Source organism: Bacillus sp. Y3, assembly GCF_008123875.1.
GTDB classification, from domain to species: Bacteria; Bacillota; Bacilli; order Bacillales; family Bacillaceae; genus Bacillus; species Bacillus altitudinis.
Genome location: NZ_VSSC01000001.1, coordinates 576,717 through 634,387, shown reverse-complemented (window position 1 = coordinate 634,387; position 57,671 = coordinate 576,717). Strand labels below are relative to the sequence as shown.

Below are 57,671 nucleotides of genomic sequence, written 5' to 3'. Positions count from 1 at the left end.
GGGTTCTCGTAAGGGTCTCCGCCATCTCCGCCTCCTGCTAAGTAGTTGCTGAGTTCAACAACTGACACATAAGAATAAGCTGGAATCGTAAACTCGGCTAGTCGTGTCTTGTTGAATTCAAGTTCAATTTCACCTAGTTCTTCCATGGTCGGACGTAAAATCATGAGCATAATATCTGCTTTTTGGCCGACAATACTATAGATTGTTTGGCTTCCAGCCTGATGGTGCTCAGCTGTTTTCCATTTTTCTAATAGACCTGTGAACTCATGAATGATAGCTTGACGCTCATCGCTTGTCAGCAGCTTCCAAGCTGTCCAGTCAATCGTTCTAAAATCATGCAGTGCATACCAGCCATCTAGTGTTTGAGCTGCTTCATTTGTTGTATGTTGTTCGCTCATTTCTTTCACTCCTATTAACAGTTTTCCATCTGTTCCAACTATAACATAGTTTGTCCAAATGAAGATGTGATCAAAACTTGAACGACGAAAACGCTTTTCTAGAAATTGATTTAATTAGTTTGAAAAATAAGAATTTAAATTGTAAGCGCTATAATGTAAGTTGGTAGTTTGAATTTATGTAGAAGAAGAGTATGCTTAAAAGAGAACGCTTTTTTTGTAAAATCAAGGAGGGTATTGAAGTGGCAGATATTTTTTCAACAGTTCAGGAAAAGGTTGCAGGTAAAGGAGTTAAGATCGTTTTTCCTGAGGGAATGGACGAACGCATTCTAACAGCCGTTCAAAAACTAGCAGATGGCAAAGTATTGCAGCCAATTGTTGTAGGTAAGAAAGAAGAAGTAGAAGCAAAAGCAAAAGAATTAGGTCTTACACTTGATGGTGTTGACGTGTATGATCCTCATACATATGAAGGTTTTGACGATCTTGTACAAGCTTTCGTCGAAAGACGTAAAGGCAAAGCGACAGAAGAGCAAGCGAGAAAAGCATTACTGGATGAAAACTACTTCGGTACAATGCTTGTGTATAAAGGTCTTGCAGACGGCCTTGTAAGCGGAGCAGCACACTCAACTGCTGACACAGTGCGCCCAGCACTTCAAATCATTAAAACAAAAGAAGGCGTAAAGAAAACTTCTGGTGTCTTCATTATGGCTCGCGGCGAAGAGCAATATGTGTTTGCTGATTGTGCGATCAACATTGCACCAGACAGCCAAGATCTTGCTGAAATTGCGATCGAAAGTGCAAACACAGCAAAAATGTTTGACATCGAACCACGTGTAGCAATGCTTAGCTTCTCTACAAAAGGTTCAGCAAAATCAGACGAAACAGACAAAGTATCTGAAGCGGTTCGCATTGCAAAAGAAAAAGCACCTGAGCTTGTTCTTGATGGAGAGTTCCAATTCGATGCAGCTTTCGTTCCTTCAGTGGCAGCGAAAAAAGCACCAGATTCCGTCATCAAAGGCGATGCTAGCGTATTTGTTTTCCCTAGCCTTGAAGCAGGAAACATTGGCTACAAAATTGCCCAGCGCTTAGGTAACTTTGAAGCTGTAGGTCCAATCCTGCAAGGTCTAAATCAGCCAGTAAACGATCTTTCAAGAGGCTGTAATGCCGAAGACGTTTACAATCTTGCGCTGATTACAGCAGCTCAAGCACTATAAAATAGCATCTCGACTAGAGCAGTCAGTACGATAGATTCGTGCTGGCTGTTTTTTTATTTTGTCCAAATGTGTACAATAAAGAGTGAAAAGAAAACACGAATCGTAGATAAAGCCGATAGGATAGGCAGGTGCTATAATGGAGGATTTAATATATAAACTTCAGCATAAGGTCGCATTTTTAACCGATGCGCAGAGGAGAATTGCAGATTATATCGTACAAAATCCAATGGAAGTCGCTTTTTTAACTGTCGATAAATTGGCGTCAAAAGTCGGGACGAGTACAGCAACGATCATGCGATTCTCTGCTGCGATGGGGTATTCCGGTTTTTCTGAATTCCAAAAAGAGCTTCAATCAGCTATGAAACATAAAGCCGACCCTCAAACGAGACTTGAAGCGAATCTCAAGCATTCAAATAAGAATAAGCTCCTGCATGACCATGTAGAACTGCAATTTCAAAATATCCAGTATGCACTAGACAATATCACGGAAGAAACCTTTCAGCAGATTGTTGGGAAAATAGCCAGCGCACGCCACGTTTTGTGTACAAGTGTTCGAAGTGGAAGACCTGTTGGTGAGTATCTGTCACTCGGAATCAATCGGTTATTGGGGAATTGCCAATACATTGATGCAGACAAAAGCGACTGGGTGGATGATTTGGTTCATTTCAACTCTAGTGATTTCATTATAGCGGTCAGCTATCCGCGTTATGCAAAACGCATGAAGGACTTGCTCGAAGTAGCGAAGTCTTATGGGGTGGATGTGCTTTTAATCACAGACAGCTACAGCTCTCCATTAACCAAATATGCACAATATGTATTACCATGTTCCTCAGCAAGTGTAGGCTCTCATAACTCTGTCGTATCTGCTATCTTTATCGTCGATTACATTTTAAGTGCCTTAGCGATGAATGATCCTGAAAGAACAAAACCACGTTTAGATCAAATCAATCATATGTTAACGAAAATGAGTTACCACACAACACATTAGTCGTGTGGAACTCATTTTTTTATTTTTGAAAGCGCTTTACTAATTGAAAATGAGGTGGTATGATCATATCACAAAAGTAATAAATATTACTTTAATAAAAATAAGTGTAATGAATATAACTCAAAGGGGATGATGGAAACAATGAGTACTGTTCATTTCGTGTCAAATGATCTTATCGCTAGGGCAAAAAAGCTTAACTCGACCTTGCTGTCAGACGTAATGGGATGCACCGGCGCGATGGATCATCAAATCAAACCAGTTGCGAAAGGCATGAATGTAGTCGGCACAGCTTTTACTGTTAGCTTACGGCCAGGGGATAATTTATTTCTTCATCAAGCGATCTACTCTGCTAAAGAAGGAGATGTATTGATTGTTGATGGGAAAGACCATAAGGGTCATGCCTATTTAGGGGAATTGATGGCACATTCAGCAAAGGCTGTAGGAATAGAAGGAATCGTGATTGACGGGCTTGTTCGCGACAAACTCTCTTTAGAGGAGCTGGCTTTTCCAATCTACAGCAAGGGATTTATGCCAAACGGACCTTTTAAAGATGGTCCTGGGGAATTGAATCAAACCATCTCGTGCGGCGGTGTCAAAGTAGCCCCAGGTGATCTAGTGATTGCTGACGATGATGGAGTCGTCATCGTTCCAAAGGAAAAGGCGGAACACCTGCTGACACTAGCGGAAGAGAAACAAGCGTATGAACATCAGAGATTAAAAACGATTCAACAGTATGTGGACGAAGGAAAACAAGATATCAGTCTCTTAGCACCGGCATGGCTGGAAGGCAGAATGAAAAAATTTCAAGGATAGGGGAATCTGTGATGAGGATAGGCTTTATCGGATATGGAGAAGCAGCATATGAGCTGTCAACGGGATTGAAAACAGAAGGATTAAATCAATTTTATGCGTATGATGTCCTATTAAAAAATGAGAAATTAGCTGGCTCATTGAAAGAAAAAGCATCGCAAACAGGCGTTCAATTAACGAGCAGTATTAGCGAAGTCATTGAGAAATCTGATCTTGTGATTGCAGCTGTGCCAGCGAATAAAACCTTAGAAGTGGCACAATCCGTATCGGGAAGTTTGAAAAAGAATCAATTATATGTCGATGCATCGGCATCAACACCAGACATCAAAAAACAAGTAGCAAACGAAATTGAAAAGCAAGAAGCTCTATTTGTAGATGCCGCCATGCTAGGGCCTCTTCCAATCAACAAACACAAGGTTCCGATCACGGCAAGCGGCAGTGGAGTTGACCAATTCATGAAAGTGATGAATGCTTATGGCATGAATATCACAAAAATTAGTGACCAGCCAGGAGATGCTTCGGCACTAAAGCTAATCAGAAGCATTTATATGAAGGGGATTGTCGGTCTCTTGATTGAATTTTTGGAAATTTCCAAAAAATATAATGTGGAACATCAAGTGATTTCTTCACTAAGCGATACAATCGATAGCAAAAGTTTTGAAGAGACCATGAACCGTCTTGTGACAGGGAGTGCATTGCATGCAAAAAGACGGGCGATTGAGCTGCTTGGCTCTATTGAAATGCTAGATGAAGCAGAGATTGATGCCAGCATGTCTCGGGCAGCACAACAGAAGCTTGAGAGATTAGCAGACTTTCACTTTGCTGAACGATTTGACGGGGTAAAACCTGCTAGCTGGGAAGAAGTCATTGACGTGATGCAGCAAGGGGAATAAATTGTAAGCGTTTTATTTAATAAAGGGGAGGCGAAGAAACGATATGGGTTTTATTGCGTTGATTGTGTTCATAGCTGTCATCATTATATGGAATGTTATGGTGAAACGGAATATGGGAGAAGCCATGCTACTAGGCTTTATTGCGACCACATTATTTGGCGGATTGGATGCGTTAAGACTTTTCTGGGATGGTTTAATATTTGCATCCACATATGAGGTACTTTATGCAGCTGTCGCATTTGTATTCATGGCCTATTTAATCGAAAAGTTGGAATTAATTCATGCACTCTTACGAATCTTGAATTCTGTTGTAGGGAAACTACCTGGTGGAGCAGCTTATATGAGTACGTTAGGTTCAGCAGTGTTAGGCGCTCTTTCAGGTTCAAATTCTGCAAACACAGCTGCGACTGGCTCTATCACCGCCTCTTGGATGATTAAATCCGGGTGGAGCCGGACCCACACGGCCACGATTCTAGCAGGGAATGGCGGACTTGGAGCGGCACTGCCTCCGAACTCTTCCATGTTTATCATGCTTGGGTTTGCCCCGGTTGCCGCCCTTGTATCTGAGGGAGATTTATATATTGCCCTTCTAATAGGAGGACTGTATCAAGTCGTATACCGATTTATTTTGGTGTATCTTCTGGTGAAAAAGAATAAAATTCAGGCCATGCCGCCAGATGATATTCTTCCTTTCTGGGAAGCGGTGAAACAAGGGTGGAAGTCGATCTTTATTTTTTTCGGTGCCTTGATTCCTATCATGATCACCATTGGTCCGTTGGCAAACTACTTAAAAAGTAATCCAAACATCGGACCGGAGGCAATGGATCAAATTTCTTTAATTACGTGGATTCCGATTCTCATGATATTAATTAGTCTAACAATTGGAAGAAAAAAGGCGTCTGCACTTGATTGGTCTCAGTTTTTCAAGTCGGCTATTCCTAAGTTTACAACGATCGGAGCCTTGATGCTGTTTGCAGTGGCTGCTAGTCAAGTGCTTGCTGAATTAGGGCTCGCAGATGATTTGACGCAAATCACATCAGTACTTGCCATTCCGAAATGGCTCATGGTGCTCATTGTGGGTGTTCTTGTCACACTGGTGGCAGGCCCTCTATCTTCAACAGCGACACTAACAGCTGTTGGCCTTGTCTCATTTTCAGCTTTAATCTCAGTTGGAGTAGACCCAGTTGTGGCTGTAGTTGCCATTCTTGCTTTTTCATCAACAGAAGGGGCTTCCCCGCCTGCATCAGGATCAATTTTCATTGCTTCGGGTCTTGCAGGGGCCAGACCAGAAAAAACCTTTATCCCACTGATCCTCTATTATATGCTTCCGATCGTTGGTATTGGCTGGCTCATTGGAATGGAGATACTTCCCGTATAGAAAGGAGAAACAGATGAGAGTATTGATGGAATTGTTATTTAAAGTGCTGCTTGTCCTATTTCTAACGTCAGGAACGTTGTTGGTATTCGGTCAAATACTAGGGATACTCTTGCAAAAGGGAGATATGATCATTGCTAGTACGAACCTATTTAAAAACCCAACACTGGTGTTAAGTGCCTTTTTTAGCCTTGTCGGGTTTTCACTCCATTATATCCCTGAGAAGAAAGACACCTCATTTAGCGATCATCCATCAGCATCAGCAGGTGATTCGCTCAAATAAGCATGAAAAGCTGGATTCAGTTGATGAATTCAGCTTTTTTGTGCGTGTGAATTAGGTATAAAAACCCAATACATACGATTCATTTTTTAGTGAATTCGTTTTCAATCATATGCCTCTTGTGCTAGTAAATGGTAACATAACGGAGGACTATTTGAGGAATAGAGGTGTTTGACGATGTCTGGAGCTATCATCGGTTATACAACAGCCTTGTATTCGTTAAAGGCAGACATATCCATAAAAAAAGAACAAATCATAGAACTGAACATGTGTCGAAAAGAAATAAAAGAAGCAAAGTCTGCTCTGGCAGATGCTAACAAGAAAATGACTCATCCAGATTTGACTTCACATACATGGTTTGGCCATCTCGCAGATACGTTTGATGACATTCGAAACGAGATGGCATCCGCCAGTCAAGAGATAAAAAGTATACAGCTGACCAATCTATTGAATCGAATTGATGAGAAAATCAGCGACTTAAAATCAGAGATCCATTCATTAGAACATGAAATTCATTCGGTTGAAAGAAAAATAGAGAAAGAAAAACAGAAACAACTGGAAGAAAAAAGAGGGTAGTCACATGAGCAGAGAAATTAAAATAGATGCCAGTCAGGTCAAACGAGTATTACAGCATGCAAAACAATCAGGCGCTCAAATGAATGCCACACTTCCAACAACCATCAAAGGAAGAAATCAGCTCCTGACGGCAGACACATTAGAAAAAATCAATCAGCAGCTGAACGAATTAAGTACATCCTATATAGACATTCTTCAGAAACAACTTGTACAAACAGAACAAGCGGTGAACACCATGATCGAAACGGACAAGGCGCTTGCTTCCAGCAGTAAAAGAAAATAAAGGAGAACGCAATGAAAACCCTTGATGCTTTTGCGCTAATAAACGGAATTGACCAAACGCTGAATACATTAAAGCAGCAATCACAACAGATTAGCTCCATAGAAAAACAAATCCAACAGATCATCTCACTTGATGGCGCACTAAAGGGAGAGGCGGGACAAGCCATCCGCTCCTTTTATACAGAATGCCATATTCCCTTCCTGCAATTTTTTCAGGTTGTCATTGAGGAATACAGCTCTGCGCTCAAACAAACAAAGCAGGCACTTCATACCCTTGAATCAAATCAGCACGGCTTTATATCACAAGCATTTATTGAACACGAACTTGATCAAGGTTTAAAAAAAGCGGAGCGAACGTTTTCTGACATCGTTTCAGATGTGAGCCAGGCGATCGGCAGGGTCAGTCATATCGTTCATTTGCCTCACGTAGACGAGTCTGCTTTTCAACAGAGCTATCAAAAAGCGTGGCTTGAGACATCCAGAACCATTGGATTGCTCCATGCCTTTGACAGAGAACAAACAAGTGCTATGAATGAAACAACAAGTGCATTGCAAACAATGAAGCAATACATCAACACGCTAAGCACCATGTTCACCGGCCCAAAAATCGACATCACGAGCTATCAAAAAGGGTCTATTTTCAAAAATGGAAAAGAAGAAAAAATAAGCAGCACGATCAGCGGATTGAATGACAAAATAGACAACATGAAAGAAAACCCGATGATGATCATGTTGAAGAAATTGAATGAGAAAGAACAGGCGAATGTGGATACGGTGGTTCGAGAAATGTCGTCTAGTAAAATTAATCAAACCACCGTAACCTTAAATGGAAAAGTATACAAGTTAAATGAGTACAAAAAGATTAACTTCGAAAATGCAAAGACGGTTGAAGTCATGAGAGATGGAATGCTGTATCGGTTACGGATATCAGAAAAAAACAAAGTAACGATTGAGAGCGTTAAACCGATTTCTGATGTGAAAACAGGCGATCAACCCCAAAATATTTTAAATGCAGCAGTTGAATTTACAGGAATAAACGACGCGATTCGGGTTATTACAGGAAGAGATCCAATAACAGGTGATAAAGTCGCAGGTATGGATCGTTTGGTATCAGGGGTGTACATGGTTCCAAGCGCTAACATTGTTAAAGTGGGGAAATATGTTTTTAAGATTATTAAAGGGGAGAAGGTAGCTAAGAGGGTTGAGAAGAGTGCAAAGGGTATTGGAAGAGGAGAACAAATATTAGATAAAGTTAAAACCTATGAACAAGCCAGAAATAAGACAGTAGACTTAGTTGGAGACCTAGGACCCAATGCACAACCATATACAGGTACGCTTAAGTCGAGTGCTGGGTATGGTAAAGTTGTCGGTAGGCAGTCTGCTGACGGAAAAGTAAGATGGAGATTAGATTATGATCCTAATAAGGGACCACATATAAATATTGAAGATTTTCGTAATGGCAAAGGAGCTAATGCAAAGAAAATCGCTATACCATTTGAAGGTAACGAAGGTACTTTTAAATCTTTATTAAAACATCTGAATAGATAAGGAGATTTTATATGAGTTTATTTGAAGAATGTATTGAGGCACTTGGTGAGAATGTACACGTTTTATATGATAATAGTAGGGAGAAAATATTAAGCCATTTTGAAAGTTCATTTCCATTTTCTGATTGGGGGCAAATTGAATGGAAAAATTTATCTTCTTATGCTGAAGTGAATACGTTTGATGAGATACAATCCTTTTTAAATCAAAAAATGGATGAGTATAATGATGTTGTTTATATCATTTGGGATGAAGGGACGTTACCAATTATTCAATCTACTTTAGATAAAGTTTTTGAAGCTATAGATGATGTTACTGCAGTCAGTTTTGATACATGGATTTTTTCACCATCTTCTGGTTATGTTATTGAAATATTTCATGATGGTGAAGTGAAAGTAGGATTAAAGTAGGGATGTAATAGAATGATGAGTAATGATTGGATAACTGTTCAGGAAGTTGAAGATGATACTCAAATATGGGCCGGAACCGTAGTTAGAGTTTTTACGGAGGAATTAAATAAGGATAACCTAGAAGGTAATTTCTATGATTACATCGTTTCTTTTATTTATGATAACAATGAATATTTACAATTAACCTGTCTTACTCAAGGTGAGGGTGGAAATATTGTTTATGTATTGCAAACAGAACCAGATTCTAATTATTCATTAGGTAAGGAATTAAAAAGAATGATGGATGATGGTACAAACTCTGTTTTTGTGAAATTTTCACCTGAATGTATCGTTAACTGAACCTCTAATAGGAGTGGGAAAGACCAGGTTCTTTTCGAAAAAAATGAGAATAAGTGATAGAAAAGGTGACCGTATTGAAAATAAAAAAAATAAACTGGATTTCACAAGAAGCCTCAGAAGCTGAAGTGATTGTAACAGATGGCGAACTGGAAATAATGTGTTTTGCTCAACCATTAAATTACCTTGAAGAAAATGAACTATTAGAACCTATTTATTGTTTAGATGTGTCAGACTTAGTGAAAGCTGAATTGTCAGAGTATAGAATTGAAAAATTAGATGATAATTTCAGTTATAGTTTTTTAGGACAATTAATTGATAAGCGTGATGAAAAAGTGAAGGTAGGCGGACTTTTATTAGAATTAGATTACAATATACCGGGAGATATAAATGAAGGCGATTTTATAAGTTTTAATTGTCAACGGTTAGATATTTATTAGTATGAGCCGAAGTCTTAAGGAGCATTAAATGCACAAAAAACAAGAACTAACGAAACAAATCCAAACGGTCATCAACATCCTAGAAAAAGAATATTCGCAAGAGATCCATCAAGGTGTACTTGAATTAATATATAGAAGATACAAGAATGCCCAAAGAATCATGCAAGCCAATGATGATCTCCAAAAGATCTTTATCATTGGCGGAGTTAGGGCTTACTTGGATAGTCATAATGACTATCTAAATCCATTCTTAGATGAATTACATAAAGCGGAAAGTCTACTAAAAGAATTGTTGTATTGATTATATAGTGATAGGTAGAAGTCTTTGTATTAGAAAGCGATACAAAAACACAGAAAGGAATTCGTATGAATCAGAAAAAACACATCAACAAAAAAACAGTCAATTGGCTATTAAGCATCAGTGTTCTTCTCGTCATTGGGACAGCTTTTATGAGAGGGGTTTATGTCCCACATGCCGGTTCGGTTTATCGAGGTTTTCCCATTGATTGGCTAGTCCTGCATTCAAATTATGGTGTTGAATTTCTATTTTTTGGTTTTATACTCGATGTCATCATTTTCTATTTTCTATTAAAGGTGCTCCTACGGGTGTATAAAATGATTATGACAAAATCAGCTGAATAAACGCTAGTTCAACCTTTTAGGAGGCTTTCAAAATGATTCATTTTTCTCAGATTCCCAACTTGGTCATGAACGAACCAGCAAGTGACATACATATCAAAGAGGCAGAAGCTGAACTAAATATGATGTTTCCTCATGCCCATCAAGTCTTACTGAAACAATCAAATGGTTGTTCCACTGGAGGCGACCTGCTTTTATACGGAACTGAAGACATAGTGGAACGCAATAAAACATGGGAAGTCCATCATTATGCAAGCGGCTATGTAGCTATTGGTGACGATGGCGGTGGGCGAGTACTTCTCATGCGGCAGGCAGAAGAAGAGAAAAAAGTGTGGATCGTCGATGCTGGTGTGATGGACCCTCAGCATGCGGAATTGGTGGCTGAAGACTTGTTAAGCTGGGTAAGTCACGGCTGTTTCATAGAAGTTTAGTCTATTAAGGAGATGATCGATTTGCCGTGGAACACATTGATCGCTGCATGCCTCGTGGTTGGGGTTCCTGTCGTTTTGATTGCAGCTGTTTATTTCATTTCGAAAAGGAAGAACAAGAAAACCAAATCCAGTTGAAAAGCTCTGTGACGTTCCTTGTCATAGAGCTTTTTTCTCTCTCATTCTCCCTCCATGTTATAATAAACACAGTTTATGAACGAGAGGATATGCAGGACATGAAAAATGAACCAATTGAGTTATTGACACAGCCGACATGGCGAATCATAGATCAATCGAGCCTTGGTCTCTATGTGGACCCGAAGCAATCCTTTGCAATGGATGATACGCTTTGTGCGTCGGTTGGGAAAGGGCTCTCACCAGCCACAGCGCGTTCTTGGGTGCACCACAATACGATCGTTCTTGGGATTCAGGATACAAGACTTCCATTTCTCCAAGATGGTGTAAAGCTTCTTGAGGAAGAGGGATATCGCGTCATTGTGCGCAATTCAGGCGGTCTTGCTGTGGTGCTGGATGAAGGCGTACTGAATGTGTCTTTAATCTTTGCGGAACAAAAGAAGGGCATTGATATTGACCGAGGATATGATGCGATGGTGGAATTGATCCGCCGGATGCTGTCGATGTATGAGGTGGACATTGAAGCCTATGAAATTGTCGGCTCTTACTGTCCAGGTAGCTACGATTTGAGCATCAATGGAAAGAAATTTGCCGGCATTTCTCAGCGTAGATTACGCGGAGGGGTCGCTGTGCAAATCTATTTGTGTGCAGATGGAAGCGGCCGGGAACGAGCTGATTTGATTCGCCGTTTTTATGAGGCAGCCTTAAAGGATAAACGGCATGAGGTGAAAGCGGTATTCCCTGATATACAGCCTGATACGATGGCATCCCTATCAGAATTAACTGGAGAACCCATTGACTGTGCGCTTCTCATGCGTCTTTTACTAGAAGAACTTCAAAAGCTGAGCGAGCAACTGACCGCTTCAGGGTTGACCACCGAGGAACAACTGGAGTTTGAGAAAAACATGACGCGGATGATTGAGCGGAATGAGAAAGTGTTCTCGTAAACACATCTTTCCATCTTAAAAATAGGGGTGATGTAATGGAAACGAAACTTCTGAAAGCGATTGAACTTCGAGAAAGTGGACATCTTCAAGAATCCAATGACATGCTCATCCGTCTTGTAGAAGAGTATCCAGATCATGCCTCCATTCACTATCAATGTGCTTGGAGCTATGATGTGTTAGGGGAGGAAAAACAAGCTGTCTTTTTTTATGAGAGGGCGCTTGAGCTAGGTTTGTCTTCAGAAGAAAGAGAAGATGCTTTCTTAGGATTAGGAAGTACATACAGAACCTTAGGGGAATATGAAAAGTCAAAACAAATATTCCTCCATGCGATGGAAGCTTATCCGCATAATAAAGCCATTCAAACGTTTTATGCCATGACTTTGTATAATTTAAATGAACATAGCAAAGCCATGGAAATACTATTGAACTGTTTAACTGAAACGACAAATGATCCTGCTATCTTGAGTTATCGAAAGGCCATTGATTTTTATTCAAATCAGTTAGATCGATTGTGGAAATGATTTATATAGAAATGGAGGGGCAATGTAATGGAAGAATCCCCTCCTTTGCTATGACATTTTATATGTGATAGTCCTTTATGACATAAGAAAGAAGGAAAATGTTTTGTCACTCATCACCACGTATTACCCGCTGTTTATGCTTTGTATTTTGTCTCTGTTGTATATGATATATCGTATCCAGCCAATGGCCTCTACTGTGAAAAAAGTCATCATTGTGCTATGTGTGTTAACAAATGCTGCCTATATTTGCTGGCGCCTCTTCTTTACATTGCCGCATGAAGGTACTTTTAATATTGTCATGGGCATTTTGCTTGTTGCCTGTGAATGCATTGGGTTTATCCAGCTGCTTGTGTTTTATACACTGGTTTGGAAGCCTTCAAATCGGAAACAAGTCATGATCAGTGATCTTGACAGGCTGCCAACAGTTGATATTTTCATAGCTACATATAATGAACCGATTGAGGTGCTGAAACGCACTGTTGCAGGTTGTTTGAATCTCTCTTATCCGAAGGAAAGCTTTCAAATTTATTTATGTGATGATGGCAATAGGGAAGTTGTAGAGCAGCTTGCTTCTGAGTTTGGTGTTCATTATCTGACAAGAACAGATAACAGATTTGCTAAGGCAGGTAATTTAAATCATGCGATGTCTCAAACGGATGGGGAGCTGATTCTGACGCTTGATGCAGATATGGTCCCTCTTCCTTCATTTTTAGAAAAAACAGTGCCCTATTTTCATGATGGAGCAACTGCGTTTGTTCAAGTTCCACAGGCGTTTTATAACGAAGATCCTTTCCAATATAATATGTTCTCGAAAGATCGAATTCCAAATGAGCAGGACTTCTTCATGCAAACTCTCCAAGCTGGTAAGGATCGGTTTAATGCCGTCATGTATGTTGGGAGTAATACGGTTTTTAGAAGAACGGCATTAGATGAAATTGGCGGATTTGCTACTGGAGTGATTACAGAAGACATGGCAACAGGAATGCTTCTCCAGGGGAAATTCAAATCTGTGTCTGTCGGAGAAGTATTAGCCGTCGGTCTGGCACCTGAAAGCTGGCTTGATCTGTTAAAGCAAAGAGATCGCTGGTCGAGAGGGAACATTCAGTGTGCCCGTAAGTTTAATCCTTTGAAGGTGCGCGGCTTAACGCTGATGCAGAGAGTTCTTTATTTAGATGGCATTGTGTATTGGTTTAACGGTTTGTTTAAAATGATTTATATTCTCACACCGATTTTGTTTTTATTGTTTGGTATTCAAAGTTTCTGGGCAGATTTCCAGTCGGTTTTCATGTTTTGGCTGCCGGCGTTCTTTAGCTCGTATTTAGCATTTAAACTTGTGTCGAATCAAAAAAGAAGTATGTTTTGGAGTCATATTTATGAAAGTTCAATGGCATTCCACTTAGCTGGTGTGGCACTCAGTGAACTGTTCTTGAAAAAACGTGTTGAATTTCTGGTGACACCGAAGGGGATTCAAACGGACAAAAGGCATTTTCATCTGAAAACGATAATTCCCCATCTGATCTTCTTGTTGCTCTCATTGCTTGCCCTTGTGAAAATAGGGTACGATGTGAAGGTAAATGGGACGATGAACGCTGATCTCATGTTGATTAATATTTTTTGGGTGCTTTATAACGGTGCAGGCTTATTCATGGCACTGCTTGTGGCGTTTGATCGACCGCGTTATCGGAAATCAGAGCGATTTGTCATTGAAAAAGAGGGGCATCTTCGTTCTGATCATCAAGATCAGTCGATGGCTTGTTTTCTACTAGATATGAGTGATTCAGGTGCGCGTCTATCCATTCCATTGGACCAAGCGTCTTCTCTTTATCAAGGACAAACGCAATTATTCTTTTCAGAGGATGAAAGTGTGGCGTGTGACGTGGTTTGGAGCTATCCAGAGGGAGACAAGCTGATGGTTGGTGTTGCTTTTACTGACACAAAAAAATCAGAGTATTTATCACTGATCCGTTTCTTATTCACACGAGAGCATGTAGCGGTGACGGATCGTGAGAAAAAATCATATGCTGTTCGGACGTTTCTCCGCTTTTTAAGAGAAACGGAGAAGGTACCAAAGGCTCTGCGTCGCAAATGGATGAGAAGGCCATTGCAAGGTGTGACAGGCACGATCGCCTATGAGGACCGACTAGAAGAGAAGATGCCGGTGATCATACATGATATCAGTTTATCTGGGTGCAAAATTGAGTTTGAAGATTCAATTGAATTAAATGGAAAAGTGCGGATCACCATTGACACAGAATCTCTAACGGATCAGCCGGCGATTGCGATTTGGACATCACAAAAGCGAGGTCGTACAATGGCCGGACTCAAGTTTGTTCAGCCTGAAATCAAGCAGATAGAAGAAAGAGAGGGAGTGGTTTCTTGAAATCTAAAAATGGCGGTTACCTCTATTTACTATGGCTTCCTGTCATCATAGGAGCCGGCTACGGCATTTCGCTTTTCGTGCCGTTTCTTCAGCCTGTACTGACGCTTGGTATCGCAGGGCTTTATATTTTTATCTTTGGTGATTTTCAGGTGAGGCAAGTTAGGTACATTTTTATGTTCGTCTTCTTGATCAATGTCCTTTTTAGCGTGATGCTATTTTTGGATATTTAAAAAAGTGCTTCCCGCAGATGGGGAGCACTTTTTGGTTATTCAGCCATTTTTTCAAGGTTGCCGTTCCGGTCCATTTTAAAGGTTGGTGCGGCACTGTCGTCCTCTTCAAACAAAACTAGTTTTCTTGCACGGTTCATGATTTTGACGAGTGTTTCATAATCTTCTTGAATGGTGAGCTGATCCTTTTCAAGCTTTTTCACTTCAGCTTCTAGTTGAGACACTTTATGTGAAAGTTCGTTGTTTTCTCGTTTTAACCGGCTGTTTTCCATCCGTAAGGCAGATGATTGCTGTCCATCGCCTTCATAGCGGCGTAAGAAATCAATGATATCCTCAATGGTTAACTCTTGGCGCTGCCCAAATGGATTGGCTTCTGGCTTTTTCTCTGTCACTTGAGAAGCCTGTGACAATAAATGTGATAAACTAGCTAACTCTTCATTGTAGCTTTGATCCACAAACTGAAGCTGTTCGGCTGTTTCGGCTGCAGGTGCAAATGTTTCTTCTTGCGCAGGTTCCAGTTCTTGAGAGAACTCTTCCTGTGTGATCGTTTCTTCAACTTGCGGCTGATAGAGCAAACGTTTTTTCGCAGGCTGTCCATTTCCGAGTGCACGCATGCGTTGTTTACGCTGTTTTTTGGCAAGTGCCAATGCTTTTTCATATTGATGCCTCACGACAGCATTCCATCTAAATCCGCATGCCGCTGAGGTACGGTTTAGCTTGTCTCCCACTTCTTCAAATGCGTTCAGCTGTGTACTGCCCTCTCTGACGTGACGTAAGACGGTTTCTGCCAGAAGGAGATCATTTTCCTCTGACCAAGCATCTTGTCTTTGTTTTGACATGTGTTTAAACCCCCATAAGATTTGATGGTATTAGATTAGCCAAGTTGAAGAAGGTTTATACAAGTTTGCTAAAAGGATAGTGGAAAATACTAGCTTTTATGTGAATACGTATCTGTGCTGACAATGATTCTTGCAACTCCAGTCGCTTCGATGTACAATGTTGGGTGGTATATTATTCACTCTTAGTTGTCCAACTGTTTCATATAGAATGAAGTTTCATCATTGAAAGGAAGCGTAAGAACATGGCTAATGAGTTTCGCGTATGTGACGATTGTGATGCGACGAACCTAAAAACGTTATTGCCTCGACTTAAATCGGTTGACCCTGATGCAAAAATTGAGATTGGCTGTCAATCGTATTGCGGTCCAGGACGAAAAAAGGCTTTTGCGTTTGTGAACAATCGCCCATTATCCGCACCAACAGAAGATGAGTTACTCGAAAAGGTTCAAAAAAAAGTCAAATAAATGTCACTGAATGTGTTCAGTCGACCTAAAAAGAGGTCCGTCCCTGTCAGGTCGGGCTTTTTACGTCCGTTCAATCTATGAGAACACATTCGCCAGCAAATTCAAGGATGTTTTCGGGAAAAGTTACCCGATATAATAGAAACACGTCTTAAAAAAAGAGGGACGAAACGATGGCGTATCCAAAAGGGAAATTATCCGAAGAAAAGGTATTTAAAGATCCTGTGCACCGCTATGTTCACGTACGGGATGCATTGATATGGGATTTAATCGGAACGAGAGAGTTCCAGCGCCTTAGACGAATTAAACAGCTAGGCACCACTTATTTAACGTTTCATGGGGCAGAACACAGCCGATTTAATCATTCACTCGGTGTATACGAGATTGTCAGACGAATTGTGGATGATGTGTTTAAAGGAAGACCCGAATGGGATGAAGGGGAGCGTGAGCTTGTACTGAGTGCCGCCCTGCTTCATGACCTTGGACATGGTCCGTTTTCTCATTCCTTTGAAAAGGTCTTTCATTTAGATCATGAATCGTTTACAAGAGATATCATTTTAGGGCAGACGGAAGTAAATGAAGTGCTGCGCCGGGTCAGTGACGATTTTCCAAAGCATGTAGCAGAAGTCATTGCCAAAACGTATCAAAACAAACAGGTGGTCAGTTTGATTTCAAGTCAAATTGATGCCGACCGAATGGATTACTTGCAGCGTGATGCTTACTATACAGGCGTCAGCTATGGTCACTTTGATATGGAACGTATTTTACGCGTGATGCGTCCAAGAGAAGATCAGATTGTGATGAAACAGAGCGGGATGCATGCCGTAGAGGATTATATTATGAGCCGCTATCAAATGTACTGGCAAGTGTATTTCCACCCAGTGACCCGCAGCGCGGAGGTCATTTTAACAAAAATCCTCCATCGTGCAAAAGAGCTGCATGAAACGGGATATATTTTCACACATGCTCCTGTGCATTTTTATTCAATTTTTGAAGGAAATGTCACCACAGAGGACTATATTAAGCTGGATGAATCCATTGTCTTATTTTATTTTCAGGCGTGGGAAGATGAAGAAGATCACGTGCTGGCTGATTTGTGCCGCCGTTTTATGAACCGCCGTTTATTCCAATATACAGAGTTTAATCCAAACGAAGAAATGACGAAATATTTCAAGCTGACTGCTTTGTTCAAAGAAGCAGGAATTGATCCTGACTATTATTTAGTGGTCGATTCTTCCTCTGATTTGCCTTATGACTTTTATAGACCGGGCGAAGAAGAAGAGCGGCTGCCGATCCACCTCTTGACGCAAAGTGGTCATATTAAAGAACTGTCGAGACAGTCAGATATTGTTGACGCCATTTCCGGTAAACGAAGAACCGATCATAAACTTTATTTCCCGATGGACTTAATTGTAGATATGTCGGAAAAAGCTGAAGAAAAGAAGGCGATCATGAAGCTGCTTGGATTGGGATAAGGAAGTACTGAAAAAGGAGATGTCGGGAATTTGTTGAAAGAGCATGCAAAGTTGATGAAGGTGTTCTCTGAATCTGGGGAAATCGTTGGACGGAAGAAGCTGCAAAAAATGATTTACATAGCAAAAAAGCTAGATTTGCCTTTTTACGAGAAATACGATTTTCATTTTTATGGCCCCTATTCAGAGGAGTTGACGCTCAGAATTGAAGAGCTGTGCAACCTTGGATTCTTGGACGAAATGAAGGAAAAAAAGGGCGGATACTTTCAATATCGCTATTCGCTGACGGACAATGGGAAAGAGTTTCTCGATCAGTGTGAAGTGGACATGCCTGACCTCAAAGTGCTGACGCAGCAGATGAATGAGCAATCGTCTCGTTTTCTAGAGCTTGTCTCAACGATTTTATACTTTGATGATCTGCCAAAAGATGAGGTAAAGGAAAAGGTCTTCACCATTAAAAGCAAGCAGCGCTATACGGACGAAGAATTTGAGGCAGCCCTTGCGTATATTGATCAGTTGAAGGAATTGAACTAACTTGCAAAAGCCCAATTTTTGGGCTTTTTTTGTTTTGTAAGACCCGGACCGAAAGCGCTATTTTCGAATGAAATGTGTGTCAAAATATCCGAAAAATTAGTGAAAATGACATGTTTCGACTTTCTTCCTGTATATCCAATTCCCTGTTTTTGACTGAATAGAAGGAAAATGGTGAATTTTCAGTGAATATATAACTTTGTGAAAAACAAAGGAGGGATAGGAATGAAAAAGCGTTCAGTCTTTTTGTCATTTTTATTGGTAGGTAGTTTGTTACCGGGGGTAAGTTCAGCTTCAGCACCAGTTGCAAGTGCAGGTCATGGGCATGATCATGGTCATGCACCGTTCGAAACACATATTAGTGAAGGGTTGCCAAAGGCAAACGATTTTAAAGATTTGACGAAGGCACCTCCTATTGAAAGAGATGTGACAACAAAAATTTTAGACGAGTCTGGTAAACAGGTAGGGTCTAGAACCTTTAAAGCAAATACAGGAGATTCGATTTCAACAAAAGCTAGTACAGGCAGTCAGAAAGTGACCGTCTATGCAGTAGCTGATGCGCAGTATCGTGCGAAATATAGTGATTGGCAGACGCGCATTGTCAGCATCATTGAGCAAGCGGATGTGACATTTAACCGTGATCATGATGTGGACTTTGTTGTACAAGCCGTAGGGTCTTGGACGTCTTCAGGATCAAATGCATCACAAATTTTGTCTAACCTTCAGCGTAGCTTTGATGGCAGAGGATACGATTTTGTCACAGGATTTACAGCAAATCCAAACTTTGATGCTGGCGGAATCGCTTATGTTTACAATAGTGCACCGAGCGGAAGTGCATTCAGTGTCAACCTTGATCAAGGAACAGCGAATACAGCAAAAGCGGCTACACATGAATACGGCCATAACTTTGGTTTGCCGCATGACCCTCAAGGCAGCGGAATTGTCTGCTTAATGAATTATGATTATTCTTACACTGTCGATTACTTCGATGCGGCTCATAAAAATCAAGTGAACCGTAATAAAGCTTGGTACAGATAAGGTAAGAGACAAAAGGACAAACACCGAAAAAGTGTTTGTCCTTTTTATATGCTTACAGGTCGCTCATTCGCTTTCCTGCTACAGCATAATGTTCTTTTTTCATTTCTTCAATAATGACAGAGACTTTTTCTGCACCTGCGCCTGTTGTTTCAACAACGGCATCTGTGACTTTCTCCACAAGAGCTCTTTTCTGCTCATCTGTTCTTCCTTCAAGCATTTGAACGGTGATAATTGGCATGGCGAAAACCTCCTTTTTCCTTTCATGCTACGCTTCCCTTTAGTTTAAGGGACTTCTTATAGTATACTGAATGAAGTAAATCATTGTATAGAAAGAAAGAGGGATTCATGCCTTTGGACCAATTTCTTGTTTATCCATTAGAACTGATTCCATATGTCGCCATTACGCTTGTTGTGGCTTTTACGATGCACGAGCTGGCGCATGCATATGTTGCGTATCGTTTTGGAGATCCGACAGCTAAAAATCAAGGGAGACTGACGCTCAATCCATTGAAGCACCTTGATATTTTCGGGACGATCTTAATCTTTGTGGCTGGGTTTGGCTGGGCGAGGCCTGTACCTGTGAATCGGTACCATTTCAAAAACCCACGTCTCGCAGGGATATGTGTGTCGATCGCTGGACCATTAAGCAATTTGGTTTTGGCATTTTTGGGCTTTTGTGTGTATGCGCTTCTTCAGAAATTTGGTGGGGAGTCGCTCATTCGCTTTGAGCCGGGGGTCGATTATTTCTTCCAAATCTTTATTAACTTGAACGTGATTTTGTTCCTATTTAACTTATTACCGATCCCGCCGCTGGATGGATATCGTATTATTGAGGATGTTGTCAGTCCCGGCATCCGTGCAAAGATGACGCAGTTTGAACAGTATGGAATCATCATTTTCCTCATCTTCGTCATCACGCCGCTAGGTCAGTTTGTTTTTGTTCCATTGATCGGAATGCGGGATCAAATCATATACTGGTTTAATCTTATTTTGAAGCCGCTGCTTTAGGAGGTTTAATGAATGGAAGGTAAAAAGAAGAAACCAATTGGTTTTAATATCATTAAAAAAACAGATGCAACGGATGGACATGGAGGTTTTGGAGCAGGTGCCCTCAGCCTTGATAATATCTCGCCGGTGATCATTGATGTGGAGGAAAAGGAAGCCGTCATTGATATTGGTGCGATGCATGCAAGAAGTGCCGTCGAAAAAGGAATTAAATTTTTAAAAACCAAAGAAGAGGTACCTAACGGAAAACCTTACTGGCTCGTATGGGTGACGATTGACCGTAGAGAAGAGGGGCCATATTATGCTGGTGTCACAGCTTGTGAAATGACCGTTGACCGCTCGATTCGCAGAGGATATAAGTCGCTTCCTGAGCATGTGAATTTAATGGATAAATCCATGAAGCGTAAAATCGTTGTCAGTCATATGGATGATGGTTCGAAAAAGGTGCTCGCTGATTTCTTGAAGAGTCACAATGAGGCGTTATGGGAAGCATCCACAGATGAATTAAAAGAAGGATTGGCTGTTCCTGAGTAATTGTGAAATTTTTGTGAAGAATGATGAATGGATACCAATTCCAGTCGTTTTTTCAGTAAACTGGTGTTAAAGCTAGGACATGGAGAATCCCGAGATGCAGATCTCGGGGTTTTTCATGTCCATTTTTAACGCTTCAGCCACTTTTCCCACCATTTCTTAGGCTGTTGATCCTGAGCCGTGTCTTGCTCAGATGCTTTGTTCTCGGCACCGTAGCAGACACCGGTCGGCTCCGTTCCTTCTATAAAATAGGTAAATACCTTTGATTCGCATCCTGGGCCTGCGAGATCACCCGTTTTTGGATTGATATATACGCCTTTTACACCGTCTGGCGGCATGAAGGAGGAGGCTGGCTGGTTTGAGAGGGCTGATTCCATAAAGGAAGCCCATATCTTTTTCGCATAGGCGGTTTCTGTGACCGAGTCAATGGTGCGTCCTTTATCGTAGCCGGTCCACACACCTGTGACGAGCTGGGGAGAGAAGCCGATCATCCAGCTGTCAGCGCCTGTCGTCCCCGATTTTCCTCCATAATTTCTGGTAAGATCTTTTGAAATGGTACGTCCTGTGACACTTGTATAGCCATTTAATTGATCATTGAACATCCCTGACATCATGTCAGTGGTGACAAATGCTGCTTTTTCATCTAGTACTTGCTCTCGTTTTTGTTTCTCCTCAAAGAGTAAGTTGCCCTTTGCGTCCGTTACTTTCGTAATAAAGGTTGGCTTGACACGTTTTCCTCCATTGACCAGCATCGCGTAAGCATTGGTCATTTCGATTGGTTTGACAGGTGAAGTACCTAGCGCAAGTGAAGGCACTTGATCTAGTTTTTCGTGAATCCCGAACGTTTTCCCTGCACGTACAAGCTGTTCCATTCCTAAAAATAGATGGGTTTTGACCGCATAAATGTTATCAGATAGAGCCAAAGCCTGAAGCATCGTAATACCGTCATTGGCGTAATAGCCATGATAGTTGCTTGGTGAATAAGCGGCGCCGCTTCCTTGCTCATCGAGTTCAAAAACAGTTTCTTCACTGCGCATCACGGTTGCTGGTGTAAACCCATTTTGCAAAGCCATGTAATAGAGAAGTGGTTTCATTGTTGAACCCGGCTGTCTTTTTGCTTGTGTGACACGATTGAATGGGCTTTTCTCGTAATCTCTCCCGCCTATGAGGGCGAGTACATGCCCTGTTTGGGGATGGATGGCAGCAAAGCCGATTTGGATATCTGATTCAGAATCCATGATGTTGGTTAAAGTCTTTTCAGCGATTTTTTGTAATTCAGGTTGTAAGGTCGTTTCGATATGAAGACCATACGTTTCAATTTGTTCCTCGGTTAAGCCCAGCGTTTGTTTTAGTTCGCGAATCACATCATCATAAAAATACGGGGCCTGCTTTGCTTGTAGCTGCTTTTGTTTGAGCGGGCGATAGGACAGCTTTTCCTTGCTGGCATCAGCAACCGCTTTTTTCGTAATCATGCCATCCTCTTGCATTTGCCTCAGAATCATATTCTTTCTTGCGCTGGCTTTCTCCTCATTCACATAAGGGGAGTAGAGAGAAGGCCCCTTTGGAATCCCGGCAAGCAAGGCAGACTCAGCTAAAGTTAAGTTCTTCGCTTTTTTCCCAAAGTAAAGGCGGGATGCCGCTTCCACGCCGTATGCGCCGTGGCCATAATAAATGGTGTTCAAGTATCCTTCTAATATCTCATCTTTTGTATAGTTTTGTTCTAAGCGGATCGTGTAAAAGGCTTCATTCCACTTCCGCTTCCATGTTTTATCATGATCTAAATATAAATTTCGTGCGTATTGCTGGGTGATCGTGCTGGCGCCTTGTACCTTTGCCATTGCACGAATATCTGCCACCGCAGCACCTGCCATTCGTTTCACGTCAAAGCCGTGATGCTGATAAAAGGTTTTATCCTCAACTGCGACCACCGCCTGCTGTATATGAGGGGACATGTCCTTTAACGGAACCCAGTATCTCTTTTCTCCAAAGCTTGATTCGCCAAGTTTAGACCCATCGGCTGCATAAATGGTCGTGGATTGGGGAACTTGAACAGAGGGAGCGCCTTGCCACTTAGCTAGTAAAAGAATCGTCAAAAAGACTGTGCCTGCAAATAGAAAAGCGAGCAAGCCGATAAAAAAACAGGCCCGAATCGTTTTCACGGTCATGCGGATTTTTTTATTACTCATGATTGTGTCCATGCAAAGCCCCCATTTTGACGGTTTTTTATCAGTATGGGACAAAGAAAACCGTTTTAAACAGGCGACTGCAAGGGTGTGCTTTAAAAATGAAGTTATCTCATGCGGTTCTTTACAATTTGATATGAATCCACTATACTTTTTTCTTGGACAATCGATATAGTCATAGCCGATAAAAGGCGCTAACAATAGATGTTTGTTTATTATTGGATGAGAGGAAGATGAACGATGAGCGAACTTTGGTATACAGAGAAGCAAACGAAGAATTTTGGCATTACATTGAAGGTGAACAAAACCCTTCACACAGAACAAACAGATTTTCAGCATTTAGAAATGGTGGAAACAGAAGAGTTTGGCAATATGCTGTTTTTAGACGGTATGGTGATGACATCAGAGAAAGATGAGTTTGTATACCACGAAATGGTGGCACATGTTCCTCTTTTCACTCATCCAAACCCGGAAAATGTCCTTGTTGTAGGCGGAGGAGACGGTGGTGTTATTCGTGAAATCCTGAAGCATCCAAGTGTGAAAAAAGCGACACTTGTTGATATTGATGGCAAGGTCATTGAATACTCGAAGAAGTTCCTTCCTTCAATTGCTGGGAAACTAGACGATCCTCGTGTAGATGTAAAAGTCGGAGACGGCTTTATGCACATTGCGGAAGCCGACAACGAATATGACGTGATCATGGTTGACTCAACTGAGCCAGTTGGACCAGCTGTGAACTTGTTCTCTAAAGGTTTCTATGCAGGAATCTCAAAAGCACTCAAAGAAGACGGTATTTTCGTTGCACAGACGGACAACCCTTGGTTCACACCTGAGTTAATTACAAATGTACAGCGTGATGTAAAAGAAATTTTCCCGATTACCAAGCTATACACAGCGAATATCCCAACATATCCAAGCGGTCTTTGGACATTTACCATTGGTTCTAAGAAGTATGATCCACTTGCTGTAGAAGACAGCCGCTTCTTTGATATCGATACGAAATATTACACAAAAGAATTGCACAAAGCGGCATTCGTTCTGCCGAAATTTGTGAGCGACTTAATCAAATAAATCAAGCGAAGTGGAAATGCGCAAATGAAAGTTTGCGCATTTTTTGAAGCGTAAAAGGAGGAATCTTGCATGAGATTCGACGAGGCTTATTCAGGAAAAGTGTTTATTGGAAGTCATCCGACATGGGAAGATGCGAAAGTCATTTTATACGGGATGCCGATGGATTGGACCGTCAGTTACCGTCCAGGCTCACGTTTTGGCCCGAACCGTATTCGTGAAGTATCCATTGGATTAGAGGAATACAGCCCTTATTTAGATCGTGAACTGCACGAGGTGCCATTCTTTGATGCTGGCGACATCCCGCTTCCATTTGGTAATGCACAGAAAAGCTTAGATTTAATTGAAGAGTATGTTGACAGCATTTTAGAAAAAGGGAAGTTTCCATTAGGAATGGGCGGCGAGCATCTTGTGTCTTGGCCGGTTTTCCGTGCGATGTATAAGAAATACCCTGATTTGGCCATCATCCATATGGACGCACATACAGATCTTCGTGAGGAATATGAGGGTGAGCCGCTTTCACATTCGACACCGATTCGTAAAGTGGCAGGACTTATTGGACCTGAAAATGTATACTCTTTCGGCATCCGTTCAGGGATGAAAGAAGAATTTGAATGGGCAAAAGAAGCAGGTATGCACATTTCTAAATTTGAAGTGCTGGAGCCATTGAAACAAGTATTACCAAAGCTGAAAGGCCGCCCAGTTTATGTGACAATTGACATTGATGTACTTGACCCGGCACATGCGCCTGGTACTGGAACGGTGGATGCTGGCGGTATTACGTCAAAAGAACTGCTGGCATCTATTCATGCTATTGCTGGTTCTGATGTGCATGTCGTCGGTGCAGACCTTGTGGAAGTAGCGCCTGTATACGATCATTCCGATCAAACAGCGAACACAGCAAGCAAACTTTTACGAGAAATGCTGCTTGGTTTTGTGAAATAACATCTTGATAGAGGAGCTTGTCATCTCATATGGACAAGCTCTTTTTTTTACATCGGTGACATGATAAAGGAGGCAGGTATGTTTTCTTCTGTATTGATGGTATTACTCGCTTTATGTGTGTTAGCGGCAGGCTTTCTTACGCTGAAAAGAGAGCTTGCAGCGAGTCCGCCGACGTTCACCTCGAAAAAAGAGGCAAAGGATGAGATGGTTCATCTGTTTCAGGATCGAGGCTTTTTCTATCTCACTGGCATCGCGCTGTTGATGCAGTTTGTTTATAAGCAAGGGCACCTTCTCCCATTTGATTTGTTTCAGGCATTTTTGGCAAGTTCAGGTATCCAAGCACTGTTTTATCTCATCAATCGAAAAAGCGCAGGGCTCAAGACTGGACTCGTGATAGGGGTGAGCTTCATTTTTCTTTTTTTCTAAAGAGACATGTGAAGATCAAAAATGGGGTTTCATCCACACGAAGAAGAGAAATGATGGGATGATAGGCAATCGGGATTATGGTATACTATTTTAGTTAAACGGGTCTTAGCAAAGGAAGTGCAAAATGACACAAAACCAAATTTCAATTCATGTAAAGTCAGTGATGAAACCAGAGACGGAACCGGCTGAAACGATCGAATTCCGAACAACTGGAACGTATCAAGAGAAGAATGACAAAACGTATCTCACTTACCATGAAGAACATGAAATGGGTCAAGTAAAAACTGTTGTCAAAATAAGTGAAAAAGAAATTTTTGTCATGAGATCAGGTGCGATTCAAATGAAGCAGCGCTTTCTCACTGGAGAAACGACCGTGACACATTACACGATGCCATTTGGCACACTTCAGCTCGATGTGCACACACATGGCATTGATCTTGATGTAGACAATGGGCTTCTGCACATTACGTACGATATGCTGACAGGTGAAGATCAAAAGCATTTACATACATTATCGATTTCATATAAGGAGGATTTACGTTCATGAATATCGCAGAACAGGTCAAAGATGCGTTAAAAGAAGAAATCATTGCGGCAGTCGTCAAAGCAGGACTTGCTGATGAAAGCCAGGTGCCGGATGTTCTTTTGGAAGTGCCAAAAGACAAAACTCACGGTGATTATTCCACCAATATGGCGATGCAGCTTGCTCGCATTGCGAAAAAAGCACCTCGTCAAATCGCCGAGGACATTGTGAAAGCTTTTGACAAAGGCAAAGCTTCAATTGAAAAACTGGATATTGCAGGTCCAGGATTCATCAACTTTTATATGAACAATCAATATTTAACGAAACTGATTCCGGCAGTTCTTGAAGCAAAAGAGGCTTATGGCGAAACGAATACAGGCGGCGGTCAAAAAGTGCAAGTCGAATTCGTTTCAGCCAACCCAACAGGTGACCTTCACCTTGGACATGCCCGCGGCGCAGCTGTAGGAGATTCTCTTTGCAACATCCTTGATAAAGCAGGCTTCGACGTGAGCCGTGAATACTATATCAACGATGCAGGCAATCAGATCAATAACCTTGCTCTATCTGTAGAAGTACGTTACTTTGAGGCGCTCGGTCTTGAAAAAGAAATGCCAGAGGACGGGTACAGAGGAGAAGACATCAAAGGCATCGGGCAGAAACTTGCGGATGAATTTGGTGACCGTTTCGTGCATGAATCAGAAGAAGAGCGTATGAAATTTTTCCGTGAGTACGGTTTAAAATATGAACTAGAAAAACTACGTGTCGACCTAGAGAATTTCCGTGTCCCATTTGATGTGTGGTATTCTGAAACGTCTTTATATGAAAACGGAAAAATCGAACCAGCGCTAGAAACACTTCGCGCTAAAGGCTATGTCTTTGAAGAAGATGGCGCAACATGGTTACGTTCAACTGATTTTGGTGATGACAAGGACCGTGTCCTGATTAAAAAAGACGGCAGCTTCACGTACTTGCTTCCAGATATCGCATATCACAAGGACAAATTGGACAGAGGTTTTGACCAGCTCATTAACATTTGGGGAGCGGACCATCACGGCTACATTCCTCGAATGAAAGCGGCGATCCAAGCACTCGGATATCCAGCGGACAAACTGGAAGTCGAAATCATTCAGCTCGTTCACCTTTACAAAAACGGTGAAAAGATGAAGATGAGTAAACGTACAGGTAAAGCCGTCACAATGCGTGACTTGATTGAAGAAGTGGGCTTAGATGCTACTCGCTATTTCTTTGCGATGAGAAGTGCGGCGACACATATGGATTTTGACTTAGACTTAGCGATTTCTACGTCTAACGAAAACCCTGTGTACTATGCGCAATATGCACATGCGAGAATTTGCAGCATGCTCCGTCAAGGGGAAGAAAAAGGCTACGAGCCAAACCTTGAAAAAGCAGATTTCTCTCACATTCAATCCGATAAAGAATACGATCTTCTGAAAATCATCGGCAGCTTCCCAGAAGTTGTAGCAGAAGCAGCAGAAAAACGTATTCCGCACCGCGTCACAAACTATATCTATGATCTAGCATCAGCCCTTCACAGCTTCTACAACGCCGAAAAGGTCATTGATGTTGAAAATGAAACAAAAACAACAGCACGCCTATCACTGATGAAGGCGACACAAATTACACTAGCCAACGCATTAAAACTCATTGGCGTATCTGCACCGGAAAAAATGTAATGCACAAAGCCCCGCTCTATTTTATGAGCGGGGCTTCTTTATATAAAAAACCCGCTATTCTCGAGAGATAGCGGGTTTTGAACATTAACCAAGCGTATTAATAATGTTAGAAATAGAATCGAATAATTGACTAAGTACATCAGAGAACATGAGCGTATCCTCCTTTCAGAAAGCATGTAGTATGTGCGTGTCATAGGAATTACCCAAGTGTGTTAATGATGTTAGAAATAGAATCGAATAATTGGCTAAGTACATCAGAGAACATAGTTTGTATCCTCCCTTCGGCAAGCATGTAGTATGTGTGCGTTAATGGGGTTATCCAAGTGTATTGATAATGTTAGAGATAGAATCAAATAATTGGCTAAGTACATCAGAGAACATGTTTTTGCCTCCTCTCTTTTCTTTTTACATCTACTTAACGAAGGGGATGAAGGGTTGGATCACTTTTTCTAAAAAATTTTAAAAAAAGAATCGATGGCATAGAAAAAGCACCCACATATGAGGGTGCTTTTTAGGTTTTATTTATGGATGAACACGCCATTGGATTTGTCCGTCGTAGCAGGATAGCTCGGCACTCCCGCCAATCGGCAAGGTGAAGACCGGCTGTGTATGTCCGATATCGACATCGTAAATCACTGGAATGTGTTGAAGCATTGAGTGCTTATCTAGAATGAACCTCAAATGTTCCTCTGTCATCTTGGATTTCTTTTGAAAACGTCCGATGATTAACCCTTTAATGGAGTCGGCATGCTGCAAGAGCGAGGCAAGGTCTCTGGCGAACATTTCAGGAAAGACCAAGTCATCATCCTCCACAAATAAGATGGCATCCTTGATGTGAGGCATAAAGGGTGTCCCTTGCAATAAGTTCAGTGTACAAAGATTTCCGCCATACAAGGTGCCTTCAACTGTTCCTTCCTGATAAATCCCCCATGTTGTCGGATGAAACTGCCTATTTGCTTGATCAAGATACCAAGCATCATCACTCCACTTTGTAGAAGGGGTGACATCAAATGGCTCGCTGCTCATCACGCACGCTTGAAACATGGCTGTCTGCTCCTCTTGTCCTTGTTCCATTTGGAAACTGGAGAAATGAGGACCTGAGTACGTCACCATGTCACATTTGGCGGTAATGGCGTTAGCAAGTGCGGTAATATCACTGTAGCCGCAAAGAACCTTTGGGTGCTGACGGATCAAATCATAATCTATATAAGGCAAAAGCTCATTGCAGTTAAAGCCGCCGATTGCTGTCAAAATGCCGTCGACTTCATCATTTGAGAATGCCTCATGTAGATCAGATAGACGGTGTTCAATAGAAGAAGAGGAATGCAGATCACATTCAAACACGTGTTGTCCAAAAGAAACAGTGAACCCTATTGCCTCTAAACGTTTTTTCGCCTGAGCCATTCCTTCTTCTGATAAAATGCTGGCACTTCGGCTTGGAGCAATTACCCGAATGTGGCTTCCCTTTTTTAAAGCAGATGGTGTACACATAAGTCATTCGTCCTTTCCTTCACATATTTTCCATTATATCGGATCAAAACGCTCCAGTCTGTAAAAGCTAAAAGAAAGCAGCAAACCGTGCGTTTCAGACGAGCTGTGCAAAGGGTATGGAAAAGAAAAAGACAGAATGAGGGCGGAGAATGTGAAAAAGAGGAGACTGGAATTTCTATTTTTATATTTCATGATATTCGGGGCATATGTAGTGTTTTGGTGGCCGGTTCCAGCGTGGGGTTTTCAGCTTTACGCAGCTAGTTACATCGCCATCATTTTATTTAGTATTATCTCGCTTATGCTAGAGAACCGGACATCACAGCACACGCTGTTATGGATGTATGTACTGATCTTTTTCCCGATCATCGGCTATATGTTTTATTTGTTCTCAGGGCAGCTTTATGTCAAAGGACATTTGTTTAAATCAAAGAGAATGTATAACCGAGAAAAATTACGCAGAATATCAGAGCTTGAGAGTAAACCGGATGAGACGCGTTTAACCGATAATCAGCGTGCTTTTTTTCATTACACAGAAAAAGCAACAGGGATGCATGTAAATACAAATAGTGATATGGAGATTTTAAAGAATGGAGAGGAAACCTTTCCACGTATTTTTGAAGAATTAAAAAAGGCAAAAACGTTCATCCATATAGAATATTACATGTTCAAATCTGATTTCCTCGGTCACCGGATGATGGAGATCTTGATTGAAAAAGTGAAAGAAGGAGTAGAGGTTCGATTCATCTATGATGCGGCTGGCAGCATTCGCTTCTCACGAAAAGATATTAAACGATTGAAGCAGGCGGGGATAAAGGTCGCTCCTTTTCTGCCATTAAAATACGGATTCTTTAATCAAAAATTCAATTTCCGAAATCACCGAAAAATCGTGATTATTGATGGTGAAACAGGATTTGTTGGCGGGCTCAATGTCGGGAAGGAATATGTAGGACGCGATGAAAACATCGGCTTTTGGCGTGACACGCATACGATATTAAAGGGTGAAGCCGTTCAGACACTTCACTCCATTTTTATGCTGGACTGGGAGTATGTATCAGATGAAGTGTTAATTGATGATCCGAAGTATCACACCCCGCATCCTGTGACAGGAGAAGATGTCATTCAGGTCGTGCCGACTGGACCTGATATGAAGGAAAGTATGAGTGATTTATACGATGCGCTCATTTCGAATGCACAGCAATTTGTCTGGATTGCGACGCCTTATTTTGTCCCAAATGAATCCATTCGCACAGCGTTAAAAATTGCGGCCACAAGAGGGGTGGATGTGCGTGTGATGGTGCCTGAGATAAACGATGGCTTTCTCACGCAATACGCCACACGATCTTATTTTTCTGAGCTTTTGAAAGAAGGCATCAAGGTGTATCACTATCAAAAAGGATTCATGCATCAAAAGGTCATGATTGCAGACGGAGAGCTTGCCTCTGTCGGAACGGCCAATGTTGATATGAGAAGCTTCCAACTCAATTTTGAGGTCAATGTCTTTACAGCGGCAAAGAAACCGATCGAGCAATTGATGGCTCATTATGAGGAAGATATGAAGGAATGTGAGCAAATGGGGCCGGTTCATTTTTATAAAAGGGGCTTAAAGGAACGTTTAAAGGAATCGTTTGCTCGGTTGTTTTCAGGTGTATTGTGAGGGAATCCAGGGGAAGAAATCATTTCCTGATCTAGTATTTCTATAATGATTCCTCTATAATTGAAAATGATTATCAATTATAGAGGAAGTGAGGTTCTTTTACATATGCTAAAACGCTTTTTTGCCTATTACAGGCCCTATCGTGGTCTGTTCTTTTTAGATTTCTTTTGCGCTGTGGCCGTCGGACTCATGGAACTAGGTTTCCCGCTGATCGTGAACTACTTCATTGATACATTACTGCCGACAGGGAACTGGACGGTCATTGCCTGGACCGCACTTGCGCTGTTTGTCATTTACGCACTCAGCTCAGTGATGCAATTTATCGTGTCGTATTGGGGGCACATGCTTGGCATTAATATTGAGACAGATATGAGAAAAAAACTATTTGATCATTTTCAGCGTCTGTCCTTCAAATTTTTCGATAACAACAAAACGGGCAAACTCATGTCACGGATGACAAATGACCTTATGTACATTGGAGAGGTAGCGCATCATGGGCCGGAAGATTTGTTTATTGCCATTATGACCATTCTTGGCGCCTTTGCCGTCATGCTCATGATTAATTGGCAGCTTGCCATTTTAACCTTCTTAATTATGCCAGTCATCATCTGGTTAGCCCTTCATTTTAATAAAAAAATGACACAGGCGATTACACAGCTGAACAATGACATTGGAGATTTTCATGCAAGGGTTGAAAATAATATTGGCGGTATTCGTCTTGTTCAAGCCTTTGCGAACGAACATTTCGAGAAAAAGCGCTTTGCTGAAAATAACAACCGCTTTCGAAAAGCGAAACTTCTTTCCTATAAAATTATGTCGGTTAACGGATCAATCAGCTATATTCTCACAAGGCTTGTGACGCTGTTTGTCCTTCTGGCAGGTACATGGTTTGTTCTTCAAGGTCAATTAACGGCAGGCGGATTTATCGCCTTTGTCTTGATCACAAATGTGTTATTCAGACCAATTGATAAGATCAACACGGTGATTGAAATGTATCCAAAAGGCATTGCCGGTTTTAAAAGCTATGTCGATTTGCTTGAAACAGAGCCAGATGTGAAGGATACAGAAGGTGCACGTGATATTTACGGCTTGAAAGGTGAAATTGAGTATCGAAACGTGACATTTGGCTACGATGAGCACAGTCATGTATTGAAGGAAATCAACTTGAATATCAAACAAGGGGAAACGGTTGCGTTTGTCGGGCCATCAGGAGCGGGGAAATCGACTATTTGTAGTCTGCTGCCTCGTTTTTATGATGTGGACGAAGGAGACATCACCATTGATGGTGTGAGCACAAAATCGATGACCTTGTCCTCTTTAAGACAGCAGATTGGCATTGTGCAGCAGGATGTCTTTTTATTCTCAGGCACCATTCGTGAGAATATTGCGTACGGCAACCTAGAAGCGAGTGATGCAGACATTTGGGAGGCGGTGCGACGTGCCCATTTAGAGGAGCTCGTTCAGCGGTTCCCAGAAGGGTTGAATACGGTCATTGGTGAACGCGGCGTTAAGCTATCCGGCGGTCAAAAGCAACGCCTGTCAATTGCACGGATGTTTTTGAAAAACCCGTCTATTCTTATTTTGGATGAAGCGACGTCAGCACTTGATACAGAAACAGAAAAAGCAATCCAAGACGCACTAAGCGAACTGGCAGTCGGCCGGACGACACTCGTCATTGCTCACCGCCTTGCGACAATTAAACATGCAGACCGAATAATCGTCGTGACAGAGGAAGGCATTGAAGAACAAGGCCGCCATCAAGACTTAATCCAAATGGGCGGTGTCTATAGCAGACTGCATGAAGCGCAGTTTGGTCATTGAAGTGAAGTGATTGAATGAGTCCAGTTATTAAGCTGGGCTCTTTTTGATAGAATAAAATCTTCTTTTCCATTTAAATGGAATGTTGATATACTATAAGGCAATTGGATTCAAAAGGAGAGGATGGCTTGAGTGAAACGGCAAAAACAGTCATGATCAAAAGCATTCACTACGTGACGCTCGTTGGCTTATTTATCTTAATCATTCCCGCTGGACTCAATCCAGTCTTTTTTTATGTGGGAATGATTTTGTTTGGCATCAATACTGGAGTGAACGTCATAGATAGTTCTCTGAGCAGAAAAAAGATATTTGTGATGCTGGCCATCAGTTTTGCTGTCATATTGTTTGGGCTGTTTAAGCTCTTATATTAAATCTGAGCCCTTTTGAAAAAGGGCTTTTTTTGCTAGGATAGTAAAAACTCGTGTAGGAAGGATCTGATGGAATGAAGGGGCTTCGGCGTTTACAGAAGGGCGATAAAATAGGTATTTATTCTCCCTCAAGTCCAGCATCTGCCACCTCGCCTCTTAGGTATGAGCGGGCGAAGGAATGGCTTGAACAAAAAGGATTCATTGTGGTACCAGGATCATTAAAAGGGAAAGAGGATCACTATCGTTCGGGAACAATTCAAGAACGAGCAGCTGAGCTGAATGAGCTGATGGCGAGAGAAGATTTGTCCTGTATCATGTCGATGATTGGGGGGACGAACTCGAATAGTTTGCTTCCTTATCTCGACTTTGAGCTGCTGATGAAGCATCCGAAAATCATGATTGGTTATTCAGATGCGACGGCAATTCTTTTAGCGGCTTATGAAAAAACGGGTCTTCCTGTTTTTTACGGGCCTGCACTTGTGCCGTCTTTTGGAGAGTTTGAACCATTTGTCAATCATACATATCAATCTTTCGAGGACATTCTCATTCATCCGCAGCCCATCCCATATCAGGTGAAAAAACCGCCCTTCTGGACGGAAGAACGGATCAACTGGGAAGAGAAAATACGAGAAAAAGAAAAACGTCCAAACGAGTGGATGTGCGTCATTGAAGGGCAGGCAGAAGGCAGACTGATCGGCGGGAACCTAAATGCCATGTATGGCATATGGGGAAGTGAATTCATGCCTCAAATCCAAAAAGGCGATATCCTTCTCATTGAAGATTGTATGAAAACAGCCTCCATCGTCGAAAAGAACTTCTCTCTGTTAAAGATAAATGGTGTGTTTGAACGGGTATCTGGTATCCTCTTAGGGAAACATGAGCTGTTTGATGATGAAGGAACGGGCAAAAGGCCGCACGATCTCTTACTTGAAGTACTGGGAGATACAAAGAGGCCGCTCATCGCAGAATTTGACAGTGCCCATACGCATCCGATGCTCACGATGCCAATCGGTACACAAGTAAAAATGAATGCAACGTCACGCGAGGTTTGGCTGACAGAAGCGTGGATATAGAAAAAAGAGCAGCTCTAATACTGCTCTTCTTTACGAAGCATGTTCTTTTTCAAATGGCTGTAGAAGGTCTTGTGCCTCTTTTCCTTCTACCACGATTAAATAGTCTGATTCTAAATGAGTAAGCCTAAAGGTTTCTAGCTCTACGATGTTCTTAATGTTGCACATTGTTTTTTTAGAATATACATATAAACGATGCTGAGCGTGCTGGCACTTTTCGTATAGAGAAATAAGCTTATGTAAATTCAATGCTTTCGCAGCAATTCGGATTGAATAGATTTGTGACATCTTCATATCCTCCTGTTAAATACTTTCTCACAATAGCTTTGTTACCCCCGTTGTGATAGAGGTAAACCTTTCTCTACGATTTCCACTCAATGGTGCCTCCGCCCGTCCGCCGATTGCCTCTGATCGCTGACAGCTCCTCAACAAGACGGAGCAAAGCCTGATCCTTTTTCTTTGCCTCAATCATAAAATCCACATCACGACCATACGGCTTTAAAGCTTGAAAAAGTGGCAATACAAAGGACATCTCCACACCATCCGCATGGCTCCGTATCGCCTTGTCTGATTTTGGTGAGGATAAGTGGACTTTAGGCGGTATGCCAGTGTTTGCCCACGTGTCAAACACTCTTGGCAAAATGTCATCAAGTGCCGCATCATCATCTTTGTTTGCCATGTGATGGTGGTAATCAAATACAAACGGGATGCCATGCTTTTCACAAACATCAAGCGTTTCTAATGACGTATAGGTTTTGTCATCATTTTCAAGCGTCATTCTCGCCTTGATATGTGCAGGAAGCTGCTTTATATTTTCATCAAAACGCTGTAAAGCAGATGCCTTGTCGCCATATGCACCTCCGACATGAATGTTCATATAGCCTTCCTTTTCAAGCTTCATGGCCTCAAGCATTTCATAATGATAGGTCATATCAATGACGGCGTTTTCTGTAATAGATGGCTTTGGACTTGTGAACAAAGTAAATTGATTGGGGTGAAAGCTCACTCGTAATCCGTGCCGCTTTACGAGTTGACCAATCTCTAGAAATTCTTTGCGAAAGGGTGTCACAAAGTCCCACCGCACCTCAGGATGGGTGGCGAGCGGGACAATCGAGCTTGAAAAACGGTAAAGCGGAATATCATGGGCAATCGCAAAATAAAGCGTTCTTAATGTATTGACGAGGTTGGCTTTCGTCGTTCGCAATAGAGCCTCTGTCCTCTCTTTCTTTGAGAGTTTACTGTATCTTGCAAAGGTCAGCGACTTGGCAGGTGAAGCTTCCCATAAAGTGACGGCGTTGGATACATAACCAAATCGATAACGCATAGGTCAACTCCTTTATAAAAAATACGAGAACAGGGCGCCTATCCACTCAATTGGACGCGTGAGAAGTGGGCGCTGTTTGTATTTTTCTTCAGTCATCAGTTCTGACACTTCCATGTGTTCACGAATCTTTTCCTCTACATGTGAGGTGAAGGCGGGATCATCAATGGCCACATCCACTTCTTCGTTGAAAAACAAACTTCGTTTATCAAAGTTCGCCGTACTGATCATACAACGGCTATGATCGATGAGAATGGCTTTCGCATGATAAAACCCTTTATAAAAACGATACACAAGACATCCAGCAGCGATCAGATCTTTCAAATAATGAAATCCAGCTTCTTTCACAAGCGGGTGATCTGCCTTCATTGGGATGATAATGTCGACAGTCACGCCTCGCTTCCGTGCGTCAAGAAGGGCGCTTAGAAGAGGAGCTGATGGAATAAAATAGGGCGTGCAGATGGTGATTTGCTTTTTCGCTTGTTGAATATCGTGAAGAAATAAAGCCTCTAAAGAAAAACCTGCCGTCGCACGTGTTGTGCACTGTAATGTTCCCGGTTCCAGTGTAGGAAAAACCTCGTATTGCAGCTGGTGAATACCAGATGACCGGTACAAATCATTCAGAAATACATGCTGGAGGTCTGCGACAACCTGTCCTGTCATGCGCAGGTGATAGTCTTTCCAAATGCCAAACCTGCCGTTTTTCCCTACATATTCATCGCCGATATTAAACCCGCCAATGTAGCCGATCTTCCCATCAATCACCGTGATCTTCCGGTGATTTCTCATGTTCAAACGATAAATGAAAAAAGGAAAACGTGGTTTGTTTAAAAAGTAAAATTGAATGCCGCTTTTTTCTAGCATCTGAATGGATGTTTGATCAAATGGATAGGAGCCTAACCGATCAGTGAGCAAAAAAACCGAAACACCTTGCTCTGCTTTCGCTTTAAGTGCTTGCAGAATCCTTTGCCCAATCTTGTCGTTCTTTACAATAAAGAACATCATATGAATAGAAGAAGAGGCTTGCTGTATATCCGTAAGAAGCTGATCAAACAGTGGTTCGCCATCATGATAAAAGGCTGCATCGCCGCTTGTTTGGTCAAAAGACCGTTCAAAAGCATGGGTAGAAAAATATTTTCTCCCTATATAAAGATCTAGCCTGACGAGTAGAACAATGACGAAGACGACGAGTAGAATGATCCATGCGATCATGAAGGTTCCTCCTTTTTTACATATGACGATAGTGTACCCAAATGGGCAAAAAATATTGACTGAATACTCATTCATTATTTATGATAGAGGTACAACATGGAAACGGAACAAAGTGGGTCTTGGGGAATGAAAGGGGGAGCAAGATGAATAGCCTTTTAATTGTTAACTTGATTGCATTTGCGGCAGTGACCGCTTACGCTGTGTATTTGTTTATTTATCTCATTCGAACACGAGCGGCGTATATTCGTCTTGGCAAAAAAGAAGAATTTCAAAAAGACATGAAAAAACGCTTAGAACGTGTTTGGGTGAATGTGTTTGGGCAAAAGAAACTGCTGAAGGACAAGAAGAGCGGCATCATTCATGTGCTGTTTTTCTATGGATTTATTTTAGTGCAGTTCGGAGCCCTTGATTTTATTATGAAGGGACTTGTTCCAGACAGCGGGCTACCATTAGGTCCGCTTTACGGTGTCTTTACGTTCTTCCAAGAGGTAGTCACACTTCTCATTTTAGTGGCGGTGGTTTGGGCGTTCCATAGAAGATATGTCGAGAAGTTAGTCCGTTTAAAAAGGGGCTTTAAGTCAGGGCTTGTCCTTTTGTTTATTGGCGGATTGATGCTGACCGTATTACTGGGAAACGGAATGAACATCATTTGGCATGGGCACTCACTATCAGCAACTGAGCCAATTGCTTCCGGCATTGCTTTCTTGCTGGGCTGGCTGTCACCACTTGCAGCAACAATTGTGTTCTATGTCGCATGGTGGGTGCATCTTCTTATTTTACTGACGTTCTTAGTGTACGTCCCGCAGTCTAAGCACGCCCATCTCATCGCTGGCCCGGTCAACGTATTTGTCAGCAGATTGGACCCGCCAGGCAAACTGCAAAAAATTGATTTTGAAGATGAGACACAAGAAACGTTCGGCGTTGGGAAAATTGAAGATTTCCGTCAATCTCAGCTGATCGATCTTTACGCTTGTGTGGAGTGCGGGCGCTGTACGAATATGTGCCCGGCGACAGGGACGGGGAAAATGCTGTCTCCAATGGATTTGATTTTACGATTAAGAGATCATTTAACAAATAAAGGGGCTGCCATTACTTCAAAGACACCGTGGGTTCCGCAGCTTGCTTTCAAGCAGACGACAGGAAATCAGCTGGCATTACAGGCAAGAGGAGCCGGAGCGGAAGAATCTGCGGCGAGCGCAATGTATCATCCTTCTCTCATTGGTGAGGTCATTACAGAAGAAGAAATCTGGGCATGCACGACCTGCCGAAACTGTGAAGATCAGTGTCCTGTCATGAACGAACACGTCGACAAAATCATTGATATGCGCAGATACTTAGTGCTGACTGAAGGAAAAATGGACGCAGATGCACAGCGTGCGATGACAAGCATCGAGCGCCAAGGGAACCCATGGGGATTGAACCGAAAAGAAAGAGAAAACTGGCGTGAACTAAGAGAAGATGTTCATGTTCCGACAGTGAAAGAGCTGAAAAAAGCAGATCAGACCTTTGACTATTTATTCTGGGTTGGATCGATGGGTGCATATGACAATAGAAGCCAAAAGATTGCTCTTGCCTTTGCAAAACTGCTCAATGAAGCAGGGGTTTCTTTTGCCATCCTAGGCAATAAAGAGAAAAACTCAGGCGATACACCGAGAAGACTTGGGAATGAATTTTTGTTCCAAGAGCTTGCTGCAAAGAACATCGAAGAATTCCAAAAAAATGACGTAACCAAAATTGTCACGATCGATCCGCATGCTTACAATTTATTTAAAAATGAATACCCAGACTTCGGGCTCGAGGCAGAGGTGTACCATCATACAGAATTACTGGCAGAGCTAGTAAAAGAGGGGAAATTAACGCCTATTCATGAAGTGAACGAAGTCATTACTTTCCACGATTCTTGCTACCTAGGCAGATATAACGAGGTCTATGATCCGCCAAGAGATATTTTAAAATCCATTCCGGGTGTGACACTGAAAGAAATGGAACGGAATCGTGAATCCGGGATGTGCTGTGGTGCCGGCGGCGGCTTAATGTGGATGGAAGAAGAGACAGGTACTCGAATTAACACAGCGAGGACGGAGCAGGCCTTACAGGTACAGCCATCCATCATCAGCTCAGGATGCCCATATTGTTTAACCATGCTTGGGGATGGGACGAAAGCGAAGGAAGTAGAAGAGCAGGTCGGAACATTTGATGTCGCAGAACTTCTTGAAAAATCAGTGTTTGGCGAAACGAGAACGCAGGCTTCATAAAGGTGTCAGGCCGATGGATCTTCTGTTCATCGGTCGATAGATGCCGATGTTTTAAGTGCTGTCTAGCATTTATGTAAGCGGTAACAAATAGGAGGGGAAAGAAATGAGCACGACGGTCATTGTATCTGGAGCGAGAACACCATTTGGGAAAATAGGTGGAACTTTAAGTCGTTTGACTGCTGCAGAATTAGGCGGGATGACGATAAAAGCTGCGCTGGAAAGAGCCTCAAATGTTCATGAAGTGGATGAAGTCATCATGGGTAGTGTCCTTCAAGGAGGACAAGGTCAAATTCCTTCAAGACAGGCAGCTAGACATGCAGATCTTCCTTGGTCGGTTCCGACGCAAACCATTAACAAAGTCTGTGCTTCAGGAATGCGCAGTGTCACGACAGCCGATCAAATCATTCGAGCGGGAGATGCAAAGGTGATCGTGGCAGGCGGCATGGAATCCATGTCCCATGCTCCTTATCTTCTAAAAAAAGCACGATGGGGTTACAAAATGGGAGATGGTGCTGTACAAGATGCCATGATTTTAGATGGATTAACCTGTTCGTTTACAGGTGTTCATATGGGTGAGTATGGAAGCATGGCGGCGAAAGAGCTTGACATTACACGAGAAGAACAAGACCTTTGGGCGTTAAGAAGTCATGAACGAGCCATTGAGGCGCAAAAAAGCGGCTTTTTTAAAAATGAGATCATCCCCGTTACCGTCAAGAATAAAAAAGGAGATCAGCTGATTTCAGAAGATGAAGCCCCGCGGCGTGATACGTCATATGAACGTTTGTCAAAACTGATGCCCGTTTTCGATCAGGCAGGTACGATTACCGCTGGCAATGCACCGGGTGTCAATGATGGTGCAAGTGCGCTTCTATTAATGAAAGACACATACGCCATGCAGCAAGGTGAAAAAGCTATGGCAGTTGTGCTTGGGCATGCGCAAGTGGCAGTAGAGGCAAAGGACTTTCCGAAAACACCAGCCTATGCCATCGAAAAAGTGTTAAAGAAAACAGGGAAGCGAGTAGAGGATATCGATTTGTTTGAAATCAATGAGGCTTTTTCAGCGGTTGCATTGGCATGCGAAAAAATGCTTGGGCTGGATCGGTGGAAAATGAATGTGAACGGAGGGGCAGTCGCGATTGGTCACCCGATTGGAGCAAGCGGAACACGTATTATATTGACCTTGATCCATGCACTCAGACAAAGAGGCGGCGGGATCGGCATTGCGGCGATTTGCAGCGGCGGGGGTCAAGGTGATGCGATCATGATCAAGGTGGATTAAAAGGGAGGCGTTCATTGTCATGAGTATAGAAGAGACCGTCATGGTCGTTGGGGCTGGTCAAATGGGCTCAGGTATTGCCCAAGTATTTGCACAGTCAGGTTATACCGTCCTGCTCCATGATACGGAAGAGGAGCAGATTCATCGAGCCATTTCCTCTATGACCAAACAACTGACGAAACGAGCAGAAAAAGGAAAGATGGCACATCAGGCAGTCCGTGATATTACACAGCGACTGGCTGTTTCAACAGATTTAAAGGATGTACAGCAGACGCATTTAGTGATTGAAGCCGCATCTGAACAAATGAAGATCAAAAAACAAATCTTTGAAACCCTCGATCAATTTGCACCTGATGACACGATATTTGCGACAAATACGTCTTCCTTGTCGATCACAGAATTAGCAGCCGTGACGAAACGGCCTGAGAAAGTGATTGGCATGCATTTTATGAATCCAGTTCCCGTGATGAAACTTGTGGAAGTAATCCGTGCGCTACAAACGGATGATGCCACGTACCAATTTGTTTTTGACACCGCAAAGACATTAGACAAAACCCCAATTGAAGTGGAAGACTTCCCTGGGTTTGTGTCAAATCGCATTTTGATGCCAATGATCAATGAAGCCATTTACACCCTTTATGAAGGCGTGGCAGATGTAGAAAGTATTGACGGCATCATGACGCTTGGAATGAACCATCCAATGGGCCCGCTTCGTCTCGCCGACCTCATCGGGCTCGATACTTGTTTATTTATTATGAATACCCTTCACGAGGGTCTTGGAGATAGCAAATATCGACCTTGTCCTCTTTTGAAAAAATACGTGAACGCAGGCTGGCTGGGCAAAAAGACAAAGAGAGGTTTTTACACTTACCACGGCCACTCATAGGGGGAGTCAAGATGGATGTGTTGCTGACAGAAAAACAACGTCTTTGGAGAAAACGAGTAGCAGAATTTGCACGCCAGCATGTATTCCCTGAAATAGAAGCGATGGAACAGGGCGTGTTCCCGAAAACGCTTTTAGCTGAAATGGGTCGGCAAGGCTTTTTAGGCATTCCGATCCCAGATAAGTATCACGGATTAGGGGCAGATTTTACAACCTATATCATGGCGATTCATGAATTATCCAAAGTAAGTGCAACCATCGGTGTCATTGTATCCGTTCATACATCCGTTGTGACGATGCCGATTTTGGCGTTTGGAACAACTGAACAAAAAGAATCCTACGTTCCCAAGCTTGCGTCCGGGCAGAAGCTGGGCGCCTTTTGTCTAACTGAACCGAAGGCAGGATCAGATGCCTCTAGTATTCAGTTGAAAGCAGAGCGGGCAGACGATCACTATGTGTTAAATGGAACGAAAATTTTTATCACAAGCGGCGGTGAAGCGGAAGTGTATCTTGTATTTGCTGTGACAGACCCTGCTTCTGCTAAGAAAAATATATCAGCGTTTATTGTGGAGAAAGGGACACCAGGATTTACGATTGGAAAAGATGAGAAGAAGATGGGCCTGCATGGATCAAAAACAGTCACACTTCATTTTGACGGTGTTCGAATTCCAAAAAAACAGCTGCTCGGTGCAGAAGGAGAAGGCTTTCGGATTGCCATGTCTAGCTTAAATGCGGGGAGAATTGGCATTGCGGCTCAAAGCCTTGGCATTGCAGAAGCCGCATTAGATGAGGCGGTGACGTATTTAAAGCAGCACCCAGCTGGCCTTGAAACGACCATTCGGTTAGGCGATCTAGGCACCAAGCTAGAAGCGGCAAAACTTCTTGTCTATCAAGCCGCCTCTTATAAAGAGGCCAATCGCCCTGTCACGAAGGAAGCGTCGATGGCGAAGTTATTTGCATCTAAAACAGCGGTTGATATTAGTACAGAAGTCATCCATTTGCTTGGTCTAGCCGGTTACACGAAGCAATACCGAGCAGAGCGGTACTTTCGTGATGCGAAAATTTGTGAGATTTATGAAGGAACAAGTGAAATACAAAGGCTGGTTATTTGTAAACAGCTAATATGAAGTGAGGTGGCTCATGATGCAGTTCCAATTAAGTGACGAACACGAAATGATACAAAAAATGGTGAGAGATTTTGCGAAAAATGAAGTGGAGCCAACAGCAGCAGAGCGAGATGAAACAGAATCGTATGATCCGGCTATTTTTCGTCAAATGGCAGAGCTTGGTTTAACGGGAATCCCTTGGCCAGAAGAAAATGGAGGGATTGGTAGTGATTATTTGGCCTATGTCATAGCGGTTGAGGAGCTCTCGCGAGTGTGCGCCTCTACAGGTGTCACCCTGTCTGCTCACACATCACTCGCTTCATGGCCGATCTATACATTCGGAACAGATGAGCAAAAGGAGACGTATTTAAAGCCGCTTGCAGCGGGTCAGAAGATCGGCGCATACGCACTGACCGAGAGCGGCTCGGGCTCAGATGCCGGCGGAATGAAAACAACAGCAGTAAAAGCAGGGAATGAATACGTCTTGAACGGTGCAAAGATTTTTATTACCAATGGAGGCATTGCGGATTATTATATTGTGTTTGCTGTTACTGACCAGGATGCTTCATCCCGCAATACAACCGCTTTTATTGTAGAAAAAGAGACGCAAGGCTTTTCAATAGGCAAAAAAGAAAGCAAACTGGGCATCCGCTCATCGCCAACGACAGAAATCATCTTTGAAGACTGTCGTATACCCGAAAGGAACCGGCTTGGTCAAGAAGGCGAAGGTTTTAAGATAGCGATGATGACACTTGACGGCGGCAGAAACGGTATTGCCGCACAAGCTGTTGGTATTGCTCAAGGTGCTCTGGATGCAGCAGTCAATTACGCAAAGGAGCGCAAACAATTCGGTAAACCAATCATTCAGCAGCAAGGCATTGCTTTTAAGTTAGCGGATATGGCAACGGCAATTGAGGCCTCAAGACTGCTCACCTATCAGGCAGCATGGCTTGAAACAAAAGGGCTTCCGTATGGGAAAGAATCAGCTATGTCCAAGCTCTTTGCCGGTGATACAGCCATGAAGGTGACGACAGAAGCCGTACAAATCTTTGGTGGATACGGCTATACAAAGGATTACCCAGTCGAACGATACATGCGTGATGCGAAAATCACTCAAATCTATGAAGGTACACAAGAAATCCAGCGGCTGGTCATCTCACGGAAACTGCTAGATATGTAGAAACCAAGTAAAGACCACCTGATGTGAGGTGGTCTGTTTTTGTCTCAAATGTGAAATCCTCTCCAATGTGATCTCATATCACCTGATCGTTATGGTAAAATTGGAAAAAGAATCAAAATGGAGGTTATCATGATGAACACAACATTGATTGGCATTTTAGGAATCGTCACAATGATCATATGGATTATGGTCTCCACAGAGCTTTCAAATTCTCCAAAAAAGAAGGAAGAAAAAGAAAACAGCCGCAGAAAACTCATTGTACTCATGTCTGCGGGCACTTTATTCACCGTACCTTTGGTTTTTTCACTCATTCAGAATATCCAGCTGTAACATATCCCTTCGACTAAACCGCTGCTGTCTGTTTTAATTTCATCCATTTGAAGAAAACAAAACGGACGAGTGGTCCCATAATCAACATCTGCAAAGGGAACGCCAACATGACATTATGGCCGAAAATCGTTAAGTAATCAGATAGAATCGATTGTGTTTGAAATCCTGTGCCGATGCTTTGAACAACATATCCGCATAAAGACATGAGACACACCATCCCAAACACGATAAAGATAGAAAGAGTAAGAATAAAATAGATTTTCTTGCCTTTTGGGGCAAAACGGTTGGCTGCTTTTTTTGCTGAAGGCCCAACAATACACATCTCAATCAACAACGTGATGGCAAAACCGATCACATAGGTGAGTACACCTTCTAACCATGTCATATGTCCAAGCCGTCCATTTAAAAATAGGTTATAAAAGAACATCACTGAAAACATACAAAAACACATCAAGACACCAAATTGTATATCTTCTTTTTTTGTCATTGGCAATTTGATCAACCTCTCAAAATTAGTCTATTTATTATAGATTTCTGTTTCAATTCGTCGTAAGTGAACATTTTGTGAAGGAATAAATCCCCTTTTTTAAGAAGAGTAAATGGCTTTGTATTCATCAAAAGAGAAGACAAAAAAGCATGCAAAATGTGTACTTCACACATGAATTATGCCAATTCGGCACAAATGATTGACCGCTAGAGGCTTCTCTTGTGAAAAAATCAAAAATTAACATCAATAAAGGTGGCATAAACTCCCCTAATTTGTTTATAATGAGAGGTATGGTTTGTCGTAAGAATAAGGTATAAATACTTATTATTTCACTGATAAATGGATACATACATGTAATAGAAAGGGAGTGTCTGACCTTGAGTTTGAAAGAATACTCACAGGAACAGCTCAAACAAATGTCTTTAGTTGAACTTGCTTATGAAATTTTCAGAGACAGCAAAACGCCGATTACGTTTTCCGAGTTAATAGATGAAATGGTCCGTTTGCAAGGGATACAAAAATCTGATCTTGATGATCGACTTGCTCAATTTTATACAGACTTAAATATAGATGGCCGCTTTATTTCGTTAGGTGATCAGAGATGGGGACTTCGCAGCTGGTATCCAGTTGATCAAATCGAAGAAGAAGTTCAGCCAGCTGTGAAAACAAAAGCGAAAAAGAAAAAAACAAAAGCTGCTGTCGTTGAAGAAGACTTCGATGATATTGAAGAGGAAGAAGAAATCGACGAACTTGAAGAAGATCTTGATCTTGTTGAAGACGACGAGGACCTTGACCTAGATGATGAAGAAATCGATGAAGAGATAGAAGACTTCGACGAAGATGATGATGAAGATGATGACGGCTTAACGGAAATTGATGAAGACGATTTAGACGATGATGAGGAAGACAAATAACCCTCACAAACCGGTCCTGAAAACAGGACAAAACCGTCTTGACTTTCCAGAGCGAACTATGTAGTATGTATTTTGGGCTCTCTAAAAAAGAGTACGTAAAGATACGTTCATTTACGCTCCCTTTCATTTATTTGAAAGGGAGCTTTCTTATTTTTCAAGAGATTTAGGGATACACTCTAAAAGGATGAAGCTGTGCATGTCTAGTCATGCAAGGGTAAAAAAGAGAGGAGCATACGAAATGACAAAGTATATTTTTGTAACAGGAGGAGTTGTTTCCTCACTTGGAAAAGGGATCACGGCTGCATCGTTAGGCCGCCTTCTGAAAAATAGAGGGATGGATGTCACCATTCAAAAATTTGATCCATATATCAACGTAGACCCAGGGACAATGAGTCCATACCAGCACGGTGAGGTATTTGTTACAGACGACGGTGCTGAAACAGACCTTGACTTAGGTCACTACGAGCGTTTCATTGACATTAACTTAAATAAGTACAGCAACGTTACAACAGGTAAAATCTACTCTACTGTTTTGAAGAAAGAGCGTCGCGGCGACTACTTAGGTGGAACAGTACAGGTTATTCCCCACATTACAAATGAAATCAAAGACCGTGTGTACCGTGCCGGGAAAGAAACGGGTGCAGATGTGGTCATTACAGAAATCGGTGGAACAGTAGGAGACATCGAATCCCTTCCATTCCTTGAAGCGATTCGTCAAATGAAGAGTGACATCGGCCGTGAAAACGTGATGTACATTCATTGTACTCTTGTTCCTTACATCCGTGCTGCAGGCGAACTGAAAACAAAACCAACACAGCATAGTGTAAAAGAACTTCGTAGTCTAGGTATTCAGCCAAACGTCATTGTGGTCAGAACTGAAATGCCATTGGCACAAGACATGAAGGACAAAATTGCGCTATTCTGTGATATTGATACGAAAGCAGTCATCGAATGTCAGGATGCAGATACCCTTTATTCGATTCCGCTTGATTTACAAAAACAAGGATTAGACAAGCTTGTATGTGAGCACATGAAGCTTGACTGTCAAGATGCGGACATGACGGAGTGGACGGCGCTTGTTGATAAAGTACAAAACCTTTCAAAACAAGTTACGATTGGTCTAGTAGGGAAATATGTTGAGCTGCAAGATGCATACATTTCTGTCGTTGAATCCCTTCGTCATGCGGGCTATGCATTTGATGCGGATGTTCAAATCAAATGGATCAACGCAGAAGAAGTCACAGCAGAGAATATGGCTGATTTCGCTCAAGATGTAGACGGCATTATTGTTCCTGGAGGCTTCGGAGACCGCGGAGTAGAAGGGAAAATCATTGCAACACAATATGCGCGCGAAAACAAAGTGCCATTCTTCGGAATCTGCTTAGGTATGCAAGTCGCATCTATCGAATATGCGAGAAACGTACTAGGTTTAGAGGGAGCACATTCGGCTGAAATTGATCCAGAAACAGCATTCCCAATCATCGACCTTCTTCCAGAACAGAAGGATGTTGATGACTTAGGTGGAACACTTCGCCTCGGCCTATACCCTTGTAAATTAAACGAAGACTCAAAAGCATTTGCTGCATACAATGACGAAGTCGTGTACGAACGCCACCGTCATCGCTATGAGTTTAATAACGAATTCAGACAGCAAATGGAAGCAGCAGGTTTTGTCTTCTCTGGTACAAGCCCAGACGGACGCCTTGTTGAAATCATTGAACTGAAGGATCACCCATGGTTCCTTGCTTCTCAGTTCCACCCAGAATTCATTTCAAGACCAACAAGACCACAGCCGTTATTTAGAGATTTCGTTGGTGCTTCACTACAGGCATCTGAGTCAAAATAAAACAAAAAACTGCCGAGAATATCATCTTCTCGGCAGTTTTTTTATTCATATTCCTCAACGATTTCTTTCACAGTAAACGATAGAGCATGGTAGACATATAAGCAGGTCATCAGTGCAGGATAGCCGAACCTTGTTCCATCTTCTGCAGGCACAAGTGGTTTTTTGAGCTGAAAATCAATGTGGACATCACAATGCTCTTCAATAAATGATGTCTCCTTTTGTGCAGGACCGACCCCGACAATAGGTGTACCTTGTTCGTGCAGCTCTTTAACAAGGGATTGAATCTCTTGATCTTCTGGATCTGAATAAAATAAAAGCACCCTGTCACTTGGATGAAGTATGCTGCGCTCCTTTTGATCCAGCGGCAGAACCTTCGCACCCGGAAAAGGCTCCTTGCTCTCAGATGCCTCTAAGGCTACAGCCGCCAGTTCATTCTTGCCATGGAAATACACGGCATGTCCACTGACAACGGCCTGAGCAAGAAGGCGTGCACCGTCTTCGATCGCTTCGGCCTGCTTATCTCCAATACGTGAAAAAATACCTGATAATTGGGTAGTGAAAATTTTTAACAAGACTCATTTCCTCCTTCTGTCAGATCATTTTATAATAGAATATAAAGAGAATATTAGGAAAAATGCTCAGAAAATGTCGTAAAGTAAACTATTATAATTAAAGGAAATGTGAAAATCAAACAGAATTATTTAACAACAGCTCTTTTTATGGCGAAAAATGAAAGCAATGGGGTGTAACAGATGAATGAGAAAATTTTAATTGTCGATGATCAGTACGGTATTAGAATATTGCTGAATGAAGTGTTTCATAAAGAAGGCTATCAAACCTTTCAAGCCGCTAACGGACTACAGGCATTAGATATTGTGAAAAACCATAGACCAAACCTTGTCCTGCTTGATATGAAAATTCCCGGAATGGATGGCATTGAGATTTTAAAACGCATGAAATTAATTGATGAAGACATTCGCGTGATCATTATGACAGCTTATGGCGAACTAGATATGATTCAAGAGTCTAAAGAGCTCGGTGCATTAACGCATTTTGCTAAACCATTTGATATTGATGAAATCCGTGATGCGGTCAAAGAATACTTGCCGCTCGAAACAAATGGCTAGATGGAAATGATTGAATCAAGTCATTCTGTTGCCGATTTGTCGAATAATTGGTATTCTAGATAAGAAGAAGAAAGCGATCTGACTTTGAAAGTTTACATATGGCGAGAAATTCTGGTCATGCTAGGGTGGAGAGCTTTTTTTAGTAAGCAAATTAGCTACATAGGGAGGATTTTTCATCATGCCTTTAGTTTCAATGACAGAAATGTTGAAAGACGCAAAGGAAAAAGGTTACGCTGTTGGACAGTTTAACTTAAATAACTTAGAATTCACGCAAGCGATTTTACAAGCTGCTGAAGAAGAGAAATCTCCAGTTATCTTAGGAGTATCTGAAGGAGCAGGACGCTACATGGGCGGCTTCAAAACAGTTGTCGCAATGGTAAAAGCGTTAATCGAAGAATATAATGTAACAGTTCCTGTTGCGATTCATTTAGATCATGGTTCAAGCTTTGAATCTTGTGCAAAAGCGATTCATGCAGGATTTACTTCTGTGATGATTGATGCTTCTCACCATCCATTTGATGAGAACGTAGCGACAACTGCAAAAGTAGTTGAGCTTGCACATTTCCACGGTGTATCTGTAGAAGCTGAGCTTGGAACTGTTGGTGGACAAGAAGACGACGTCATCGCTGAGGGCGTTATTTATGCTGATCCAAAAGAGTGCCAAGAGCTTGTAGAACGTACTGGTATTGACTGCCTTGCGCCTGCACTAGGTTCAGTTCATGGTCCATACAAAGGTGAACCAAACCTTGGTTTCGCTGAAATGGAAGAAATCGGTAAAACAACTGGACTTCCACTTGTTCTTCACGGCGGAACAGGTATCCCAACTGCTGACATCAAGCGTGCGATTTCACTTGGTACAGCAAAAATCAATGTAAACACTGAAAACCAAATTGCTTCTGCGAAAGCAGTTCGCGAAACACTTGCTGCAAAAACAGAAGAGTATGATCCACGTAAATATCTTGGACCAGCTCGTGACGCAATTAAAGCGACTGTTATCGGCAAAATGCGTGAATTTGGTTCTTCTAACCAAGCATAATTTGATGAGAACCGAAAGCCGCCTGAGTCACAGGCGGTTTTCTCCATATCTTGAGAAAGCGCAATCAAATTTACATTTCAGACAATTTATTGATAGGAGAGTGGCACAGTTATGTTATTTTTCGTAGACACAGCGAATATCGCAGACATCAAAGAGGCACACGAGCTTGGCATTTTAGCAGGCGTGACAACAAACCCTAGTTTAGTAGCGAAAGAAAAGGACGTATCGTTCCACGACCGCCTTCGTGAAATCACTGACGTGGTATCAGGTTCAGTTAGTGCAGAAGTCATTTCCCTCAAAGCAGAAGAAATGATCGAAGAAGGAAAAGAGCTGGCTGCTATTGCACCAAATATCACAGTGAAAATCCCAATGACAACAGACGGTCTTAAAGCGGTCAAAGCGTTAACAGACCTTGGGATTAAAACAAACGTCACGTTGATTTTTAGTGCAAACCAGGCACTTCTTGCAGCTAGAGCTGGTGCGACGTATGTCTCTCCATTCCTCGGCCGCTTAGATGACATTGGCCAAAATGGTCTTGATCTCATTAGTGAAGTGAAAACCATTTTTGATGTTCATGGATTAGATACACAAATCATTGCTGCATCCATTCGTCACCCGCAACATGTGACAGAAGCTGCGCTTAGAGGTGCTCATATCGGCACAATGCCGCTGAAAGTCATCAAGCAGCTGACAAAACACCCATTAACGGATGCAGGCATTGAGCAATTTTTAGCAGACTGGAATAAATAAGTGATTGTGGCAGACGGATACGCATCCGTTTGCCGCAGTTTTCCTTAAATACGCTAAGAAATGTTTTGTGCAAAGAAGAGAACATCACAGCCTCGCAAAGCTTCGATTATTTTTCTTCCGACAAATTTCGTTTAACCTGTATTCTTTCTCTTGATATTGGCTAAATTTTGGACAAGACCTTTTAAAGCGCGACATCCACAAACAGTATAACTCCAACAGTGATCTTCTTTAAGAAGGGAGACAAATATGGAAAAGTTAAACATTGCCGGCGGTGACCCCTTGCGCGGGACCGTACATATTAGTGGTGCGAAAAATAGTGCTGTGGCACTGATTCCTGCCACGATTCTCGCTGATTCTCCAGTAACCATTGAAGGCCTTCCGCATATTTCAGATATTGACACATTACGAGATCTGTTAGAAGAGATTGGCGGAAAGGTCACGTTTGAAAAAGGTGAGATGGTTGTCAATCCTGCCTCCATGATCAGTATGCCGCTTCCTAATGGGAAAGTGAAGAAACTACGAGCATCCTATTATTTAATGGGCGCCATGCTCGGTAGATTCAAGCAGGCTGTCATTGGATTACCAGGGGGATGTCACTTAGGACCTAGACCGATCGATCAGCATATCAAAGGCTTTGAAGCACTTGGAGCCGAGGTGACAAACGAACAGGGTGCGATTTATTTGCGCGCTGAAAAATTAGTCGGAGCCCGTATTTATCTTGATGTTGTCAGTGTAGGTGCGACCATCAATATCATGCTGGCAGCCGTGCTAGCTGAAGGGAAAACAGTGATTGAAAATGCCGCAAAAGAACCCGAAATTATTGATGTAGCAACACTGCTTGCAAGCATGGGAGCTAAAATCAAAGGTGCGGGGACGGATGTGATTCGGATCGAAGGTGTGGAATCTCTTCATGGCTGCAGGCATTCCATCATCCCTGACCGCATAGAAGCAGGTACATTTTTAATTGCAGGTGCAGCGATGGGGGATGAAGTTGTGCTTGATAATGTGATCCCAACTCATTTAGAATCAATTACGGCGAAACTTAGAGAGATGGGGTTCACAATTGAAACAAGCAACGATCAAATGCTGATCGTTGGCAGAAATGAAGGACTCAAGCCTGTCGATATCAAAACTCTTGTGTATCCGGGCTTTCCGACCGATCTTCAACAGCCGATGACGGCTTTGTTAACAAAAGCGAAAGGCACGAGTGTCGTGACAGATACCATTTACTCTGCCCGCTTTAAACACATTGACGAATTGCGTCGAATGGGTGCTAATATGAAGGTGGAAGGAAGATCTGCCATTATTACAGGTCAAACGCAGCTTCAAGGTGCAAAGGTCAAAGCAAGTGATCTGCGAGCAGGTGCTTGTCTCGTTGTTGCAGGGTTAATGGCAGACGGTGTGACCGAAATCACAGGGCTTGAACATATAGACAGAGGATATAGTATGCTTGAGGAGAAGCTTGAAGGCTTGGGTGCAACCATCTGGCGTGAAAAGCTGAATGACCAAGAAATAGAAGAACTTCAAAATTCATAAGGCTTTGACTGTGAGAGGAGATTTGGACAAAAATGGAAAGAAGTTTATCGATGGAACTAGTACGGGTGACAGAAGCAGCTGCATTAAAATCTGCTCGTTGGATGGGTAGAGGTTTAAAAGACGAAGCGGATGATGCTGCAACAAGTGCCATGCGTGATGTATTTGATACGATTCCGATGAAGGGAACTGTGGTCATCGGCGAGGGAGAAATGGACGAAGCGCCAATGCTTTATATTGGGGAAAAGCTTGGAAACGGATATGGACCTCGCGTGGATGTCGCTGTTGATCCATTGGAAGGAACAAATATTGTGGCAAGCGGCGGCTGGAATGCTTTAGCTGTTATCGCTGTTGCAGATCATGGCAACTTGCTGAATGCACCTGATATGTACATGGATAAGATCGCAGTAGGTCCAGAAGCGGTAGGCTGCATCGACATTGAAGCGCCTGTCATTGACAATCTTCGTGCTGTTGCAAAAGCGAAAAACAAAGATATTGAAGATGTTGTTGCGACAATTTTAAACAGAGAGCGACATGAAAAGATCATTGCTGAGCTGAGAGAAGCTGGAGCAAGAATCAAGTTGATTGATGATGGTGACGTTGCAGGAGCCATTAATACAGCATTTGATCACACAGGTGTTGATATTCTATTTGGTTCAGGTGGAGCGCCTGAAGGTGTCCTTTCTGCTGTTGCGCTTAAAGCACTTGGTGGAGAAATCCACGGTAAGCTTCTTCCACAAAGTGAAGAAGAGCTGAGACGCTGTGAGAAAATGGGGCTGGATGTTGGAAAAGTCCTCAGAATGGAAGACCTCGTGAAAGGCGATGACGCCATTTTTGCAGCGACAGGTGTAACAGATGGTGAGTTATTAAAAGGTGTTCAATTTAAAGGCTCTGTTGGAACAACACATAGTGTTGTCATGCGTGCGAAATCAGGTACTGTTCGATTCGTCGATGGCAGACACAGTTTAAAGAAAAAACCGAATCTTGTCATTCGTCCGTAATCTGAAAGCGGGTATTCTTTACCCGCTTTTCATATAGGTGTCAAATATATATCATTTTCTTTTTAAAGTTGAATATTCCCTGCAAATGAGGTAAAACTAAAGAGTGCTGCGAAATTTTCTGCGAATTTACTTCTTTTAAGCTTCAACAAGTTTAAATACTGCCGCATCATGACGATATACTCATTATCCTTCTCTATGTTGACAAAGCTCAATTTCACATTGTTCCTATCTTTACGATAAAACGAGTGGGAGCGTTACCATGAGAGCGAGGTCATTCCAACAAAAACGGAATTAAAAGCTAATCAAATACAATAGTCATGCATTCGTAATGAAATACATTGACTAGAAAAGTGTGGTGTCCATATTGAAAGATGTTTCGATTTCATCTTTGGAAAATATGAAATTAAAAGAGCTGTATGAGTTAGCAAAAAAGTACAAAATCTCTTATTACAGCAAACTAACAAAAAAAGAATTAATTTTTGCCATCTTAAAGGCGAACGCTGAGCAAGAGGATCTCTTATTTATGGAAGGGGTTCTAGAAATTATTCAGTCAGAGGGATTTGGTTTCTTAAGACCAATTAACTACTCCCCAAGTTCTGAAGACATTTATATTTCAGCTTCACAAATCAGACGCTTTGATTTAAGAAATGGTGATAAGGTGTCTGGAAAGGTACGACCTCCAAAAGAGAATGAACGCTACTATGGCCTCCTTCATGTCGAAGCGGTAAATGGGGACGACCCAGAATCAGCTAAGGAACGTGTTCACTTTCCTGCACTCACGCCGCTATTCCCTGATCGTCAAATGATTCTTGAAACACAGCCTAATCACCTGTCTACTAGAATTATGGATATGATGGCACCAGTTGGGTTTGGGCAGCGTGGTTTAATTGTTGCACCGCCTAAGGCCGGGAAAACCATTTTGCTCAAAGAAATTGCCAACAGCATCTCTGAAAATCATCCAGAGGCAGAACTGATTGTTCTTCTTATTGACGAACGTCCAGAGGAAGTAACAGATATCGAACGTTCTGTTGCAGGGGATGTCGTTAGTTCAACCTTTGACGAAGTACCGGAAAACCACATTAAAGTAGCAGAGCTTGTATTAGAGCGTGCGATGCGTCTAGTTGAACATAAAAAAGATGTCATCATCTTAATGGACAGCATCACAAGGCTTGCTCGGGCATACAACCTTGTCATCCCGCCAAGCGGCCGAACGCTTTCCGGCGGTATTGATCCAGCTGCTTTCCACCGTCCAAAACGTTTCTTTGGTGCTGCGCGTAACATCGAAGAAGGTGGAAGCTTGACCATTTTAGCTACTGCACTTGTTGATACGGGATCACGTATGGACGATGTGATTTATGAAGAGTTTAAAGGAACAGGAAATATGGAGCTCCATTTAGATCGTTCTCTTGCAGAAAGAAGAATTTTCCCAGCCATCGACATTCGTCGTTCCGGTACAAGAAAAGAAGAACTGCTTGTGCCTAAAGAGCATCTTGATCGTCTATGGGCGATGAGAAAATCAATGTCAGATACACCTGATTTCGCTGAGAAATTCATGCGCAAAATGAGAAAAACAAAGACAAACCAAGAATTTTTCGATATTTTAACGCAAGAGTGGAAACAAGCAAATATGTCTGCATCAAGAAGATAGCTTCCTGAAAAAATACATTTGCAATCATAGACTTACACTGTTATAATTTTATCATGTGCGTTTCAGAATTTATTCTGAGATATTAACTCTGTTTCCGAATTGGATTCAGGGCGGAAGGAGATGACAGTAGATGAAAACAGGAATTCATCCTAACTACAAAAAAGCTACAGTCAAATGCGCTTGTGGAAATGAGTTTGAAACTGGATCAGTAAAAGAAGAGGTACGCATCGAGATTTGCTCTGAGTGCCATCCTTTCTATACAGGCCGTCAAAAATTCGCTTCTGCTGATGGACGTGTTGACCGCTTTAACAAAAAATACGGTCTTAAGTAATAATAGATACAATAAACAGGCAGGAATCCGTTCTTGCCTGTTTTTTTACGTGGATTGATGGAACTTTAAAACGGGGGAGAAGACCTTATGTATGTGATGAAACAAAGCGGTTGGCTTGAAGTCATCTGCGGAAGTATGTTTTCTGGAAAGTCGGAAGAATTGATTCGGAGAGCCAAAAGAGCCACCTTTGCCAAACAAGAAGTAAAAATATTCAAACCAGCGATTGATAACCGGTATAGCACAAGCTCAGTTGTGTCACATAACGGTTCATCGGTCGATGGGATTGCAGTAACCTCACCAAAAGACATAATAACGCACATATCAGAACGAACCGATGTCATTGGCATTGATGAGGTGCAATTTTTTGATGAGACAATCATTGATATTGTCACTCAATTGGCTGATAAAGGCTACCGAGTCATTGTTGCAGGCCTTGATCAAGACTTCAGAGGAGAGCCATTTGGTGTTGTTCCGCATTTAATGGCATGTGCAGAGCTTGTAACAAAACTTCAAGCAGTTTGTTCGGTATGCGGCTCCCCAGCGAGTAGAACACAACGCTTGATCGACGGTAAACCCGCATCCTATGATGATCCCATTATTTTAGTAGGTGCGCAGGAATCATACGAAGCACGATGCAGACATCACCATGAAGTACCAAAACTAGATGTTGGTACAACACTTGACAATTAAAAAAATAGCAAATGCCGCTGTGTTTCGTTTTTCGAGATTTTGGCTGAACACCCATCATTTGTACTTAAATAAATTAAATAACGCTACGAAAAAATTATCTAATTTTCAACGCTTGCGTTTTGGTATAAGCAGGCATAAAATGACTAACTGTAGTGTAAAGCATTTAAACGAAAAGTTCGATTTCTTGTCATAATTTTTTTGATTAAGGATTTTTCTCCTTGATCGTTCTTTGTATTAATAGTTCACTTTATTTATATTTTAGAAAGAGGGTAGTTTTTGATGAACAACGTGAAGAAAACAAAAGAAGGGTACCTCGAAACCACTTTGACAGGTAAAGATGTATTATCGATTCCAACGTTGAACAAAGGCGTTGCTTTCTCTGAAGAAGAAAGACAAGAGCTTGGACTAGAAGGATTACTTCCTCCAACTGTTCTGACTTTAGAACAGCAAGCAGAGAGAGCATACAAGCAATTTCTAGCTCAGCCAGATCGTCTTCGTCAAAACGTATACTTAAGTGATTTGCAAAACCGTAACGAAGTATTATTCTATAAGCTTCTAACGGACAAGCTTCGTGAAATGCTTCCTGTTGTTTACACACCAACTGTTGGTGAAGCGATTCAAGAATACAGCCATGAATACAGAAGACCTCATGGTGTCTACCTTTCAATCGACAACATTGACGGTATTGAGAAAGCATTTGAAAACTTACATGCAACAGCAGGCGACATCGACCTCATCGTAGCAACTGACTCTGAGAGTATTCTTGGAATTGGTGACTGGGGTGTTGGTGGTATCAACATCGCAATTGGTAAATTAGCTGTTTACACGGCTGCAGCAGGGATTGATCCAAGCCGCGTCATTCCAGTTGTATTAGATGTTGGAACTAACAATGAAAAATTATTAAATGATCCATTGTACATCGGGAACCACCACAAACGTGTACAAGGTGAAAAATACGAAGAGTTCATTGATGCGTATGTAAAAGCAGCACTTAAATTCTTCCCGAAAGCATTGCTTCACTGGGAAGACCTTGGAAACAAAAATGCGCGTAACATCATGAAAAAATACAACGACAACATCTTAACATTTAATGATGATATCCAAGGTACTGGTGCCATTACTTTAGCGGGTGTTCTTGCAGCTGTCAAGAAAACTGGTACTCAATTGAAAGATCACCGTGTGATGATTTTCGGAGCTGGATCTGCTGGAATCGGAATCGCCGATCAAATGCGTGACACAATGGTTCTTGAAGGTCTAAGTGAAGAAGAAGCAAACAATGCATTTTGGACGTTAGACTACAGAGGGTTACTAACAGATCAGTTTGAAGATGAAGTGCTTGATTTCCAAAAACCATACCTTCGTTCTTCTGATGAAGTAGAAGGCTGGGCTCGTGATGAAAAAGGACAAATCTCATTTGCTGAAGCTGTTCGCAGGGTGAAGCCAACCATTCTTATTGGTACATCAGGTCAAGGCGGCGCATTCACTGAAGAAATTATTAAAGAAATCGCAGCTCATACTGAGCGTCCAGTGATCATGCCGATGTCTAACCCAACTCCACTTGCTGAAGCAGTACCGGAAGATCTATTCAAATGGACAGACGGTCGTGCGCTTGTTGCAACTGGAAGCCCATTCGAAAATGTCGAGTATAACGGAATTGAACATGAAATCGGACAATCAAACAATGCGTTCGTTTTCCCTGGACTTGGTCTTGGTTCAATCGTAACGGAATCAAAAATCATCACAAAAGGCATGTTCGTTGCTTCAGCGGATGCGATTGCTGAAATGGTTGATCATGATAAACCAGGTGCTGGTCTACTTCCAAGCATTGATAAGTTACAAGAAGTTTCTATCAAAGTAGCTATTGAAGTGGCAAAAGCAGCAATTAAAGATGGTGTCGCAAGAAAAACACCTGAAAACATTGAACAAGCTGTGAAAGATGCTATGTGGATTCCTGAATATAAAAAAATTGTAAGAGCATAATAAAATGTGTAACGCGGCATTGTTTCGGGTAATGTAAGCAATGCCGCTATAAAATAAGAAACATGTAAAGGATTCAAGGAGGAATAGTAAGATGGACTTTTTAAATATTTTGATCCTCCTAGCACCGATTTTTTTCGTTATCGCGCTGGGTTGGTTCGCAGGGAACTTCGGCAGCTATGACGCTAAATCTGCAAAAGGTGTAAGTACACTTGTTACAAAGTATGCTTTGCCAGCGCACTTTATCGCCAGCATTCTGTCAACACCAAAAGATAAATTCTATAGTCAAATTCCATTTTTCGTTGCATTGATTTTCGGAATCGTAGGCTTTTATATCATTATCCTTTTAGTTACGAAATTTGCTTTTAAATATGATTTAACAGATTCATCTGTTTTCTCATTAAACTCAGCACAACCGACCTTTGCATTTATGGGGATTCCGGTCTTGGGCAGTTTATTTGGGGCTCAAGAAGTTGCAATTCCGATTGCTATTACCGGAATAGTTGTAAATGCATTGCTTGATCCAATTGCTATTATTGTGTCAACTGTCGGTGAAAAAACAAAAGGAAAAGCCAAAGACGGCGAAAGTTTCCTAAAAATGACGACGAAAGCGATTTTGCACGGTTTATCAGAGCCGCTTGCGCTTGCACCGTTAGCAAGTATCATTCTTGTTCTTTTAGGATTTAAACTTCCTGAAATCGGACATGAAATGCTAGAGGAAATTGGAAGTGTGACATCAGGGGTTGCGCTCTTTGCAGTCGGTGTCACAGTCGGTATCCGCAAAATTAAACTGAGCTTACCAGCTTTCAGTATCGCATTGCTCAAAGTAG

At 42.0% G+C, this 57,671-nt stretch carries 62 protein-coding genes (2 of these 62 cut by a window edge); 52 read left to right on the top strand and 10 right to left on the bottom strand.

Annotated features, from left to right (window positions below; genetic code table 11):
• Positions 1–398, bottom strand: the 5' portion of a protein-coding gene (gene hemQ / locus FXF70_RS03230) for a hydrogen peroxide-dependent heme synthase (RefSeq protein WP_148779820.1). The gene continues 373 nt to the left of window position 1, outside the view; only the first 398 of its 771 coding nucleotides appear in the window; the start codon lies at positions 396–398; its stop codon lies off the left edge, out of view.
• Positions 399–637: 239 nt separating this feature from the next.
• Between hemQ and pta the strand changes: the two genes are divergently transcribed.
• The 19 genes from pta to FXF70_RS03135 all read left to right on the top strand — a co-directional run bounded on the left by pta (position 638) and on the right by FXF70_RS03135 (position 14,824).
• The gene (pta, locus tag FXF70_RS03225) at positions 638–1,609 is read left to right on the top strand and encodes a phosphate acetyltransferase (protein WP_017360101.1); all 972 of its coding nucleotides are present in this window, start codon (positions 638–640) and stop codon (positions 1,607–1,609) included.
• Between the two features lie 136 nt (positions 1,610–1,745).
• A complete protein-coding gene (locus tag FXF70_RS03220; protein WP_148779819.1) occupies positions 1,746–2,597 on the top strand; it encodes a MurR/RpiR family transcriptional regulator in 852 nt (283 codons plus the stop codon).
• A gap of 141 nt (positions 2,598–2,738) precedes the next feature.
• Positions 2,739–3,410 carry an RraA family protein gene (locus FXF70_RS03215; protein ID WP_079919313.1) on the top strand — a complete coding sequence of 224 codons (672 nt, stop codon included), beginning with the start codon at positions 2,739–2,741 and terminating at the stop codon, positions 3,408–3,410.
• A gap of 11 nt (positions 3,411–3,421) precedes the next feature.
• Positions 3,422–4,300, top strand: coding sequence for a DUF1932 domain-containing protein (locus FXF70_RS03210; RefSeq protein ID WP_148779818.1), 879 nt, complete (start codon positions 3,422–3,424; stop codon positions 4,298–4,300).
• A gap of 43 nt (positions 4,301–4,343) precedes the next feature.
• A complete protein-coding gene (locus tag FXF70_RS03205; RefSeq protein WP_035389849.1) occupies positions 4,344–5,678 on the top strand; it encodes a TRAP transporter large permease subunit in 1,335 nt (444 codons plus the stop codon).
• Positions 5,679–5,691: 13 nt separating this feature from the next.
• Complete coding sequence (locus tag FXF70_RS03200) at positions 5,692–5,958, top strand: hypothetical protein (RefSeq protein ID WP_046526753.1); 267 nt, start codon at positions 5,692–5,694, stop codon at positions 5,956–5,958.
• A gap of 174 nt (positions 5,959–6,132) precedes the next feature.
• Positions 6,133–6,531 (top strand): YwqH-like family protein, encoded by a 399-nt coding sequence (locus tag FXF70_RS03195; protein WP_138826637.1) that lies wholly within the window; start codon positions 6,133–6,135, stop codon positions 6,529–6,531.
• Between the two features lie 4 nt (positions 6,532–6,535).
• Positions 6,536–6,814, top strand: coding sequence for a YwqI/YxiC family protein (locus FXF70_RS03190; RefSeq protein ID WP_008343583.1), 279 nt, complete (start codon positions 6,536–6,538; stop codon positions 6,812–6,814).
• Between the two features lie 11 nt (positions 6,815–6,825).
• The gene (locus FXF70_RS03185; RefSeq protein WP_148779817.1) at positions 6,826–8,361 is read left to right on the top strand and encodes a T7SS effector LXG polymorphic toxin; all 1,536 of its coding nucleotides are present in this window, start codon (positions 6,826–6,828) and stop codon (positions 8,359–8,361) included.
• Between the two features lie 11 nt (positions 8,362–8,372).
• Positions 8,373–8,768, top strand: coding sequence for a CDI toxin immunity protein (locus FXF70_RS03180; protein WP_017360095.1), 396 nt, complete (start codon positions 8,373–8,375; stop codon positions 8,766–8,768).
• Positions 8,769–8,783: 15 nt separating this feature from the next.
• Entirely contained in the window at positions 8,784–9,107 is a 324-nt protein-coding gene (locus FXF70_RS03175; RefSeq protein WP_262368772.1) for a hypothetical protein, read from the top strand.
• Between the two features lie 74 nt (positions 9,108–9,181).
• The gene (locus tag FXF70_RS03170) at positions 9,182–9,544 is read left to right on the top strand and encodes a hypothetical protein (protein ID WP_017360093.1); all 363 of its coding nucleotides are present in this window, start codon (positions 9,182–9,184) and stop codon (positions 9,542–9,544) included.
• Positions 9,545–9,572: 28 nt separating this feature from the next.
• The gene (locus FXF70_RS03165) at positions 9,573–9,845 is read left to right on the top strand and encodes a hypothetical protein (RefSeq protein WP_017360092.1); all 273 of its coding nucleotides are present in this window, start codon (positions 9,573–9,575) and stop codon (positions 9,843–9,845) included.
• A 65-nt stretch (positions 9,846–9,910) separates the two neighbouring features.
• Positions 9,911–10,186: a hypothetical protein gene (locus FXF70_RS03160; protein WP_048002983.1), complete on the top strand. Its 276-nt coding sequence runs from the start codon at positions 9,911–9,913 to the stop codon at positions 10,184–10,186.
• 32 nt (positions 10,187–10,218) lie between these two features.
• On the top strand, positions 10,219–10,614 hold the full coding sequence (locus tag FXF70_RS03155) for an SMI1/KNR4 family protein (RefSeq protein WP_148779815.1): 396 nt from the start codon (positions 10,219–10,221) through the stop codon (positions 10,612–10,614).
• Between the two features lie 233 nt (positions 10,615–10,847).
• On the top strand, positions 10,848–11,693 hold the full coding sequence (lipL, locus tag FXF70_RS03150) for an octanoyl-[GcvH]:protein N-octanoyltransferase (protein ID WP_041091494.1): 846 nt from the start codon (positions 10,848–10,850) through the stop codon (positions 11,691–11,693).
• Between the two features lie 35 nt (positions 11,694–11,728).
• Positions 11,729–12,214, top strand: coding sequence for a tetratricopeptide repeat protein (locus tag FXF70_RS03145; protein ID WP_096881989.1), 486 nt, complete (start codon positions 11,729–11,731; stop codon positions 12,212–12,214).
• Positions 12,215–12,317: 103 nt separating this feature from the next.
• Complete coding sequence (locus FXF70_RS03140; RefSeq protein WP_148779814.1) at positions 12,318–14,594, top strand: glycosyltransferase; 2,277 nt, start codon at positions 12,318–12,320, stop codon at positions 14,592–14,594.
• A complete protein-coding gene (locus tag FXF70_RS03135) occupies positions 14,591–14,824 on the top strand; it encodes a DUF5970 family protein (protein ID WP_008343557.1) in 234 nt (77 codons plus the stop codon). Before FXF70_RS03140 ends, FXF70_RS03135 begins: the two co-directional genes overlap by 4 nt.
• Before the next feature lie 35 nt (positions 14,825–14,859).
• Here the strand turns inward: FXF70_RS03135 and FXF70_RS03130 are convergent, their stop codons facing one another.
• On the bottom strand, positions 14,860–15,660 hold the full coding sequence (locus FXF70_RS03130) for an RsfA family transcriptional regulator (RefSeq protein ID WP_007497717.1): 801 nt from the start codon (positions 15,658–15,660) through the stop codon (positions 14,860–14,862).
• A gap of 242 nt (positions 15,661–15,902) precedes the next feature.
• Here FXF70_RS03130 and FXF70_RS03125 point away from each other — a divergent pair, with 242 nt between their 5' ends.
• From FXF70_RS03125 to FXF70_RS03110, 4 genes are all read left to right on the top strand, one after another.
• Positions 15,903–16,124, top strand: a complete 222-nt coding sequence (locus FXF70_RS03125; RefSeq protein ID WP_003215259.1) for a YuzB family protein — start codon at positions 15,903–15,905, stop codon at positions 16,122–16,124.
• 170 nt (positions 16,125–16,294) lie between these two features.
• Positions 16,295–17,596, top strand: a complete 1,302-nt coding sequence (locus FXF70_RS03120) for an HD domain-containing protein (protein ID WP_007497716.1) — start codon at positions 16,295–16,297, stop codon at positions 17,594–17,596.
• A gap of 30 nt (positions 17,597–17,626) precedes the next feature.
• On the top strand, positions 17,627–18,127 hold the full coding sequence (locus tag FXF70_RS03115) for a YwgA family protein (RefSeq protein WP_024719448.1): 501 nt from the start codon (positions 17,627–17,629) through the stop codon (positions 18,125–18,127).
• Between the two features lie 222 nt (positions 18,128–18,349).
• Complete coding sequence (locus tag FXF70_RS03110; protein ID WP_035389836.1) at positions 18,350–19,162, top strand: zinc-dependent metalloprotease; 813 nt, start codon at positions 18,350–18,352, stop codon at positions 19,160–19,162.
• Between the two features lie 52 nt (positions 19,163–19,214).
• Here the strand turns inward: FXF70_RS03110 and FXF70_RS03105 are convergent, their stop codons facing one another.
• On the bottom strand, positions 19,215–19,400 hold the full coding sequence (locus tag FXF70_RS03105; protein WP_008343530.1) for a 2-hydroxymuconate tautomerase: 186 nt from the start codon (positions 19,398–19,400) through the stop codon (positions 19,215–19,217).
• Positions 19,401–19,507: 107 nt separating this feature from the next.
• Here FXF70_RS03105 and FXF70_RS03100 point away from each other — a divergent pair, with 107 nt between their 5' ends.
• Positions 19,508–20,170 (top strand): site-2 protease family protein, encoded by a 663-nt coding sequence (locus tag FXF70_RS03100; RefSeq protein ID WP_008343529.1) that lies wholly within the window; start codon positions 19,508–19,510, stop codon positions 20,168–20,170.
• A gap of 12 nt (positions 20,171–20,182) precedes the next feature.
• Positions 20,183–20,701: a YwhD family protein gene (locus tag FXF70_RS03095; protein ID WP_007497712.1), complete on the top strand. Its 519-nt coding sequence runs from the start codon at positions 20,183–20,185 to the stop codon at positions 20,699–20,701.
• Between the two features lie 125 nt (positions 20,702–20,826).
• Here the strand turns inward: FXF70_RS03095 and FXF70_RS03090 are convergent, their stop codons facing one another.
• On the bottom strand, positions 20,827–22,896 hold the full coding sequence (locus FXF70_RS03090) for a transglycosylase domain-containing protein (RefSeq protein ID WP_148779813.1): 2,070 nt from the start codon (positions 22,894–22,896) through the stop codon (positions 20,827–20,829).
• Positions 22,897–23,121: 225 nt separating this feature from the next.
• Here FXF70_RS03090 and speE point away from each other — a divergent pair, with 225 nt between their 5' ends.
• The 5 genes from speE to argS all read left to right on the top strand — a co-directional run bounded on the left by speE (position 23,122) and on the right by argS (position 27,537).
• A complete protein-coding gene (gene speE, locus FXF70_RS03085; RefSeq protein WP_003214614.1) occupies positions 23,122–23,952 on the top strand; it encodes a spermidine synthase in 831 nt (276 codons plus the stop codon).
• 69 nt (positions 23,953–24,021) lie between these two features.
• A complete protein-coding gene (speB, locus tag FXF70_RS03080; RefSeq protein ID WP_017360073.1) occupies positions 24,022–24,894 on the top strand; it encodes an agmatinase in 873 nt (290 codons plus the stop codon).
• A gap of 78 nt (positions 24,895–24,972) precedes the next feature.
• Positions 24,973–25,320 (top strand): hypothetical protein, encoded by a 348-nt coding sequence (locus FXF70_RS03075; RefSeq protein ID WP_007497708.1) that lies wholly within the window; start codon positions 24,973–24,975, stop codon positions 25,318–25,320.
• A 124-nt stretch (positions 25,321–25,444) separates the two neighbouring features.
• The gene (locus FXF70_RS03070) at positions 25,445–25,867 is read left to right on the top strand and encodes a YwiB family protein (protein WP_008343509.1); all 423 of its coding nucleotides are present in this window, start codon (positions 25,445–25,447) and stop codon (positions 25,865–25,867) included.
• A complete protein-coding gene (gene argS, locus FXF70_RS03065; RefSeq protein WP_076821273.1) occupies positions 25,864–27,537 on the top strand; it encodes an arginine--tRNA ligase in 1,674 nt (557 codons plus the stop codon). Before FXF70_RS03070 ends, argS begins: the two co-directional genes overlap by 4 nt.
• A gap of 522 nt (positions 27,538–28,059) precedes the next feature.
• Here argS and FXF70_RS03060 read toward each other — a convergent pair.
• The gene (locus FXF70_RS03060) at positions 28,060–29,028 is read right to left on the bottom strand and encodes a S66 family peptidase (RefSeq protein WP_148779812.1); all 969 of its coding nucleotides are present in this window, start codon (positions 29,026–29,028) and stop codon (positions 28,060–28,062) included.
• Positions 29,029–29,179: 151 nt separating this feature from the next.
• On the opposite strand from FXF70_RS03060, the gene cls (FXF70_RS03055) reads away from it, so the two are divergent.
• The 4 genes from cls (FXF70_RS03055) to FXF70_RS03040 all read left to right on the top strand — a co-directional run bounded on the left by cls (FXF70_RS03055) (position 29,180) and on the right by FXF70_RS03040 (position 33,941).
• Complete coding sequence (gene cls, locus FXF70_RS03055) at positions 29,180–30,682, top strand: cardiolipin synthase (protein WP_026050168.1); 1,503 nt, start codon at positions 29,180–29,182, stop codon at positions 30,680–30,682.
• A gap of 105 nt (positions 30,683–30,787) precedes the next feature.
• Positions 30,788–32,503, top strand: a complete 1,716-nt coding sequence (locus FXF70_RS03050; RefSeq protein WP_148779811.1) for an ABC transporter ATP-binding protein — start codon at positions 30,788–30,790, stop codon at positions 32,501–32,503.
• 125 nt (positions 32,504–32,628) lie between these two features.
• Positions 32,629–32,871, top strand: a complete 243-nt coding sequence (locus FXF70_RS03045) for a hypothetical protein (RefSeq protein WP_017360066.1) — start codon at positions 32,629–32,631, stop codon at positions 32,869–32,871.
• A gap of 71 nt (positions 32,872–32,942) precedes the next feature.
• On the top strand, positions 32,943–33,941 hold the full coding sequence (locus FXF70_RS03040; RefSeq protein ID WP_148779810.1) for a S66 family peptidase: 999 nt from the start codon (positions 32,943–32,945) through the stop codon (positions 33,939–33,941).
• Between the two features lie 30 nt (positions 33,942–33,971).
• On the opposite strand, the gene FXF70_RS03035 is transcribed toward FXF70_RS03040, so the two are convergent.
• From FXF70_RS03035 to cls (FXF70_RS03025), 3 genes are all read right to left on the bottom strand, one after another.
• The gene (locus tag FXF70_RS03035) at positions 33,972–34,226 is read right to left on the bottom strand and encodes a hypothetical protein (RefSeq protein ID WP_017360064.1); all 255 of its coding nucleotides are present in this window, start codon (positions 34,224–34,226) and stop codon (positions 33,972–33,974) included.
• A 73-nt stretch (positions 34,227–34,299) separates the two neighbouring features.
• Positions 34,300–35,262, bottom strand: a complete 963-nt coding sequence (uvsE, locus tag FXF70_RS03030) for a UV DNA damage repair endonuclease UvsE (protein ID WP_148779809.1) — start codon at positions 35,260–35,262, stop codon at positions 34,300–34,302.
• Between the two features lie 12 nt (positions 35,263–35,274).
• Entirely contained in the window at positions 35,275–36,471 is a 1,197-nt protein-coding gene (cls, locus tag FXF70_RS03025) for a cardiolipin synthase (RefSeq protein WP_148779808.1), read from the bottom strand.
• A 143-nt stretch (positions 36,472–36,614) separates the two neighbouring features.
• Here cls (FXF70_RS03025) and FXF70_RS03020 point away from each other — a divergent pair, with 143 nt between their 5' ends.
• From FXF70_RS03020 to FXF70_RS02995, 6 genes are all read left to right on the top strand, one after another.
• The gene (locus tag FXF70_RS03020; RefSeq protein ID WP_017360061.1) at positions 36,615–38,726 is read left to right on the top strand and encodes a (Fe-S)-binding protein; all 2,112 of its coding nucleotides are present in this window, start codon (positions 36,615–36,617) and stop codon (positions 38,724–38,726) included.
• A gap of 103 nt (positions 38,727–38,829) precedes the next feature.
• On the top strand, positions 38,830–40,005 hold the full coding sequence (locus FXF70_RS03015) for an acetyl-CoA C-acetyltransferase (RefSeq protein WP_148779807.1): 1,176 nt from the start codon (positions 38,830–38,832) through the stop codon (positions 40,003–40,005).
• Positions 40,006–40,024: 19 nt separating this feature from the next.
• Complete coding sequence (locus tag FXF70_RS03010) at positions 40,025–40,888, top strand: 3-hydroxybutyryl-CoA dehydrogenase (protein ID WP_148779806.1); 864 nt, start codon at positions 40,025–40,027, stop codon at positions 40,886–40,888.
• A gap of 11 nt (positions 40,889–40,899) precedes the next feature.
• The gene (locus FXF70_RS03005; RefSeq protein ID WP_081114223.1) at positions 40,900–42,012 is read left to right on the top strand and encodes an acyl-CoA dehydrogenase family protein; all 1,113 of its coding nucleotides are present in this window, start codon (positions 40,900–40,902) and stop codon (positions 42,010–42,012) included.
• Positions 42,013–42,028: 16 nt separating this feature from the next.
• Positions 42,029–43,171 (top strand): acyl-CoA dehydrogenase, encoded by a 1,143-nt coding sequence (locus FXF70_RS03000; RefSeq protein ID WP_017368220.1) that lies wholly within the window; start codon positions 42,029–42,031, stop codon positions 43,169–43,171.
• 132 nt (positions 43,172–43,303) lie between these two features.
• Entirely contained in the window at positions 43,304–43,501 is a 198-nt protein-coding gene (locus FXF70_RS02995; RefSeq protein WP_017368219.1) for a hypothetical protein, read from the top strand.
• A gap of 13 nt (positions 43,502–43,514) precedes the next feature.
• Here the strand turns inward: FXF70_RS02995 and FXF70_RS02990 are convergent, their stop codons facing one another.
• Complete coding sequence (locus FXF70_RS02990) at positions 43,515–43,988, bottom strand: DUF2798 domain-containing protein (protein WP_224559426.1); 474 nt, start codon at positions 43,986–43,988, stop codon at positions 43,515–43,517.
• A gap of 377 nt (positions 43,989–44,365) precedes the next feature.
• Between FXF70_RS02990 and rpoE the strand changes: the two genes are divergently transcribed.
• The gene (gene rpoE / locus FXF70_RS02985) at positions 44,366–44,902 is read left to right on the top strand and encodes a DNA-directed RNA polymerase subunit delta (RefSeq protein ID WP_035389808.1); all 537 of its coding nucleotides are present in this window, start codon (positions 44,366–44,368) and stop codon (positions 44,900–44,902) included.
• A gap of 238 nt (positions 44,903–45,140) precedes the next feature.
• On the top strand, positions 45,141–46,748 hold the full coding sequence (gene pyrG / locus FXF70_RS02980; protein ID WP_017360053.1) for a glutamine hydrolyzing CTP synthase: 1,608 nt from the start codon (positions 45,141–45,143) through the stop codon (positions 46,746–46,748).
• Positions 46,749–46,789: 41 nt separating this feature from the next.
• Here pyrG and FXF70_RS02975 read toward each other — a convergent pair whose 3' ends face one another.
• On the bottom strand, positions 46,790–47,320 hold the full coding sequence (locus FXF70_RS02975; RefSeq protein WP_035389805.1) for a DUF2529 domain-containing protein: 531 nt from the start codon (positions 47,318–47,320) through the stop codon (positions 46,790–46,792).
• Between the two features lie 180 nt (positions 47,321–47,500).
• On the opposite strand from FXF70_RS02975, the gene FXF70_RS02970 reads away from it, so the two are divergent.
• From FXF70_RS02970 to FXF70_RS02925, 10 genes are all read left to right on the top strand, one after another.
• Complete coding sequence (locus FXF70_RS02970) at positions 47,501–47,875, top strand: response regulator (protein ID WP_003214681.1); 375 nt, start codon at positions 47,501–47,503, stop codon at positions 47,873–47,875.
• Positions 47,876–48,053: 178 nt separating this feature from the next.
• Positions 48,054–48,911, top strand: coding sequence for a class II fructose-bisphosphate aldolase (locus FXF70_RS02965; RefSeq protein ID WP_007497678.1), 858 nt, complete (start codon positions 48,054–48,056; stop codon positions 48,909–48,911).
• A gap of 111 nt (positions 48,912–49,022) precedes the next feature.
• Positions 49,023–49,661, top strand: coding sequence for a fructose-6-phosphate aldolase (fsa, locus tag FXF70_RS02960; RefSeq protein WP_003215343.1), 639 nt, complete (start codon positions 49,023–49,025; stop codon positions 49,659–49,661).
• Positions 49,662–49,907: 246 nt separating this feature from the next.
• Positions 49,908–51,197, top strand: coding sequence for a UDP-N-acetylglucosamine 1-carboxyvinyltransferase (locus tag FXF70_RS02955; RefSeq protein WP_007497673.1), 1,290 nt, complete (start codon positions 49,908–49,910; stop codon positions 51,195–51,197).
• A gap of 32 nt (positions 51,198–51,229) precedes the next feature.
• Positions 51,230–52,195, top strand: a complete 966-nt coding sequence (gene glpX / locus FXF70_RS02950) for a class II fructose-bisphosphatase (RefSeq protein ID WP_007497670.1) — start codon at positions 51,230–51,232, stop codon at positions 52,193–52,195.
• A gap of 364 nt (positions 52,196–52,559) precedes the next feature.
• Positions 52,560–53,843, top strand: a complete 1,284-nt coding sequence (gene rho, locus FXF70_RS02945) for a transcription termination factor Rho (protein WP_007497667.1) — start codon at positions 52,560–52,562, stop codon at positions 53,841–53,843.
• 130 nt (positions 53,844–53,973) lie between these two features.
• A complete protein-coding gene (gene rpmE / locus FXF70_RS02940) occupies positions 53,974–54,174 on the top strand; it encodes a 50S ribosomal protein L31 (protein WP_003215407.1) in 201 nt (66 codons plus the stop codon).
• A gap of 87 nt (positions 54,175–54,261) precedes the next feature.
• Complete coding sequence (locus tag FXF70_RS02935; protein WP_007497666.1) at positions 54,262–54,864, top strand: thymidine kinase; 603 nt, start codon at positions 54,262–54,264, stop codon at positions 54,862–54,864.
• A 279-nt stretch (positions 54,865–55,143) separates the two neighbouring features.
• On the top strand, positions 55,144–56,844 hold the full coding sequence (malS, locus tag FXF70_RS02930) for an oxaloacetate-decarboxylating malate dehydrogenase (protein WP_081114219.1): 1,701 nt from the start codon (positions 55,144–55,146) through the stop codon (positions 56,842–56,844).
• A 91-nt stretch (positions 56,845–56,935) separates the two neighbouring features.
• Positions 56,936–57,671 carry the 5' portion of an AEC family transporter gene (locus tag FXF70_RS02925; protein WP_017368214.1) on the top strand. Its footprint extends 221 nt past the window's final position, so only the first 736 of its 957 coding nucleotides appear in the window; it begins with the start codon at positions 56,936–56,938; its stop codon lies beyond the right edge, outside the window.

What these genes read in the sequence shown, in the direction of transcription:
- FXF70_RS03220 (WP_148779819.1), top strand. Translation starts at nt 1,746, where the DNA reads ATGGAGGATTTAATATATAAACTTCAGCATAAGGTCGCATTTTTAACC.
- FXF70_RS03215 (WP_079919313.1), top strand. Translation starts at nt 2,739, where the DNA reads ATGAGTACTGTTCATTTCGTGTCAAATGATCTTATCGCTAGGGCAAAA.
- FXF70_RS03210 (WP_148779818.1), top strand. Translation starts at nt 3,422, where the DNA reads ATGAGGATAGGCTTTATCGGATATGGAGAAGCAGCATATGAGCTGTCA.
- FXF70_RS03205 (WP_035389849.1), top strand. Translation starts at nt 4,344, where the DNA reads ATGGGTTTTATTGCGTTGATTGTGTTCATAGCTGTCATCATTATATGG.
- FXF70_RS03200 (WP_046526753.1), top strand. Translation starts at nt 5,692, where the DNA reads ATGAGAGTATTGATGGAATTGTTATTTAAAGTGCTGCTTGTCCTATTT.
- FXF70_RS03195 (WP_138826637.1), top strand. Translation starts at nt 6,133, where the DNA reads ATGTCTGGAGCTATCATCGGTTATACAACAGCCTTGTATTCGTTAAAG.
- FXF70_RS03190 (WP_008343583.1), top strand. Translation starts at nt 6,536, where the DNA reads ATGAGCAGAGAAATTAAAATAGATGCCAGTCAGGTCAAACGAGTATTA.
- FXF70_RS03185 (WP_148779817.1), top strand. Translation starts at nt 6,826, where the DNA reads ATGAAAACCCTTGATGCTTTTGCGCTAATAAACGGAATTGACCAAACG.
- FXF70_RS03180 (WP_017360095.1), top strand. Translation starts at nt 8,373, where the DNA reads ATGAGTTTATTTGAAGAATGTATTGAGGCACTTGGTGAGAATGTACAC.
- FXF70_RS03175 (WP_262368772.1), top strand. Translation starts at nt 8,784, where the DNA reads ATGAGTAATGATTGGATAACTGTTCAGGAAGTTGAAGATGATACTCAA.
- FXF70_RS03165 (WP_017360092.1), top strand. Translation starts at nt 9,573, where the DNA reads ATGCACAAAAAACAAGAACTAACGAAACAAATCCAAACGGTCATCAAC.
- FXF70_RS03160 (WP_048002983.1), top strand. Translation starts at nt 9,911, where the DNA reads ATGAATCAGAAAAAACACATCAACAAAAAAACAGTCAATTGGCTATTA.
- FXF70_RS03155 (WP_148779815.1), top strand. Translation starts at nt 10,219, where the DNA reads ATGATTCATTTTTCTCAGATTCCCAACTTGGTCATGAACGAACCAGCA.
- lipL (WP_041091494.1), top strand. Translation starts at nt 10,848, where the DNA reads ATGAAAAATGAACCAATTGAGTTATTGACACAGCCGACATGGCGAATC.
- FXF70_RS03145 (WP_096881989.1), top strand. Translation starts at nt 11,729, where the DNA reads ATGGAAACGAAACTTCTGAAAGCGATTGAACTTCGAGAAAGTGGACAT.
- FXF70_RS03130 (WP_007497717.1), bottom strand. Translation starts at nt 15,660, where the DNA reads ATGTCAAAACAAAGACAAGATGCTTGGTCAGAGGAAAATGATCTCCTT.
- FXF70_RS03125 (WP_003215259.1), top strand. Translation starts at nt 15,903, where the DNA reads ATGGCTAATGAGTTTCGCGTATGTGACGATTGTGATGCGACGAACCTA.
- FXF70_RS03120 (WP_007497716.1), top strand. Translation starts at nt 16,295, where the DNA reads ATGGCGTATCCAAAAGGGAAATTATCCGAAGAAAAGGTATTTAAAGAT.
- FXF70_RS03110 (WP_035389836.1), top strand. Translation starts at nt 18,350, where the DNA reads ATGAAAAAGCGTTCAGTCTTTTTGTCATTTTTATTGGTAGGTAGTTTG.
- FXF70_RS03105 (WP_008343530.1), bottom strand. Translation starts at nt 19,400, where the DNA reads ATGCCAATTATCACCGTTCAAATGCTTGAAGGAAGAACAGATGAGCAG.
- FXF70_RS03100 (WP_008343529.1), top strand. Translation starts at nt 19,508, where the DNA reads ATGCCTTTGGACCAATTTCTTGTTTATCCATTAGAACTGATTCCATAT.
- FXF70_RS03095 (WP_007497712.1), top strand. Translation starts at nt 20,183, where the DNA reads ATGGAAGGTAAAAAGAAGAAACCAATTGGTTTTAATATCATTAAAAAA.
- FXF70_RS03090 (WP_148779813.1), bottom strand. Translation starts at nt 22,896, where the DNA reads ATGGACACAATCATGAGTAATAAAAAAATCCGCATGACCGTGAAAACG.
- speE (WP_003214614.1), top strand. Translation starts at nt 23,122, where the DNA reads ATGAGCGAACTTTGGTATACAGAGAAGCAAACGAAGAATTTTGGCATT.
- speB (WP_017360073.1), top strand. Translation starts at nt 24,022, where the DNA reads ATGAGATTCGACGAGGCTTATTCAGGAAAAGTGTTTATTGGAAGTCAT.
- FXF70_RS03075 (WP_007497708.1), top strand. Translation starts at nt 24,973, where the DNA reads ATGTTTTCTTCTGTATTGATGGTATTACTCGCTTTATGTGTGTTAGCG.
- FXF70_RS03070 (WP_008343509.1), top strand. Translation starts at nt 25,445, where the DNA reads ATGACACAAAACCAAATTTCAATTCATGTAAAGTCAGTGATGAAACCA.
- argS (WP_076821273.1), top strand. Translation starts at nt 25,864, where the DNA reads ATGAATATCGCAGAACAGGTCAAAGATGCGTTAAAAGAAGAAATCATT.
- FXF70_RS03060 (WP_148779812.1), bottom strand. Translation starts at nt 29,028, where the DNA reads ATGTGTACACCATCTGCTTTAAAAAAGGGAAGCCACATTCGGGTAATT.
- FXF70_RS03050 (WP_148779811.1), top strand. Translation starts at nt 30,788, where the DNA reads ATGCTAAAACGCTTTTTTGCCTATTACAGGCCCTATCGTGGTCTGTTC.
- FXF70_RS03040 (WP_148779810.1), top strand. Translation starts at nt 32,943, where the DNA reads ATGAAGGGGCTTCGGCGTTTACAGAAGGGCGATAAAATAGGTATTTAT.
- FXF70_RS03035 (WP_017360064.1), bottom strand. Translation starts at nt 34,226, where the DNA reads ATGTCACAAATCTATTCAATCCGAATTGCTGCGAAAGCATTGAATTTA.
- uvsE (WP_148779809.1), bottom strand. Translation starts at nt 35,262, where the DNA reads ATGCGTTATCGATTTGGTTATGTATCCAACGCCGTCACTTTATGGGAA.
- cls (WP_148779808.1), bottom strand. Translation starts at nt 36,471, where the DNA reads ATGATCGCATGGATCATTCTACTCGTCGTCTTCGTCATTGTTCTACTC.
- FXF70_RS03020 (WP_017360061.1), top strand. Translation starts at nt 36,615, where the DNA reads ATGAATAGCCTTTTAATTGTTAACTTGATTGCATTTGCGGCAGTGACC.
- FXF70_RS03015 (WP_148779807.1), top strand. Translation starts at nt 38,830, where the DNA reads ATGAGCACGACGGTCATTGTATCTGGAGCGAGAACACCATTTGGGAAA.
- FXF70_RS03010 (WP_148779806.1), top strand. Translation starts at nt 40,025, where the DNA reads ATGAGTATAGAAGAGACCGTCATGGTCGTTGGGGCTGGTCAAATGGGC.
- FXF70_RS03005 (WP_081114223.1), top strand. Translation starts at nt 40,900, where the DNA reads ATGGATGTGTTGCTGACAGAAAAACAACGTCTTTGGAGAAAACGAGTA.
- FXF70_RS03000 (WP_017368220.1), top strand. Translation starts at nt 42,029, where the DNA reads ATGCAGTTCCAATTAAGTGACGAACACGAAATGATACAAAAAATGGTG.
- FXF70_RS02995 (WP_017368219.1), top strand. Translation starts at nt 43,304, where the DNA reads ATGAACACAACATTGATTGGCATTTTAGGAATCGTCACAATGATCATA.
- FXF70_RS02990 (WP_224559426.1), bottom strand. Translation starts at nt 43,988, where the DNA reads ATGACAAAAAAAGAAGATATACAATTTGGTGTCTTGATGTGTTTTTGT.
- pyrG (WP_017360053.1), top strand. Translation starts at nt 45,141, where the DNA reads ATGACAAAGTATATTTTTGTAACAGGAGGAGTTGTTTCCTCACTTGGA.
- FXF70_RS02970 (WP_003214681.1), top strand. Translation starts at nt 47,501, where the DNA reads ATGAATGAGAAAATTTTAATTGTCGATGATCAGTACGGTATTAGAATA.
- FXF70_RS02965 (WP_007497678.1), top strand. Translation starts at nt 48,054, where the DNA reads ATGCCTTTAGTTTCAATGACAGAAATGTTGAAAGACGCAAAGGAAAAA.
- fsa (WP_003215343.1), top strand. Translation starts at nt 49,023, where the DNA reads ATGTTATTTTTCGTAGACACAGCGAATATCGCAGACATCAAAGAGGCA.
- FXF70_RS02955 (WP_007497673.1), top strand. Translation starts at nt 49,908, where the DNA reads ATGGAAAAGTTAAACATTGCCGGCGGTGACCCCTTGCGCGGGACCGTA.
- glpX (WP_007497670.1), top strand. Translation starts at nt 51,230, where the DNA reads ATGGAAAGAAGTTTATCGATGGAACTAGTACGGGTGACAGAAGCAGCT.
- rpmE (WP_003215407.1), top strand. Translation starts at nt 53,974, where the DNA reads ATGAAAACAGGAATTCATCCTAACTACAAAAAAGCTACAGTCAAATGC.
- FXF70_RS02935 (WP_007497666.1), top strand. Translation starts at nt 54,262, where the DNA reads ATGTATGTGATGAAACAAAGCGGTTGGCTTGAAGTCATCTGCGGAAGT.
- malS (WP_081114219.1), top strand. Translation starts at nt 55,144, where the DNA reads ATGAACAACGTGAAGAAAACAAAAGAAGGGTACCTCGAAACCACTTTG.